Source organism: Streptomyces sp. NPDC051041, from assembly GCF_044456065.1.
GTDB lineage: Bacteria > Actinomycetota > Actinomycetes > Streptomycetales > Streptomycetaceae > Streptomyces > Streptomyces glaucus.
This window is the reverse complement of the sequence record NZ_JBITFM010000016.1, coordinates 69,433-127,103: the sequence shown is the minus strand read 5'-3', so window position 1 is coordinate 127,103 and position 57,671 is coordinate 69,433. Positions and strand designations below refer to the sequence as shown.

45 protein-coding genes, 6 pseudogenes and 2 CRISPR repeat arrays are annotated in these 57,671 nt (G+C 69.9%); of the genes and pseudogenes, 33 read left to right on the top strand and 18 right to left on the bottom strand.

The window, feature by feature from the left end:
• Positions 1-93 precede the first annotated feature (93 nt).
• The 8 genes from cas3 to cas2e are packed head-to-tail and all read left to right on the top strand — an operon-like array spanning position 94 to position 9,394.
• The gene (gene cas3, locus ACIBAI_RS22895) at positions 94-2,901 is read left to right on the top strand and encodes a CRISPR-associated helicase Cas3' (protein WP_399036914.1); all 2,808 of its coding nucleotides are present in this window, start codon (positions 94-96) and stop codon (positions 2,899-2,901) included.
• A complete protein-coding gene (gene casA, locus ACIBAI_RS22890) occupies positions 2,885-4,648 on the top strand; it encodes a type I-E CRISPR-associated protein Cse1/CasA (RefSeq protein ID WP_399036912.1) in 1,764 nt (587 codons plus the stop codon). The genes cas3 and casA overlap by 17 nt, the downstream gene beginning before the upstream one ends.
• On the top strand, positions 4,645-5,346 hold the full coding sequence (casB, locus tag ACIBAI_RS22885; RefSeq protein ID WP_399036910.1) for a type I-E CRISPR-associated protein Cse2/CasB: 702 nt from the start codon (positions 4,645-4,647) through the stop codon (positions 5,344-5,346). Before casA ends, casB begins: the two co-directional genes overlap by 4 nt.
• Positions 5,343-6,539, top strand: a complete 1,197-nt coding sequence (gene cas7e, locus ACIBAI_RS22880) for a type I-E CRISPR-associated protein Cas7/Cse4/CasC (RefSeq protein WP_399036908.1) — start codon at positions 5,343-5,345, stop codon at positions 6,537-6,539. Before casB ends, cas7e begins: the two co-directional genes overlap by 4 nt.
• A complete protein-coding gene (gene cas5e / locus ACIBAI_RS22875) occupies positions 6,536-7,276 on the top strand; it encodes a type I-E CRISPR-associated protein Cas5/CasD (RefSeq protein ID WP_399036906.1) in 741 nt (246 codons plus the stop codon). The genes cas7e and cas5e overlap by 4 nt, the downstream gene beginning before the upstream one ends.
• Positions 7,276-8,064, top strand: a complete 789-nt coding sequence (gene cas6e / locus ACIBAI_RS22870) for a type I-E CRISPR-associated protein Cas6/Cse3/CasE (RefSeq protein ID WP_399036904.1) — start codon at positions 7,276-7,278, stop codon at positions 8,062-8,064. The genes cas5e and cas6e overlap by 1 nt, the downstream gene beginning before the upstream one ends.
• A complete protein-coding gene (gene cas1e, locus ACIBAI_RS22865) occupies positions 8,061-9,029 on the top strand; it encodes a type I-E CRISPR-associated endonuclease Cas1e (protein WP_399036902.1) in 969 nt (322 codons plus the stop codon). Before cas6e ends, cas1e begins: the two co-directional genes overlap by 4 nt.
• The gene (gene cas2e, locus ACIBAI_RS22860; RefSeq protein ID WP_399036900.1) at positions 9,026-9,394 is read left to right on the top strand and encodes a type I-E CRISPR-associated endoribonuclease Cas2e; all 369 of its coding nucleotides are present in this window, start codon (positions 9,026-9,028) and stop codon (positions 9,392-9,394) included. Before cas1e ends, cas2e begins: the two co-directional genes overlap by 4 nt.
• Before the next feature lie 92 nt (positions 9,395-9,486).
• Positions 9,487-11,711: a CRISPR direct-repeat array (repeat unit 29 nt; unit sequence CTGCTCCCCGCGCCCGCGGGGATGGTCCC).
• A gap of 70 nt (positions 11,712-11,781) precedes the next feature.
• Here cas2e and ACIBAI_RS22855 read toward each other — a convergent pair.
• Positions 11,782-12,126 carry a recombinase family protein gene (locus ACIBAI_RS22855; protein ID WP_399036930.1) on the bottom strand — a complete coding sequence of 115 codons (345 nt, stop codon included), beginning with the start codon at positions 12,124-12,126 and terminating at the stop codon, positions 11,782-11,784.
• A 49-nt stretch (positions 12,127-12,175) separates the two neighbouring features.
• On the opposite strand from ACIBAI_RS22855, the gene ACIBAI_RS22850 reads away from it, so the two are divergent.
• The 5 genes and pseudogenes from ACIBAI_RS22850 (at position 12,176) to ACIBAI_RS22830 (ending at position 15,372) form a co-directional block, all read left to right on the top strand.
• Positions 12,176-13,075 (top strand): hypothetical protein, encoded by a 900-nt coding sequence (locus ACIBAI_RS22850; protein WP_399036898.1) that lies wholly within the window; start codon positions 12,176-12,178, stop codon positions 13,073-13,075.
• Positions 13,076-13,198: 123 nt separating this feature from the next.
• Positions 13,199-13,411: a hypothetical protein gene (locus tag ACIBAI_RS22845; RefSeq protein ID WP_399036896.1), complete on the top strand. Its 213-nt coding sequence runs from the start codon at positions 13,199-13,201 to the stop codon at positions 13,409-13,411.
• 343 nt (positions 13,412-13,754) lie between these two features.
• Positions 13,755-14,291: pseudogene (locus tag ACIBAI_RS22840) on the top strand (winged helix-turn-helix domain-containing protein); the annotation flags it as partial.
• The gene (locus ACIBAI_RS22835; RefSeq protein ID WP_399036895.1) at positions 14,219-14,818 is read left to right on the top strand and encodes a transposase; all 600 of its coding nucleotides are present in this window, start codon (positions 14,219-14,221) and stop codon (positions 14,816-14,818) included. The pseudogene ACIBAI_RS22840 and the gene ACIBAI_RS22835, both read left to right, overlap by 73 nt.
• An 86-nt stretch (positions 14,819-14,904) precedes the next feature.
• Positions 14,905-15,372: a hypothetical protein gene (locus ACIBAI_RS22830; RefSeq protein WP_399036894.1), complete on the top strand. Its 468-nt coding sequence runs from the start codon at positions 14,905-14,907 to the stop codon at positions 15,370-15,372.
• 230 nt (positions 15,373-15,602) lie between these two features.
• Here ACIBAI_RS22830 and ACIBAI_RS22825 read toward each other — a convergent pair whose 3' ends face one another.
• The 5 genes and pseudogenes from ACIBAI_RS22825 to ACIBAI_RS22805 form a co-directional block, all read right to left on the bottom strand.
• The gene (locus tag ACIBAI_RS22825; RefSeq protein ID WP_399036892.1) at positions 15,603-15,971 is read right to left on the bottom strand and encodes a hypothetical protein; all 369 of its coding nucleotides are present in this window, start codon (positions 15,969-15,971) and stop codon (positions 15,603-15,605) included.
• Positions 15,972-16,336: 365 nt separating this feature from the next.
• Positions 16,337-17,899, bottom strand: coding sequence for a hypothetical protein (locus ACIBAI_RS22820; RefSeq protein ID WP_399036891.1), 1,563 nt, complete (start codon positions 17,897-17,899; stop codon positions 16,337-16,339).
• Between the two features lie 103 nt (positions 17,900-18,002).
• Positions 18,003-18,332: pseudogene (locus tag ACIBAI_RS22815) on the bottom strand (helix-turn-helix domain-containing protein).
• A complete protein-coding gene (locus ACIBAI_RS22810; protein WP_399036889.1) occupies positions 18,329-19,069 on the bottom strand; it encodes a tyrosine-type recombinase/integrase in 741 nt (246 codons plus the stop codon). The pseudogene ACIBAI_RS22815 and the gene ACIBAI_RS22810 overlap by 4 nt, the downstream one beginning before the upstream one ends.
• Entirely contained in the window at positions 19,066-19,206 is a 141-nt protein-coding gene (locus ACIBAI_RS22805; protein ID WP_399036888.1) for a hypothetical protein, read from the bottom strand. Before ACIBAI_RS22805 ends, ACIBAI_RS22810 begins: the two co-directional genes overlap by 4 nt.
• 481 nt (positions 19,207-19,687) lie before the next feature.
• Between ACIBAI_RS22805 and ACIBAI_RS22800 the strand changes: the two genes are divergently transcribed.
• Positions 19,688-20,167 carry a hypothetical protein gene (locus ACIBAI_RS22800; RefSeq protein ID WP_399036886.1) on the top strand — a complete coding sequence of 160 codons (480 nt, stop codon included), beginning with the start codon at positions 19,688-19,690 and terminating at the stop codon, positions 20,165-20,167.
• A 177-nt stretch (positions 20,168-20,344) separates the two neighbouring features.
• On the opposite strand, the gene ACIBAI_RS22795 is transcribed toward ACIBAI_RS22800, so the two are convergent.
• Together ACIBAI_RS22795 and ACIBAI_RS22790 are read right to left on the bottom strand one after the other, a co-directional pair.
• Entirely contained in the window at positions 20,345-21,457 is a 1,113-nt protein-coding gene (locus ACIBAI_RS22795; RefSeq protein ID WP_399036884.1) for a ParB/RepB/Spo0J family partition protein, read from the bottom strand.
• Positions 21,454-22,617: a ParA family protein gene (locus ACIBAI_RS22790; RefSeq protein WP_399036882.1), complete on the bottom strand. Its 1,164-nt coding sequence runs from the start codon at positions 22,615-22,617 to the stop codon at positions 21,454-21,456. Before ACIBAI_RS22790 ends, ACIBAI_RS22795 begins: the two co-directional genes overlap by 4 nt.
• Positions 22,618-23,421: 804 nt before the next feature.
• Between ACIBAI_RS22790 and ACIBAI_RS22785 the strand changes: the two are divergent.
• A pseudogene (locus ACIBAI_RS22785) lies at positions 23,422-24,336 on the top strand (Tn3 family transposase); the annotation flags it as partial.
• A gap of 226 nt (positions 24,337-24,562) precedes the next feature.
• Here ACIBAI_RS22785 and ACIBAI_RS22780 read toward each other — a convergent pair.
• The 3 genes from ACIBAI_RS22780 to ACIBAI_RS22770 form a co-directional block, all read right to left on the bottom strand.
• Positions 24,563-25,153, bottom strand: coding sequence for an ATP-binding protein (locus ACIBAI_RS22780; RefSeq protein WP_399036880.1), 591 nt, complete (start codon positions 25,151-25,153; stop codon positions 24,563-24,565).
• A 103-nt stretch (positions 25,154-25,256) separates the two neighbouring features.
• Positions 25,257-27,371, bottom strand: a complete 2,115-nt coding sequence (locus ACIBAI_RS22775) for a tyrosine-type recombinase/integrase (RefSeq protein WP_399036878.1) — start codon at positions 27,369-27,371, stop codon at positions 25,257-25,259.
• Complete coding sequence (locus ACIBAI_RS22770) at positions 27,368-28,504, bottom strand: tyrosine-type recombinase/integrase (RefSeq protein WP_399036876.1); 1,137 nt, start codon at positions 28,502-28,504, stop codon at positions 27,368-27,370. The genes ACIBAI_RS22775 and ACIBAI_RS22770 overlap by 4 nt, the downstream gene beginning before the upstream one ends.
• Positions 28,505-28,530: 26 nt before the next feature.
• Between ACIBAI_RS22770 and ACIBAI_RS22765 the strand changes: the two genes are divergently transcribed.
• The 3 genes from ACIBAI_RS22765 to ACIBAI_RS22755 all read left to right on the top strand — a co-directional run bounded on the left by ACIBAI_RS22765 (position 28,531) and on the right by ACIBAI_RS22755 (position 30,772).
• On the top strand, positions 28,531-28,689 hold the full coding sequence (locus ACIBAI_RS22765; RefSeq protein ID WP_399036931.1) for a hypothetical protein: 159 nt from the start codon (positions 28,531-28,533) through the stop codon (positions 28,687-28,689).
• 89 nt (positions 28,690-28,778) lie between these two features.
• Positions 28,779-29,900 (top strand): IS630 family transposase, encoded by a 1,122-nt coding sequence (locus ACIBAI_RS22760; RefSeq protein WP_399036874.1) that lies wholly within the window; start codon positions 28,779-28,781, stop codon positions 29,898-29,900.
• A gap of 155 nt (positions 29,901-30,055) precedes the next feature.
• Complete coding sequence (locus ACIBAI_RS22755; RefSeq protein ID WP_399036872.1) at positions 30,056-30,772, top strand: VOC family protein; 717 nt, start codon at positions 30,056-30,058, stop codon at positions 30,770-30,772.
• A 92-nt stretch (positions 30,773-30,864) separates the two neighbouring features.
• Here ACIBAI_RS22755 and ACIBAI_RS22750 read toward each other — a convergent pair whose 3' ends face one another.
• A complete protein-coding gene (locus ACIBAI_RS22750; protein WP_399036870.1) occupies positions 30,865-31,125 on the bottom strand; it encodes a hypothetical protein in 261 nt (86 codons plus the stop codon).
• A gap of 45 nt (positions 31,126-31,170) precedes the next feature.
• Here ACIBAI_RS22750 and ACIBAI_RS22745 point away from each other — a divergent pair, with 45 nt between their 5' ends.
• Positions 31,171-31,794 carry a hypothetical protein gene (locus ACIBAI_RS22745; RefSeq protein ID WP_399036868.1) on the top strand — a complete coding sequence of 208 codons (624 nt, stop codon included), beginning with the start codon at positions 31,171-31,173 and terminating at the stop codon, positions 31,792-31,794.
• A gap of 293 nt (positions 31,795-32,087) precedes the next feature.
• On the opposite strand, the pseudogene ACIBAI_RS22740 reads toward ACIBAI_RS22745, so the two are convergent.
• Positions 32,088-32,999: pseudogene (locus ACIBAI_RS22740) on the bottom strand (site-specific integrase); the annotation flags it as partial.
• On the opposite strand from ACIBAI_RS22740, the gene ACIBAI_RS22735 reads away from it, so the two are divergent.
• Together ACIBAI_RS22735 and ACIBAI_RS22730 are read left to right on the top strand one after the other, a co-directional pair.
• On the top strand, positions 32,947-33,243 hold the full coding sequence (locus ACIBAI_RS22735) for a hypothetical protein (RefSeq protein ID WP_399036866.1): 297 nt from the start codon (positions 32,947-32,949) through the stop codon (positions 33,241-33,243). The pseudogene ACIBAI_RS22740 and the gene ACIBAI_RS22735 sit on opposite strands and share 53 nt — an antisense overlap.
• Before the next feature lie 643 nt (positions 33,244-33,886).
• Positions 33,887-34,045 (top strand): hypothetical protein, encoded by a 159-nt coding sequence (locus tag ACIBAI_RS22730; protein ID WP_399036864.1) that lies wholly within the window; start codon positions 33,887-33,889, stop codon positions 34,043-34,045.
• Between the two features lie 1,520 nt (positions 34,046-35,565).
• Here ACIBAI_RS22730 and ACIBAI_RS22725 read toward each other — a convergent pair.
• Positions 35,566-36,027 carry a hypothetical protein gene (locus ACIBAI_RS22725; RefSeq protein WP_399036862.1) on the bottom strand — a complete coding sequence of 154 codons (462 nt, stop codon included), beginning with the start codon at positions 36,025-36,027 and terminating at the stop codon, positions 35,566-35,568.
• Between the two features lie 83 nt (positions 36,028-36,110).
• Complete coding sequence (locus ACIBAI_RS22720; RefSeq protein ID WP_399036860.1) at positions 36,111-36,767, bottom strand: hypothetical protein; 657 nt, start codon at positions 36,765-36,767, stop codon at positions 36,111-36,113.
• 728 nt (positions 36,768-37,495) lie between these two features.
• Here ACIBAI_RS22720 and ACIBAI_RS22715 point away from each other — a divergent pair.
• Both ACIBAI_RS22715 and ACIBAI_RS22710 read left to right on the top strand, forming a co-directional pair.
• Positions 37,496-37,885 (top strand): hypothetical protein, encoded by a 390-nt coding sequence (locus ACIBAI_RS22715; RefSeq protein ID WP_399036858.1) that lies wholly within the window; start codon positions 37,496-37,498, stop codon positions 37,883-37,885.
• A 169-nt stretch (positions 37,886-38,054) separates the two neighbouring features.
• A pseudogene (locus tag ACIBAI_RS22710) lies at positions 38,055-39,025 on the top strand (IS5 family transposase); the annotation flags it as partial.
• A gap of 102 nt (positions 39,026-39,127) precedes the next feature.
• On the opposite strand, the gene ACIBAI_RS22705 reads toward ACIBAI_RS22710, so the two are convergent.
• Positions 39,128-39,748, bottom strand: coding sequence for a histidine phosphatase family protein (locus tag ACIBAI_RS22705; protein ID WP_399036856.1), 621 nt, complete (start codon positions 39,746-39,748; stop codon positions 39,128-39,130).
• Between the two features lie 118 nt (positions 39,749-39,866).
• Between ACIBAI_RS22705 and ACIBAI_RS22700 the strand changes: the two are divergent.
• The 7 genes and pseudogenes from ACIBAI_RS22700 to ACIBAI_RS22670 form a co-directional block, all read left to right on the top strand.
• Positions 39,867-40,193, top strand: a pseudogene (locus ACIBAI_RS22700) (VOC family protein); the annotation flags it as partial.
• Between the two features lie 482 nt (positions 40,194-40,675).
• Positions 40,676-42,472: a CRISPR direct-repeat array (repeat unit 29 nt; unit sequence CTGCTCCCCGCACCCGCGGGGATGGTCCC).
• 330 nt (positions 42,473-42,802) lie between these two features.
• Positions 42,803-44,488 (top strand): Cas10/Cmr2 second palm domain-containing protein, encoded by a 1,686-nt coding sequence (locus ACIBAI_RS22695; RefSeq protein ID WP_399036854.1) that lies wholly within the window; start codon positions 42,803-42,805, stop codon positions 44,486-44,488.
• Positions 44,485-46,857: an RAMP superfamily CRISPR-associated protein gene (locus ACIBAI_RS22690; protein WP_399036852.1), complete on the top strand. Its 2,373-nt coding sequence runs from the start codon at positions 44,485-44,487 to the stop codon at positions 46,855-46,857. The genes ACIBAI_RS22695 and ACIBAI_RS22690 overlap by 4 nt, the downstream gene beginning before the upstream one ends.
• The gene (locus ACIBAI_RS22685; protein ID WP_399036850.1) at positions 46,854-48,509 is read left to right on the top strand and encodes an RAMP superfamily CRISPR-associated protein; all 1,656 of its coding nucleotides are present in this window, start codon (positions 46,854-46,856) and stop codon (positions 48,507-48,509) included. The genes ACIBAI_RS22690 and ACIBAI_RS22685 overlap by 4 nt, the downstream gene beginning before the upstream one ends.
• On the top strand, positions 48,473-49,120 hold the full coding sequence (gene csx19, locus ACIBAI_RS22680; protein ID WP_399036928.1) for a CRISPR-associated protein Csx19: 648 nt from the start codon (positions 48,473-48,475) through the stop codon (positions 49,118-49,120). The genes ACIBAI_RS22685 and csx19 overlap by 37 nt, the downstream gene beginning before the upstream one ends.
• 2 nt (positions 49,121-49,122) lie before the next feature.
• Positions 49,123-51,537: a TIGR03986 family CRISPR-associated RAMP protein gene (locus ACIBAI_RS22675; RefSeq protein ID WP_399036848.1), complete on the top strand. Its 2,415-nt coding sequence runs from the start codon at positions 49,123-49,125 to the stop codon at positions 51,535-51,537.
• On the top strand, positions 51,534-52,442 hold the full coding sequence (locus ACIBAI_RS22670) for an S-4TM family putative pore-forming effector (RefSeq protein ID WP_399036846.1): 909 nt from the start codon (positions 51,534-51,536) through the stop codon (positions 52,440-52,442). Before ACIBAI_RS22675 ends, ACIBAI_RS22670 begins: the two co-directional genes overlap by 4 nt.
• A gap of 626 nt (positions 52,443-53,068) precedes the next feature.
• Here ACIBAI_RS22670 and ACIBAI_RS22665 read toward each other — a convergent pair.
• Complete coding sequence (locus ACIBAI_RS22665) at positions 53,069-53,419, bottom strand: hypothetical protein (RefSeq protein WP_399036844.1); 351 nt, start codon at positions 53,417-53,419, stop codon at positions 53,069-53,071.
• A 275-nt stretch (positions 53,420-53,694) separates the two neighbouring features.
• Between ACIBAI_RS22665 and ACIBAI_RS22660 the strand changes: the two genes are divergently transcribed.
• Genes ACIBAI_RS22660 through ACIBAI_RS22650 form a run of 3 tightly spaced genes read left to right on the top strand, consistent with a single transcriptional unit; the run spans position 53,695 to position 57,045 of the window.
• Positions 53,695-54,105 (top strand): MobC family plasmid mobilization relaxosome protein, encoded by a 411-nt coding sequence (locus tag ACIBAI_RS22660; protein WP_399036842.1) that lies wholly within the window; start codon positions 53,695-53,697, stop codon positions 54,103-54,105.
• A 10-nt stretch (positions 54,106-54,115) separates the two neighbouring features.
• Positions 54,116-55,879: a relaxase/mobilization nuclease domain-containing protein gene (locus ACIBAI_RS22655; protein WP_399036840.1), complete on the top strand. Its 1,764-nt coding sequence runs from the start codon at positions 54,116-54,118 to the stop codon at positions 55,877-55,879.
• 17 nt (positions 55,880-55,896) lie between these two features.
• A complete protein-coding gene (locus ACIBAI_RS22650) occupies positions 55,897-57,045 on the top strand; it encodes a hypothetical protein (protein WP_399036838.1) in 1,149 nt (382 codons plus the stop codon).
• 370 nt (positions 57,046-57,415) lie between these two features.
• On the opposite strand, the gene ACIBAI_RS22645 is transcribed toward ACIBAI_RS22650, so the two are convergent.
• Positions 57,416-57,671, bottom strand: a 256-nt coding sequence (locus tag ACIBAI_RS22645) for a WD40 repeat domain-containing protein (protein WP_399036836.1), incomplete at its 5' end; no start/stop codon positions are given.

The window sequence follows — 57,671 nt, the reverse complement described above, 5'->3', positions numbered from 1 at the left end:
TCCGGCCTGTTATGCCGGCTTGGGGGGCCGGCTCGGTCGGTGTGGGCCAAGCATGATCGTGACACCGATGGATGGCTGCCGTTGTGGCGGCACATGGAGGACAGTGCCGCGGTGGCCGGCCTGTTGTGGGACCGGTGGTTTCCCGTAGGGGTGCGGAGGCTGGTGGCCGGGGCGTTGCCGCAGGGTGAGCCGGATGCGCGCGCCCTTGCCGTATGGCTCGCTGGTGTGCACGACATCGGCAAGGCCACCCCGGCGTTCGCCTGTCAGGTCGACCAGCTCGCCGACGCGATGCGTGGCCAAGGGCTGGAGATGCGCTCGGCGAGGGCGATGGGGCCGGACCGTCGGGTCGCGCCGCACGGCTTGGCCGGGCAGGTGTTGCTGGGGGAGTGGCTGGAGGAACGGCACGGGTGGACGTCTGCCCGGACCGGGCAGTTCACGGTTGCCGTGGGCGGGCATCATGGGGTGCCGCCCGAGCACGGCCAGATCAAGGCTCTGTACGAGCACGAGGAGTTGCTGCGCACTCCTGGTGCGAGCGGACGTGTCTGGCGGCAGGTGCAGACCGAGTTGCTCGACGCCTGCGCTGAGCGTTTCGGTGTGGCGGAACGGCTCGGGGCCTGGCGGACGGTGAAGCTGCCGCAGCCGGTGCAGGTACTGCTCACCGCGTTGGTCATCGTCTCCGACTGGATCGCCAGCAACCCGGACCTTTTCCCGTACTTCCCCGACGGTGCGTCCCGCGACGACCGGGAGCGTCTCGCTGCGGCCTGGCAAGGGCTGGACCTGCCGGACCCCTGGCGGGCCGAGGAACCGGACTGTAGTGCTCAGGAGCTGTTCGCCTCCCGGTTCGCGCTGCCGGCGAAAGCGGAGATACGTCCGGTCCAGGAAGCGGCCGTGGAACTCGCCCGGGAGATGGAGACGCCCGGTCTGATGATCGTCGAGGCGCCGATGGGCGAGGGGAAGACGGAGGCGGCGCTCGCCGTGGCCGAGATCTTCGCGGCGCGCTCGGGTGCAGGAGGGGTGTTCTTCGCCCTGCCCACCATGGCCACCGGCAATGCCATGTTTCCCCGTCTGCTCGACTGGCTGGACCGGTTGCCGGGGGTGGCGGGCTTGCGCCGCTCGGTGCACCTGGCCCATTCGAAAGCCGCTCTCAATGAGGACTTCGCCGGCCTGATGGCCCGTGCGGGACGGGTCGTGGCCGTCGGCGTGGACGAAGCGGCGCCCGCGCCTGGGCGGCAGCGGGACGGACAGCAGCGCGCGGGTGCTGAACTCGTGGCGCATGCCTGGCTGCGTGGCCGTAAGAAGGCCATGCTGGCCTCGTTCGTGGCGGGCACCATCGACCAGTTGCTGTTCGCCGGGCTGAAGAGCAGGCACCTGGCGCTGCGGCACCTTGCGGTGGCCGGGAAGGTCGTCGTCATCGACGAGGCGCACGCTTATGACACGTACATGAGCGTGTACCTGGACCGGGTGCTGTCCTGGCTGGGTGCGTACCGGGTCCCGGTGGTGGTGCTGTCCGCGACCCTGCCGGCCTCGCGCAGGCGTGAACTCGTCGCGGCGTACTCCGGCCGGGCCGATGCCGGTATCCCCGGGGACAGGGGCGCGCCGAACGCGTACCCGCTGCTGACCGCCGTCGCTCCGGGCGGTACCCCCCTGAGTCGCCGTCCGCAGGCGTCGGCCCGGTCGACGGCGGTGCGGGTGGAACGCCTCGACGACGGCCTGGACGTCCTTGCCGACCGGCTGGAGAGCGAGCTGGCCGACGGCGGGTGCGTTCTGGTGATCCGGAACACGGTCAGGCGGGTGCTCGAGACGGCTCGCGCGCTGCGCGACAGGTTCGGAGCCGAGAACGTGACCGTGGCCCACTCGTGCTTCGTCGACCTCGACCGGGCGGACAAGGACAGGACGCTGCTGCGCCTCTTCGGGCCTCCGGAGAAGACGGGTGACAGGCCGGCGGGCCGGCACATCGTGGTGGCCAGCCAGGTCGCCGAGCAGTCCCTGGACGTCGATTTCGACCTGCTGGTCAGCGACCTGTGCCCCGTCGACCTGCTTCTGCAGCGCATGGGGCGCCTGCACCGCCACCGGCGTGGACAAGGGCAAGGGCAGCGGCCCGAACGCCTGCGGACGGCGCGCTGCCTGGTGACGGGAGCCGACTGGACGGTAGACGTGCCCGCTCCGGTGCGGGGGTCGGTCGCCGTGTACGGGCGGTACGCCCTGCTGCGGTCGGCCGCGGTGCTCCTGCCCCACCTCAACGGCGGCCCCCGGCGGCCGGTGCGGCTCCCGGCGGACATCAGTCCTCTCGTGCAGAGCGCGTACGGGGAGGCACCGGTCGGGCCGGACCACTGGCAGGACGCGATGAAGGAGGCACGCGAGCAGTTCGAGCGGCACCGCGACGACCAGGCCGGGCGTGCCGCCGTGTTCCGTCTGGGGAAGGTCGGCAAACCGGGGCGTCCGCTGTTCGGCTGGGTCGCCGCCGGGGTGGGGGACACGGACGACACCCCCACCGGGCGTGCCCAGGTCCGCGACAGCCGGGACAGCCTGGAGGTCGTCGTCGTGCAGCGGCGCGGTGACGGAAGCCTCGCCACCTTGCCGTGGCTCAAGCCGGACGGCAAGAAGCGGCAGCGAGCCGGCCTCGAACTGCCGCAGGACGCCACGCCGACGCCGTTCGCCGCCCGTACGGCCGCGAGCTGCGGACTGCGGCTCCCCTTGCAGTTCTCCGGCGAGACCATGGACCGGGCCATCGAGGAGCTGGAGCGGCTGTACCTGCCCAAGTGGCAGGGAAAGGACAGCCCTTGGCTCTCCGACCAGCTGATTCTCGCTCTCGACGAGAACTGTCAGACCCACCTGGCAGGATTCTCGCTCCGGTACAGCCCTGAAGACGGCCTCGAGGTGACCCGTGACGCAAGCGACTGAATCCCCCGGTGCCGGTGCGGGCGGGGCACTGTCCTTCGACCTGACCAGCCGGCCGTGGATCCCGGTGCTGCGGAGCGACGGCTCGCAGGAGGAGGTGTCGCTGCGCCAGCTCTTCGCCCGGGCCGGTGAGCTGCGGCGCATCGTGGGTGATCTGGCCACTGAGGAGTTCGCCCTGGTCCGCCTCCTCCTGGCCATCGCACACGATGCCCTGGACGGTCCCGGCGATGTCGAGGAATGGGCGGAGCTGTGGGAGGATCCGGACTGCTTCGCTCCCGTCCAGGACTACCTGGAGGAGCACCGCGAGCGGTTCGACCTCCTGCACCCGGTCACACCGTTCCTGCAGACCGCCGGGTTACGCACAGCGAGGGACGAGGTCTTCTCCCTCAACCGGATCGTCGCCGACGTGCCCGCCGGGGAGCCGTTCTTCAGTGCGCGGATGCCGGACGTGGAACGGCTGGGCTTCGCCGAAGCCGCCCGCTGGGTCGTCCACGTCCACGCCTACGACACCTCCGGCATCAAGACCGGCATGGCCGGCGACGACCGGGTCAAGGGCGGCAAGGTATACCCGCTCGGCACCGGCTGGGCGGGCGGGCTCGGTGGCGTCTTCGTCGAGGGCGACACGCTGCGCGAGACCTTGCTGCTCAACCTGGTGGCGGCGGACACCGAAGAACTCGACTTCTCCCCTGACGACCGGCCGGCCTGGCGCCGTGCGCCGTGCGGGCCGGGATCCGACGGGCGTTCCGCGACCGGCCTGCGCGACCTGTACACCTGGCAGTCGCGCCGGGTGCGGCTGCACCACGACGCAGACGGTGTCCACGGTGTCGTCCTGGGCTACGGCGATCCGCTCGCCTGGCGGAACATGCACCGCCGTGAGCCGATGACCCCGTGGCGGCGCAGCCCCGTGCAGGAGAAGAAGCTGGGGCAGGCACCTGTGTACCTGCCTTTGGAACACGATCCGGCTCGCTCGGTCTGGCGGGGCATCGCCGCGCTCCTCGCCGACCGGCTGGAGGAGACCGGCGGCGCCGAGGGGCCTGCGCGGCTGCGGCCGCGGATCCTCGAGTGGGTCGCCCGTCTGGTGACCGAAGGCCACCTCCCCCGCCGTTTCCTCGTCCGTGCCCGGGTGACGGGTGTCCGGTACGGGACTCAGCAGTCCGTGATCGACGAGGTCGTCGACGACCGCCTGGTGATGCCGGTCGTCCTGCTGCACGGGCAGGACCCCACGTACGCCCGGCAGGCCATCGCCGCGGCCGAGGACGCCGACCGGGCGATGCGGGTCCTGGGGGACCTCGCGGCCGACCTGGCCCGGGCGGCCGGAGCCGAGCAGGAAGGGCCGAAGTCCACAGCCCGTGCCGAGGGGTTCGACGCGCTGGACCATCCCTACCGCGACTGGCTGTCCGCCCTGGCGAAGGCTCCCGACCCCTTCGAGCACCGGTACGTCTGGCAGCGGCAGGTACGGGAGACGGTGGGCCGTCTCGGTGACCGTCTCATCGCCGCCGCGGGCGACGCGGCCTGGGAGGGGCGGACCTGGACCGACACCAAGGGCGGCACCCACTGGCTGAACGCGGGCCTGGCCGACGTGTGGTTCCGCGGGCGACTGGCCCGGGCGCTTCCAGACCCCGGCTCCCCCGGTTCCGGAAGCGGCGGCGAAGGCGCCGCCGCCTTGGCCGACGGCGGTCCGCCCGGGCCGGGGCCCGCCGGCCCGCCGGAAACCGATCACGCCGCGACCGACCCGGAGGTGCACGTATGACCACCGCATCCGCCCCGTCCCCGTCCCGGTCGGCCCCGCCCGCCGTGGCCGCGGTCCCGGTTCACCAGCGGGTCGCCGAACTCGCCGCCGCGCACATCGGTTCCTGGCAGGAGGGCTACCTCAACGACAGGTCCCAGGCCGTGGCCGCCCTCGCCCGTCTGCGCCGCGGTGCGGGCCGTGAGGCGGGCGAGACGCCCGACCTGTGGAGCCTGATCGACACCGGTCCGCTGCACACTCCAGCCGAGGAGACGCGGCCGCTGAGCGAGCAGGAGCTGGTGCGTGCCGAGAACGCGCTGCACACGGCCCTCACCCTGTGGGCGTTCCACCAGCAGTCCCGCTCCACGCCCATGCACCGCCGGCACACCCGTGAACGGCCGGGCGGCCTGGGCGCGGCAATCCGGCGCCTGATGCCGGCCGACGGCGTCGACGAACCCGTCCGCAAGCGCCTGGTCCGCGCGGGCACCGCCCCCGACCTGGTCACCCTCGCCCAGCGGCTGCGCGACATCGTCGCCCTGCTGCGCCGCGAGGACGTCCCGCTCGACTACGCCCTCCTAGCCGGGCAGCTCTACCTCTGGCAGTGGCCCGACGGGCCCGCCGCCGTCCGCCGCAGCTGGGGCCGCTCCTTCCACGAGCAGCGGCGGACCCAGCCGGCCTGCGACGACACCACCACCCCGGACACCGACAAGGACGCCTCGTGAACCGCATCTTCCTGGACGTGCACGCCCTGCAGACCGTCCCGCCCAGCAACCTCAACCGGGACGACACGGGCGCGCCCAAGACGGCCGTCTACGGCGGAGTCCCCCGTGCCCGTGTCTCCAGCCAGGCGTGGAAGCGGGCCATCCGCACCTACTTCAAGGACGAGCACCTGCTCGACCCCGCCGAGCTGGGCGTGCGGACCAAGAAGATCGTGGAGCTCCTGGCCGACCGGATCACCGGGCTCGACCCGGCCGTCGAACGGAAGACGGCGCTGGGGCTCGCCGACGAGACGGTCAAGGCCGCCGGCTTCAAGACCGAGGTCCCCAAGCGCAAGGCCGACCAGGCGAAGAAAGACGCAGGTCCCGCCCCCGCCCCCGAGAGCAAATACCTGGTCTTCCTCAGCTCCCGGCAGCTCGACGGCCTGGCCCGCCTCGCCCTGGAGGGCGCCGCCGACATCACGGCGTTCTTGAAGACCAAGGAGAACAAGGCCCGCGCCAAGGAACTCGCGGACACCCGCCACTCCGTGGACATCGCCCTCTTCGGCCGCATGGTCGCCGACGTCGCCGACATCAACGTCGACGCCGCCGTGCAGGTCGCGCACGCCCTCAGCGTCCACCGGGTGGACAACGAGTCCGACTACTACACCGCCGTCGACGACGAGAACACCGAGGAGGAGACCGGCGCCGGAATGATCGGCACCGTCGACTTCAACTCCGCGACCCTGTACCGCTACGCCGCCCTCGGCGTGCACCAGCTCGCCGCCAACCTCGGCCAGGGCCTGCGCGAAGACGAACCGCGCACCGAGCCGGTACGCCGCGCCGTCGAGGCGTTCGTGCACGCCTTCGTCTCCTCCCTGCCCACCGGGAAGATCAACACCTTCGGGCACCACACCGAGCCCGACGCCGTCGTCGTCAAGCTCCGCACCACCCGGCCGATCAGCTACGTCGCCGCCTTCGAGGACCCGGTCCGCAGCGACGGCGGCGGACACCTGCGCGAGGCCGCCGACCGGCTCGCCGCCTACGCCCTGGACGTCGAGCGCGCCTACGGCGACCCCGAGACCACGCCCACCTGGGTCCTGCGCGTCGGCCCCGCCACGCAAAAGCTCGCCGATCTCGGCATCGAGGCCGGCACACTGCGCGAGCTCGCCGCCGCCGTCGGCCAGGCCGTCGCCGAACGCCTGGACAAGCCCGCATGAGCCGCACCAGTGTGCTCGTCCTGCGCCTGGCAGGCCCCCTGCAGTCCTGGGGGGCCTCCTCGCGCTTCACCCGCCGCACCACCGAGTCGGCCCCGACCAAGAGCGGCGTCGTCGGCCTGCTCGCCGCAGCGGCCGGCATCGAACGCGGCGACGACGCGCGCCTCAACCCCCTGGCGGCGCTCCGGTTCGGGGTCCGCATCGACCAGCCCGGCACCCGCATCCGGGACTTCCACACCGCCCACCACGGCGTCACCGGCACCTCCATGCCGCTGTCCGAACGGTTCTACCTCGCCGACGCCGTGTTCGTCGCCGCCGTCGAAGGCGATCACACTCTGCTCACCGGCCTGCGCGACGCCCTGCGCGCCCCGGCGTACCCGCTCTGCCTCGGACGGCGCTCCTGCCCGCCCTGCGAACCGGTCTGCCTCGGACTGTACGAGGACGCCCGCCTGGAGGACGTACTGGCGGGCGTGCCCTGGCAGGCCTCCGCCTGGTACCGCAGGCGCCACCGGACCCCGCAGACCCTGACCGTGCTGCGTGAGACGGCCGCCGGCGAGCCCGCCACGGCAGCGGACGTCCTGCGCGACCAGCCGGTCAGCTTCGACGCCGCACACCGGCGGCACACGCTGCGCACCGTCGTCACCGCCCCTGTGCCCACTCCGATCCCGGCGGGCGGCGGCCCGCGGGACGCGCACGACCCGTTCGCCGCCCTCGACGTTCTGGAGGATGAGAGCGCCTGATGTTCATCTCCCGCTTCCGCGTCAACACCGCGCGGCCCGGCGCCCGCCGCCTTCTGTCCTCACCCCAGGCCCTGCATGCGGCCGTCATGTCGTCCTTCCCCCACATCCTGCCCTCCGACAGCCCGGCACCCGACGCACCGCGGGTGCTGTGGCGTCTGGACCAGCAATCCCGCGCCGAGGTACTGCTGTACATCGTCAGCCCCGACCGTCCCGACCTCACGCACCTGGTCGAGCAGGCCGGATGGCCCGCCGTCGCCGGCCCCGAGAACCCCGGCTGGCAGACCCGGCCCTACGCTCCGCTCCTCGACCGGCTGACCGCCGGCGACCGCTGGGCGTTCCGCCTCACCGCCAACCCCGTACACACCATCCGCCGTAAAGAGGGCGAACCCCGCAAACTCACCGCCCATCTCACACCCGTCCACCAGATGGGCTGGCTGCTCGACGAGGAACGCCAAAAACGCCTCGGCTTCCGCGTCTGCGAAAAACCGGCCGACCGGCGGCTCCTGCCCGAGGGCACCACCCACCGCAAGCGGCCCCATCCCGGCGACCGGTACGAACTGGCCATACGAGACACGCGGTCCCTCTCCTTCGACAAGTCCCGCGGTCTTGGCGGCCGTCGGGACAAGCCGGTCACCGTCGTCACCGTCACCTTCGAAGGGCGGCTGGAGGTCACCGACCCCGATGCCCTGCGCCGCACCCTCACCCAGGGCGTCGGCCGGGCCCGTGCCTACGGCTGCGGCCTGCTCACCCTGGCTCCCCTCACCCAGCCCGCCCGGCAGACGTCATGAGCACGGTCTCGCGGCGCCCGGCGCTCACTCCCCGGCAGCTCACCCGCACCGACGAGCGCCTGTCCTTCGTCTACCTGGAACGCTGCACGGTCCACCGCGACGCCAACGCCATCACCGCCCAGGACGCAGAAGGCACCACCCACATCCCCTCGGCAACCATCGGCACCCTCCTCCTCGGCCCCGGCACCCGCGTCACCCACCAGGCCATGAGCGTGCTGGGCGAAACCGGCGCGGCAGTCTGCTGGGTCGGTGAACACGGCGTGCGCTACTACGCCTCCGGCCGTGCCCTCAGCCGCTCCTCCACCCTCATGGAGGCCCAGGCCCGGCAGTGGGCCAACCCGCGCAGCCGCCTGGCCGTGGCACGCAAGATGTACCGGCTGCGCTTCCCGGACGAGGACCCGGCCGGCCTCACCCGGCACGAGCTCCTCGGCCGCGAGGGACGACGGGTCAAGGACTGCTACCGAGCCCAGGCCGCCCGCACCGGCGTTCCCTGGCGGGGCCGCCGCTACACCCCCGGCGACTTCACCAGCGGTGACGCCGTCAACCAGGCCATCACCGCCGCCGCCCAGTGCATGTACGGCATCGCCCACGCCGTCGTCACCTCCCTGGGATGCAGCCCGGCCCTCGGTTTCATCCACTCCGGCCACGAACTGTCCTTCGTCCTGGACATCGCCGACCTCTACAAGACGGAAGTCGGCATCCCGCTCGCCTTCGACGTGGCCGCACAGGACGAGGAGGACGTCGGCCCCCGCACCCGCCGTGCACTACGGAACCGCATCAACGAAACATCCCTGCTGAACCGGTGCGTCGACGACATCAAACACCTCCTGCTGCCCGAGACGACCGACCCCTCCGACCCCGGCGGCGACCGGGACGTCGTCACACTCCAGAGCGACCACGGCCACCAGGTCGCCTCCGGCGTCAACTACGACGGGCCCGAGGACTACGGGAACGAGCTCTGGTGACCGTCATCGTCCTCACCAACTGCCCGGCCGGACTACGCGGCTTCCTCACCCGCTGGCTGCTCGAAATCTCCGCAGGCGTGTTCGTGGGCAACCCCTCGGCCCGGATCCGCGACGTGCTCTGGGAAGAGGTCCAGCAGTACGCGGGGCAAGGCCGCGCCCTGCTGGCCCACACCACGAACAACGAGCAGGGCTTCACCTTCCGCACCCACGACCACGCCTGGCACCCGATCGACCACGAGGGCGTCACCCTGATCCGCCGCCCCGACCCGAACACCCCCACCCACGGTCCCGGCCCGGCTCTCCAAAACGGGCCACCATCCGGCTGGAGCAGAGCCGCCAAACGCCGACGCTTCGGGAGGAGCTGATGCACATCAAGCCCCTCATGCCCCATTTGCCGGAATCAGCGAAAGTACTCGGAAACCACCTCCGGCGCCAGTAAAATCGCAGGTCATCCAGTCTGCTCCCCGCGCCCGCGGGGATGGTCCCGCCGCCCCGGTCCCGGAGTCGACCGCGACCGCCTGCTCCCCGCGCCCGCGGGGATGGTCCCGCAAATTCGACAGGCTGAATCGCTTGCGCATCCTGCTCCCCGCGCCCGCGGGGATGGTCCCGCGTCGTTGAAGTCGACATAGCTGCCTGCGGCCTGCTCCCCGCGCCCGCGGGGATGGTCCCCCGGCGCACGGTCCGCTGCTGCGTGACCCCTTCTGCTCCCCGCGCCCGCGGGGATGGTCCCTCCAGCTGTGCCTTCACCTCGGCGACGTTCGGCTGCTCCCCGCGCCCGCGGGGATGGTCCCATCTCGAGGAATCCGCGCCGGCGCCGCTTGGACTGCTCCCCGCGCCCGCGGGGATGGTCCCGCGCCCTCGTCCTGGCCCTCGTGACCTTCGCCCTGCTCCCCGCGCCCGCGGGGATGGTCCCTGGCCGTTCTCCGGCTCGTTCGTCGTGTCGATCTGCTCCCCGCGCCCGCGGGGATGGTCCCGTCGACGCGCTCATCGGTGCGTACCGCGTTCTCTGCTCCCCGCGCCCGCGGGGATGGTCCCATGGAGCCCGTCACGGCCGGGAACACGGTGCACTGCTCCCCGCGCCCGCGGGGATGGTCCCCCGCCGAGTGGCAGGTGCCGGTCGTCGAGGTGCTGCTCCCCGCGCCCGCGGGGATGGTCCCGGCGTCGCCTCGATCAACGCACCGAAGAAGGACTGCTCCCCGCGCCCGCGGGGATGGTCCCGGCAGCTCATGAAGCGCCTTGCTCCCGAGCACCTGCTCCCCGCGCCCGCGGGGATGGTCCCCCGAACTCCAGGCGGCGCCCCTGCGGGGCGGTCTGCTCCCCGCGCCCGCGGGGATGGTCCCAACGGCCAGGTCCAGGGCGCGGGCGGTGAGCTCTGCTCCCCGCGCCCGCGGGGATGGTCCCGAGGACGACCTGATGCGCATCACCGGGTGGCGCTGCTCCCCGCGCCCGCGGGGATGGTCCCGCGAGGCCGACACCTTCGCAGCCGAGTTCCTCCTGCTCCCCGCGCCCGCGGGGATGGTCCCAGGAATTGCGTGCGGGGTCGCTCCGTACTTGCCTGCTCCCCGCGCCCGCGGGGATGGTCCCACATGGATCCCGCTACGGGAGATGGCCCGGGGCTGCTCCCCGCGCCCGCGGGGATGGTCCCAAGGGCCGCATCCGGGCCGCTACGCTGGTGGACTGCTCCCCGCGCCCGCGGGGATGGTCCCTTGTGCACACCCGGCGCGGCCCCGTCCGTGATCTGCTCCCCGCGCCCGCGGGGATGGTCCCGCGAAGTTCGTCGTCAACGACGTGCGCGCGGCCTGCTCCCCGCGCCCGCGGGGATGGTCCCCGGCCGCGCCCGCGAGGAACTGAGCAGCAGCCCTGCTCCCCGCGCCCGCGGGGATGGTCCCTCGCGGCTGGGGCTGCGGGTCTTGTGGGCCTTCTGCTCCCCGCGCCCGCGGGGATGGTCCCCCGTGGGCCTGCCCTTCCGTGCCAGTACGGGCCTGCTCCCCGCGCCCGCGGGGATGGTCCCACGTTGTAGGTCACTCCCGGAACTCCGTTGACCTGCTCCCCGCGCCCGCGGGGATGGTCCCGCGCTGACCGCGATCGGGCTCACGGCCGGACACTGCTCCCCGCGCCCGCGGGGATGGTCCCTCGTAGACGTTACGGCTGCGGAAGTGGTCCTCCTGCTCCCCGCGCCCGCGGGGATGGTCCCTCCGCATCAACGACGTCGGTGACGGCGAGCTGCTGCTCCCCGCGCCCGCGGGGATGGTCCCGATGAGGCCTTGACGGAGCAGGCCCGCGCGCTCTGCTCCCCGCGCCCGCGGGGATGGTCCCTGCGCGGCCGGCTCCCCCCGCGGCTGGTCGCCCTGCTCCCCGCGCCCGCGGGGATGGTCCCACGGTCCGGGCATGGGTCCGGGACCCGGAGCCCTGCTCCCCGCGCCCGCGGGGATGGTCCCCTTTACGCCGGCCTAGACGTGATCCTCACGTCCTGCTCCCCGCGCCCGCGGGGATGGTCCCCTTTACGCCGGCCTAGACGTGATCCTCACGTCCTGCTCCCCGCGCCCGCGGGGATGGTCCCTCCGACGGTGGCATGACCAACGTGGTCCTGTCCTGCTCCCCGCGCCCGCGGGGATGGTCCCGACTACGTCCGCCAGATCCAAGCCCAGCACATCTGCTCCCCGCACCCGCGGGGATGGTCCTCTCGCGGTGGCCGGGTGTGAGTAGTTGCGGTACAGAAAGTGCCGCTGAGATTGATCTTGCTGGCGCTGGGCTACTTCGCGAGGGCTTGGAGCTGCCGGGGTACGGCACTGGTGCGCAGTTCCCGCAGGTCTGGGATGTGGTTGTAGAGGGTGCCGGGTGAGACCCCCAGGAGCTTGGCGATCGAGGTGATGGAGCGGCCAGGGTCGGGCAGCAGGTCGCGGGCGGCGCGGATGACTTCCTCGGTGGCGACGCTGGGACGTCCACCGACTCGTCCGTGGGCGCGGGCGGCGGCCAGGCCCTCGTTGGTGCCGATAACGATGAGCTCGCGGATGAACTCGGCGAGCGCGGCGAAGACGTGGAAGACGAGTCGGCCGCCGGAAGTGGTGGTGTCGAGGTTCCACGTACAGAGAGCGATGTACCTGAAACGTCGTCACCGACACGGTTCAGGCTCTTAACCTGGCCCGATGGATACAGCTGTCGAGATAGTCAGCGCCCGGACGCGCCAGCTCTTCTGGGAGCTCAGCTCCATCATCGAGCTGAGTCCCCTGCGAGCATGCTGGACAGGTGAGGGCTTCTCTCCCGTGGAGGCCGCGCAGACTCGCTCGGGTGGAGCTCGCAAGCAGGTCTTCAGCTCCTTCGCCGAAGGCGTTGACTGGACTGACGAGGGACAGGTACAGCGGGCCCTGCGCGCGTTCGAGGGCATGCTGGATAAGTGCACCGGCTCCTACGGCTGGGACGGGACGCTGGCGAAGATTACAGCCGCGCTGGCCCGGGACGGCTACCAGGTCAGCCCGACCCTCCAGATTCTGCCGGTCGGCGAGTGGCGGCCCGAGGTGGCGCGGCACGACGCCAGGGCGTACGCGGAATCCCTCAGGCTTCTGCGTGGTGCCCGCAACGCGATGGAGCGGTTGGGCCTCCTGACCTCCGACATGCCTGAGGAGCGGCTGCGAGACGTGCTGCTCGTCGCCCTCAACGCCTACTTTGAAGGGCAGTCCACGGGCGAGACCCTGAACGGCAAGGGCAAGACGGACATCCTAATCCGAGTCGGAGACCGCAACGTGTCGATCTCCGAGTGCAAGTTCTACACCGGGCCGAAGTCGGTCACCAACGCGCTGGACCAGCTGCTCAGGTACACGGACAACGGCGGCCGCCGGACGTCTCTGCTGATATTTTACCGGGAGAAGGACCCGGATACCCGGATCGCCGACATTATCGCCGCGATCCGTTCCCACCCGCAGTGCGACTCCTTCGACTCCAGCAGAGCTTACGAGGACCGGCAGTGGGGTTTCGTTGTCCGGGGCAGCGGAGATCCGGGCAGTGCTCCCCGTGCCGAGGTGGCGTTCATCCCCTTCGTCATCGCCTGACCCCTACCAGGACTTCAAGATCATCCCGTGGCGGCTTTTTGCCTCACCTTGGCTGGACCCCTACGGAACGATGTGATGGCCCCGGCAAGGGTCGGGGCCACCCAGACGAGGAGAACGACGACGATGAACCTGTTGAAGCTACTGTTCAAGGCGATCACGTCCAACCGCGAGCCCGACGCCCTGCCCCGCTCGAAGGTTTACCACTGGCGCTGCGACACGTGTGGCGACAGCTATGTCGGCTCCGGACGGCAGCATGTCGGGAACGTCGCCGCTTCGCACCGGCGGCGGATGGGCGGCAAGTGCCGGACGCCGAAGGTGTACGCCTCCGAGGTGTGACGGCGCCGGGCGGCGGGCGAGTCCGTCGAACAGATCGACCTGATCATCCCTACCGGCAAGCGCAAGGGCCAGAACCCCGGCCTGGCCAGCATCTACCGGGCGCTCGCCGAACACAAGAAGCGCCAGGTGTACCCGGAAGCCGCCGAAGCAGCTCAAGCCGCCTCGCCGCCCTCCGAACCGGCTGACAGTGAATCGACCTTCAAGATCATCTCATGGCCCGTTTTGCACGTACCTTGGCTGGACCCGTGGTAGGCGCACAGCCTAGGTGCGCTACTGAACTTGATTGGGTGATGTCGGGTCGTTCGGCTGAGAGTTGAGCCCGCTGCGCTGTACTGCTGTCCCTGTGAGGTACGCGCAGGGTGGCGGCTTGACCGACGCCGAGAGGGCAGCCCGGGAGCGAGTGCGGCTGGATGCGGTGGCTCGGTTTGAAGCCGGGGACAGGAACAAGGACATCGCCGCCGCTCTGCGGGTGTCTGAAAGATCGGTGGAACGGTGGCGGCGGCAGTGGCGTGAGGGTGGAGCGGCTGGTGTCGCCTCGAAGGGGTCGCCTGGTCGTCCGAGGCTCAGTGCTGCCCAGGTCGCGAGGTTGGCGGGGGAGTTGGAGCGTGGACCGCTCGCGCACGGCTGGGCTGACCAGCGGTGGACCCTGGCTCGGGTCAAGAAGCTGATCGGTCGGCTCTTCCGTATCTCGTACACGGTGGAGGGCACGTGGCGACTGCTCAAGCGTCACGGCTGGTCGTGGCAGCAGCCCGCTCGCCGCGCGATCGAGCGTGACGATGACGCGGTGGAGCTGTGGAAGAAAGAGGTGTGGCCGCGGGTAAGAGCACCGCGGCAGCGTGCAACGGCTGGATCGTCTTCGAAGACGAGGCCGGCCAGTCGCTTACGCCGCCGCGTGCCAGGACCTGGGGCCGAGTCGGCCAGACCCCGGTGGTGCGCGTCAGGGGCCGAGGTTCGGGCCGGGTGTCCATGGTGGGCATGACTTGCTGCAAGGCGGGTGAGCGGTCGCGGCTGATCTACGCAGTTCGCGAATACCGCGGACGCAAGAACCAGCCCAAGGGCTTCGGCTCGCGGGACTTTCGTGACCTGCTGGTCCGCGCCCGGATCCAGCTGGGTGGTCCGATCGTGCTGGTCTGGGACAACGTCCGCATTCACCTGACCGCAGATCTGCGCGAGTTCTTCGCGGCGAACACCGACTGGCTCACAGTGTTCCAGCTACCTGCCTACGCCCCGGACCTGAACCCGCAGGAAGGCGTGTGGTCCTTGGTCAAGCACGACCTCGGCAACCTCGCCGCCGCCGATCTGGGGCAGATCACCCGGACCGTGAAACGCAAGCTCAAGATGCTGCAGTATCGGCCCCAGCTGCTCGACGGCTGTCTCACCGGCACCGGCCTGGCACTCGACGCGTGACCGGCTGGGAACCTGCCACCCGCACGCGCGATCAGTAGCATCGCGTCGCCTGGATGAGGTTCCCGCCCGACGAATCGAGTGAGCCCATGAGCGACGACGTCCTCTCTGTCATTCCGACCGACCCGCAGTGGCAGTCTGAGCAGGCCGCGGCTGACCGCACTGCGTCGATTGTGGAGGACCTGGCCCCCGGGCTCCCCGGCGGCGTCGACGTCGAGATCGACGTCACCTGGCACGACACACTCACCGTTGTTGACTGTGGTCAGAATCTGCAGAAGATCGGTTGTCCCCACTGCGGCGCGTCGATCGACACCGAGTGGTGGGGCGACCTACTCGAAGCCCACTGCGACGACGGCTTCGCAACCCTCGCCGTGGTGGTCCCCTGCTGCGGCACCGCGACCTCGCTGGACGCACTGGACTACGACTGGCCCTGTGGCTTTGCTCGATTCGAGATCGCCATCTGGAACCCCGAGCGCGCCTGGTTCAGCGACGAGGAACTGACCGCCATCGGGGACGCACTCGGACATCCAGTGCGGCAAGTCAGGGCCCGCATCTGACGCACGTCAGCCCGCGATGAACCCGACATCACGAGTTCAAGTTCAGTAGTCGACCGAGATTAATCTCAGCGGCACTTTCTGTACCGCAACTACTCACACCCGTGAGGCCCGCGGGTTCAAGGAAACTGAAGTCCCTTCAGCCCGAACCCGCGGGTGCGATGCTCCGCTTCCGGGGATGAACCCGCAGGTTCGCGATCAACTCGCTGGCGCGCGTCCCGTAGCCGATCGTCTTACCCTGTTACGCGGTAGCCGTGGCCTTTGCGGGGATCACGATCAGAGCTGTTGTCGAGAATTGCGCTGCCGTACTCACCGTCGGCGACCCACTCGACCTTTAGGGAGAATCGGACATCACGCTTTCCAGGATTGATCCTGAGTGTCAGTTGTTTCGGATGGTCGGCGGAAACCGTGAAGGGGAAGTCTGTGCGATCGGGTTCGGCCCTTCTGGCCGTTGGCACAACCGAGACAGGGGTTTGCGTAAGGTTCACATCAAACATGGATTCATGTGCAGTAACTGCACAATTGTTCGGATGGGAATGCTCTTCTTCGTCCTTCGGGAGAGCCTCTGCGGACAGGACGTTGACTCTGATGCCGGTGACCACGATGGCCTCATCGGTCTTCGCTTGCAGTACGAGGGGAAGCGTGGCTGGTGTGCAGGGGGTGGGGCCTGATGTGTACGCGGTCAGCCCGGGTGGTCCGGAGATCTCGCCCCAGATCCATCCCCACAGGCCTTGAACTGCCCAGAATGAGATGGCCCCTAGCAGCGGCAGAACTACGAGCGTCGCCCAATGCGTCCGGTCGCGTAACGGCGCCCATGGCTGTATTGGGCCCGGCTCAGGCTGCGGTTCCGGTTCCTGCCTTGCGTCACTGTCAGGCTGTGGCGTTGATGCATTTGGGTCCTCAGGCATATCAGCCTCTCTCGGAGCCTATTTTCCCGTACGGCGCATTGTCTCGAATCCGTTGACAGTCAGGCGTGATTCGAGGGAGCCCGCGAGTTCGGTGGCTCGATGTCAGGGGGACGTCGGCCTGGTAGTGGAGTCTCTGGGGCGGTCTCGGCAACCTGCTCCAACAGTGCCCGCGCGGAGTCCGCGTAACACATCGCGGTCTTCTCGTCGAGCCCGAAGACCTCCGCGAGGTGGAGGGGGTCAGGACCATGGACCATGGCTTCTTCGAGCTGCCGGTCGACGCGAAGCCGCTCCAGGGTGGCGTCCTGCCCACGCATCGGAGCGCTGATCCAGTGGTTGCTGGCCTGGCTGGTGGTGTTGGCGGTCTGGTTGTTGATCAGTAGGTAGAGGTTCGCTGTGCTCGGCCACCGGCGGCGTCGGTGGTCCAGCCAGTCCGTCAGGAGCTTCAAGGTGAGGTCGTCGAGCGGGCGCGCGCGTCCGGCGATGGTCAGCCGGCGGTTACCGAGGTCGACGTCGTTGAGTGTGAGGGTGGCAATCTGGGCGACCCGGGCGGCGTGGACCGCCGCGAGCGCGAGGACGAGCCGTGCCGCCGGGGTGGTGGCCGCCGCGACAGAGCTCTCGACCTGATCCGGAAGGAGCGGTTGGAGCACGATGTACTTGTTCTGCCCGACTTTGATGCGGCTGGTGGGGTTGCGGAAGACCAGCCCGTGCCGTTTGGCCCAGGTGAACAGCGAGCGCAGGGCGACGAGTTGGTTATTCCGCTGGTGACCGTGCAGTGTCTTGACGTAGGTGAGGACGTCGTCGCGGGTTACTTCCCGCAGGTGGTGATAGCGGTTCGACCACTCCAGCAGGGCTGAGCGGACTTGGTCGAGGGAGAGCCAGACGGTTCCTTCCCGTCGCGGAAGACTGCGGGGGCCGCCGTCGCGCAGGACGCGGGTCCAGCGCTCAGCTTCCGAGCGGATGCCGGGTGCGAGTCCTTCCAGGCGCCCGACGAGCCAGCGTTCGAAAGACGGTTCGCTGTCGTCCTCGAAGATCCCCATCTCCTCCAGGACCGTGACGACGTGGCCGACGGGCAGGTCCCAGGCCCGTAGCGGGGCGAAGATCTCCGTGTGCCGGATCACGTCGCCTTCGACGTGGTCGGTGAGGACGACAGCCAGACCCCGGTTGACGGCGAAGCGGATGTTGCGTCCCCAGCCGCGGGCCTCGGCGAATCGGTGGGCGAGGTACTTCGCCCAGGCCAGCCACAGGCTGGCCAGGTCGGCGTCGGCCGGGTCGAGTCGGCCGAAGTCCCGGGGGATCTGCTCGAACAGCGGCGGCTGCCGCCAGCCGGGGTCCGGGCGCCAGGCCGGCGCGGGAGATGGTTTGCGCGGGGCACCACGCCATCCTCCCTTCCGCCAGGCCGGGGGCGTCCATCTTCTGCGGTAGTGCATCTGGACGAAGAACAGCTGATGGTGCCGGACGCCGGCGAGCCGCTCCCGCACGTCCGCCTCGTCTGAGAGTCGGCCGTCGGCCGTCTTCGCACTGAGACGGGCCTGGCACCAGCACAAGCGGCAGTAGTTCCACTTCAGCGGCTGGACGCGACGGCAGCCGGTGCATTCCGCCGCGTCGTGCCTGCGGCTGAACATGTAGCAGGTGTGGCAGAGTCGTCCGCGGAAGTCGCCCCAGGCCAGGCAACCAGGGCAGGAACTGGTGGGCTTGACGTAGCCCTTCGGGAAGCGTGCCACCGGATCACTCCGGCGGCAGCGACCGGCCGTCCCGGCGCTTGGGGATCACCTTCGGTGCGGCGGTCTCCGAGCCGACAGCCGCCCGGACCGTCTCCTCCTGGCCAGGACGGTGCCCCTTCTCCGGCTCGGGGATCAGGAGGTCGCCGATCTCCCAGCCGAGGACGACGCAGATGACGTCCAGGTCCTCCAGCTTCAGGGAGACCGGCTGGCCGGACCACAGCCCGGACATCTTCCCGGCCGAGATCACCAGGCCGTGCTCGGCCAGGCTCCGCTGGAGCTCGGAAGCTTTCTAGATCCCCTTGTTCGCGGCGGTCAGCCGCAGGTTCCACTTCATCGCAGAAGTCCTTCCAGCCGCTTCGCGGCCCGCTGCTGCCCGGCCACCCAGGCGTCCTCGACCCGGGTCTGCTGTACGTGGACGTATCGCATGGTCGTGGCGATCCAGGCATGTCCGAGGACTTCCTGGATCGCGATCAGGTCGAGTCCTCCGAGGTAGAGCTCGGACGCGCAGAAGTGCCGCAGGACGTGCGGGGTGAGCTTGTCGCCCCAGCCCGGCAGATGCGCCATGGCCGCGGCCTTGAGCCCATTGCGCAGAGCATCGTCGCCGACCCGGCCCGAGGAGCCGTCGGCGCGTCTGCGTTCGGAGGGGAACAACGGAGCGCCGGGGCGGGTGTGGTCGTCGTCGAACTGGCCCCAGACGTCCTCGACGAACCAGCGGAGCGTGCGGTCGGCGCCGTTGATCAGGGGGACCATCCGCTCGCGCGGGCCCGAACCCCGGGCTCCCTTTCCGTGCCGGGCGTGGAGCTTGCCGAAGCGCCCCAGGTCCCACTTGATGTCCGCCAGATCGAGCTTGCACGCCTCGCTGACCCGGAGCCCGACCTGGGACATCAGTTTGGCGGCGGTGTAGTTCCGGGCGGTCGGAGCGAACTTCCGGCAGGTTGCCAGCTCGCCGCCCCACCCGGTGAACAGCGTCTTGACCTCCGGCCCGGACGGCGGAATCCGCAGTGCCGCGTCCTTCGACCCGCGCGGCCGGTTCATCTCGTCGATCGGGCACTCGATCACCCGGCCGGTCATCCGGTGACCTCGACCTTGTGCCGCAGCTCCAGGAACAGGAAGTACGTGGTCAGCGCCTGAGAGCGCCCCAGCCGGGTGCCGCTCGGCGATGCTCGCAGTACCTTCCCGAAGTACGCGTCGGCGTCGGGCGGCTCCATCTCCCACAGCGGTCGGCCGAATCAGGACCGCATCTGCTCCAGGTGCCCGACGTCGCCGCGGATCGTGCCGTCCGCCAGCCCGGCTGAGGCCCGCGCCAGCACGACCCTGCCAGCACGTCGGTCTCGAACTGCTCCAGCTCCTCCGCCGTGGCCGGCAGCCGGACATCGCGTAGGTCTCGTACGACAGCCAGCGCCAACCCGAGCCCTCTCACCTTCACCCCGATCCTGAACCGATCAGGCATGGTGAGAATGCTTCAGGAATCTCGAAGTTACGTCAGCCCGCGAACCACTGCCGGAGAGAAAAGGAACCCCCTGGCCACGAGGTCGTGGACTCAGCGCGGCTCAGAGCAACCCACGGGATGTCGCACAGGCCCGTCGGCCTTTCCGGGAGGCCTGCTCCCCGCACCCGCGGGGATGGTCCCCCGCTCGGCGCCGACCTGCTGCTGCATCCATGCCTGCTCCTCGCACCCTTGGGAGATGGATGTTCGCCCTGATCGGTGTCCTCGGGACCGTGGGGACCCTCGTCGGGCAGCATCTGGCAACCCGCATCGAGGTTCAGTGTGATCGGCAGCAACGCACAGGTGCATTGCGCGCCGAGCTCAAAGAAGCTCTTGCTGCTGCGCAACGGGGCGAGCTGATACTCGACCACGGAGCACTTGGTCTGTCGGCTCCTGAGGACGCTCAGGATGAGAAACTGCACGATCTCTGGTTGGTGAAGAAGGCCGTCGAGTTGGTCTGCTCTCACGAGATGGCGCAGGCTGCCTATGACTACACCAAGGCGCTCCACGCGCACCTGCGTAACACCGTTACGCCTGAACAGGTTTCCAACAAGCGTGACTACCGCTATGCCTGCATGGAAGCAGCACGTGCCGCCTTGGGGAGCGGCCGCCCGAGGGTTCAGCGATGGTCCCTAACGACTCGCCGACCTCTCCTGCGTACTGCAATCCCGATCTTCACGTAACTGCGGACAGGGCCATCTTCAGAGGTCTTCGTCAGCACCCGTCTGGGCGGGCAGCCTGCCCGCCTTCGCAAGCGACCTTCATAACGCGCACCGGCTTCGGCTGCTCGTTTCGCGGGAGCCGCCACGGCCCCGCTCCTTGCCCTGGAGGAAGGAGAGCGGGGCCGCAGGACGGCTCTGCTATCGGGCTCCCAACGCGGCCAGCAGAGCCTTGTACTCGTCCGGGTACTGCTCCCGCAGGATGTCCATCCATACTCGGGCCCCTTGGACGAATGTCTCGAGCTTCATCTTCCGGTGAAGATGGTGCACGCAGTAGAAGGCGTCGTCGTAGGGGAGCTGCTTCGGCTGCTCGGACTGCGCCGCTTCTGCGTTCGCTGCTCTGGGCTCTCCCTCGTCGGTGCGCGATTCCGGGATGGGTTTGGAAGCCTGCTCGCGCCGGGCGGGCGGGGTGGCCGCACTGGGCCGGGGCGCAGGGGACGACGAAGCGGCTGGGCTGTCAGGCTCCTCCGGGATTATCACGCCGTGATAATCGGCGGTGCTTGATGAACGCTCGACGGCTTTCTGCGGTCGGGTCTGTGCCTTCCTGCGAGCTGCCTCCGCCCGTTCGTCCGCCTTGGCCTTCTGTTCCTCGGGGGACAGTCTGCCGAGGTTTCGGACGTGCTCCACCTTCCGAGCCCCGGTCACGAGGTCCTTCTGGAGTTCGGGAGTGAGCTTCAGCAGGGACAGCTTGCTGGAGATGGTGTTCTGTGGGATGCCCAGCCGCTTGGCTGCCTTGGTCTGGGAGCCGTAGTAGTCGACCAGGGTTTTGAGGGCATGGGCCTCCTCCAGGTCCGTCATGTCGTCGCGGTGGTAGTTCGCGACGAACGCGGCCTCGAGGAGGGTTTCATCGGTGGCGACCCGTCCGTTGTCGACGCGGACCGGGATGGTGGCCATCCCAACGCGGCGGGCGGCTTCGAGACGACGGTGGCCGTCGACGACGATGTACTGCGCGCCTTCGTCGAGGTCGTCGGCGCGGTCCGGCCGGTTGCGCAGGTAGGCGTCGACTGTGGCGACGGCGATGGGGATGATAATGCCGACTTCGCGGACGGTCTGCACCGTCTCGTCGAGGTTGCGCAGGTGGTTGCGCGGGTTGTCGGGGTTGTCGCTGATGAGGGTGACCGGCAGCTCGGTGATGGCCGCTGTGGTCGACTCATCGCCGGCGATGGTCTGGTCGATGAGGCTGCGTCGGGAGGACCGGGCGCCGCGGACGGCGCCGAATGCGGGTGCTGATCCCAGGGTGTCGGCCTTGCTCAACGGGTGGCTCCCTTCGCTACCTGTCGCATGGCCTCCGCCTGATCGCTGTGGGGGGCGTAGGACAGCAGCGGCATCCGCTTGCGGACGGCTTCGCGTTGTTCCTTCAGGTCGCCGATGACGGCGAGGACCTTGGGATCCCCGAGTGACTTCCAGTTGTTCAGGGACGAGGTGGCGACGTAGCCGCGGCGGGAGTCGTACAGGTTGACGACCAGGCCGAGGTAGTCGATCTCGAGGGAGAGGTCTTCGCAGAGGTCTTCGATCTGCTGGGCGAGCATGCCGTAGGCGGTGGCGGAGGAGTCCTCGGCGAGTACGGGGATGATGACCCCGGAGACGCCGGCGGGTTCGCCGCGCCGTCGGCGCCCGTAGTAAAGGGCGGCGTCCATGGCGATGCCGAGACTGGGTGGGCAGTCCACGATGATGACGTCGTAGTCGGCTTCCAGGGGGCGCAGGGCCAGCTCGAGCGCGGCTTCCTTCTGGAAGCCGCGCTTCTGCGTCGCCACGACGGCGATCTTCGCGTCGAGGAGGAAGCCGTCGAAGCAGGCGGGCAGCACGTGCAGGCGCTTGCCGAACCGCGGATCCTCTATCTCCACGACGAGGTCGCGCAGATCTCCCTTGCCTTCGCCGCACATGTGGGAGACCAGGCTGTCGTGGTCGGGTTCGATCTGGGGGACGCCGAGCTGCTCGCTGAGGTGTCCCTGCGGGTCGAAGTCGACGACGAGGACGCGTTTGCCCGCCTCGGCGTAAGCCTGGCCGATGCCGGCGGAGACGGCGGTCTTACCGACTCCGCCCTTCTGGTTGCCGACGATTTTCCGTTCGGGGTCGGTGCCGCGGGCACCGTGCCGGGGGGAGGGGTTCGCGTCGAGCCAGTCGCGGATCGACTGGGCGAGGCCCTGGGTGTAAGAGACGCCGCGGTCGGTGCAGGTCTCTTTGAACTGCTCGTACAGGCCGGGCGGGAGCCAGGTGGAGAACGACTTGGCTCCGGCGGTGTCTACTTCCGTGCCGTTGCTCGTGCTGCCGCGCCAGTCGTTGATGGCCGCCTCGACGGCGTCCTGGATGTCCAGGCTGAGTTCAGCGGCGCGAATCTTGAGTGCTTGCTGGAGCGCCGAGGGCAGCTTGGACGCTACCTTTTCCCGGTCTCCGTCAGGGTAAGGAGATGGCATGACGTCAGCATACTGACTTCTGAGGATGCAGCGACGCCCGTTTTGCGAAACCTGATATCTTCTCACCCGATAGGCGTCCTGCCCTGGTTATCACGCCGTGATAGTCGTCGTCGGGGCGACGCCGCAGAGCTGGAATTATCACGCCGTGATAGTTCCAACCCTGTGCGGCTGCGGCCATGAGAACCGGTTCCGGCGTGCCCATGGTGACGAGGGCGACGGTCCCGCATTGCAACGGGCACCGGCGTTACGGTCCTCACCGCCGGCGCCGATGCTCCACGTTGTGATGATGCTCCGTCTCCGTGGTGGACGGGAAAGCACGTCGGCCGACCGCTGCCGAGCCGCCACAATGACTCGTTTGCCAAACGGAAGGCATTTGCTCATATGCGCGCGGCCTTCGAGTGCGCCGGCACGCCACCCCGGTGCGGAAGCAGGGATGCGCGTTGATTACCCGGCCCGGTAGAGCTGAAGGACGGCATCAAGCTGGAGCGTGCCGTAGATGACCAGCGCATTCAGTGGGTCACGGAGCCTGTCCCGGCACCCGGCGTGAGGCCGTCGTCATACGCCGCTCCCGCCCCGGTACGAGCGGGGGGTACCCGTTCTGGCGGAAGTGGGCGTATCCGTTCTGACGGGGCTTGGCCGGGCGCAGGGCACGCAGCATGACGGTGAAGTTCGGGGAGTCCGGGAAAGGCTGGCGGTTCCTAATCCTCCTGTATCCCCACCGCTCGTACAGAGCGGCCGCCTTGGGGTGTCGGGGTCCACGAGGAGGACGGCCAAGGACTCGGAGCGGTCGACCATCAGCGCGTCGTGCAGCCGCTCGGAGACGCCGGTCCTGCGCCAACGGGGACGCACCATCAGCTCCGAGAAGGAGAACGTGGAGGGGTCCGCCGGCGGCTCGTCCAGGTGCTCGCGCCATCACTCGCGGCCGGGACGGGCCGGGGCGCGGTCGTCGTGCCGGTGCCATCGGTGTACGCGCGCCCGAATCCGAAGTACTTCGGGCGCCGGAGCGGGGCGACCTGGTTGAACATGATCAACGAACAGGCGGCCGGGCTCGGGGGGAGGGTCGTGGCCCGCGTCCCGCGCGACTCCCTGCACGTGCTGGACGTCCTCCACGACCGCGACGGCGGGAAGCGCCCGGAGATGATCGTCACCGACACGCGAGCTACAGCGACATCGCGTTCGGGCTGCTCGCCCTGGCCGGGTTCGCCTACGCCCCGCAGCTGGCCGAGCTGTCCGACCAGAAGATGTGGCGCATCGACCGCACCGCCGACTACGGCGCCTTCCAGGACGCCGCCCGAGGCCGGATCGACCTCGCCCGCACCGAGCGGCACTGGAGAACATCCTGCGGATCATCGGCTCCATCCACACCGGCGCCGTGCGCGCGTACGACGTGATCCGGATGCTGTCCCGCGACGGCCGGCCCACCCCGCTCGGCGACGCGATCGCCCACTGCGGGCGGATCGCGAAGACCCTGCACATCCTGCGCCTGGCCGACGACCCCGGCTACCGGCGGCAGATCAAGGTGCAGGCCAACCTCCAGGAAGGCCGCCACGCGCTCACCGGAAGATCTTCCACGGGCGGGCCGGGCAGCTCTACCAGCGCTACCAGGACAGCATGGAGGACCAGATCGGCGCCCTCAACCTGGTCCTCAACGCCCTCGTGCTGTTCAACACCCGCTACATGGACGCCGCGGTGAACCCGCTGCGCGCGGACGGGTTCGACGTCCGTGACAAGGACGTCACCCGGCTCTCCCCGTTCGTGCGCCACCACATCAACGTTTATCTGGACGAATTCCGTGCGCGGGTCCGGCTCAACTTCAAGTGCACCCTGATCGAGACTGTCTCCGACTCCTGCCGCCTCCAGGTCACCGGGGCCGAGCACCAGGACCGCGGGTCGGGATCCGACCGGGCCGCTCTCTCCGGTGCAGCGCGGTCGTGCCGCCCCGTGGTCACGGGCCTGACCGGTCCCCGCTGTCGCGCTGATCGTCGAGGCGGGCAGTCAGGTCGGGCCAGTGCTGGGACCAACGGGCCAGGTCGCCCGTGGTCAACGACCACCGCGAACGAAGGGCTTCGTCCGGCAGGAAGCGGACGCAGGTCCCCGTGGTCCCGTCGGCTTCGACGGGCACCAGATCGGTCACCGGGACGCCGTGCTCATAGCGCTGGCTCCAGGATCCGTTGAGACGGCGGTTGGTATGAATCAGCCACTCGCTGAGCGCTGCGACGACGGACATGCCGCGACGCGGATGTCCGTCCGGAAGCCGCTCCGCCTCTGGGAAGTCGAAGAACCGAAGATCCTTCGTGGCCATGACCGGCTTCTTCACCACCCGGCCATGCTCGTCGACCCGAGTGTCGGTGCCCCGTCCGTCATCCTTCACCGACACCGAGCCGTCGGTATGCAGCGTGACCACACACCGTCCGCCGCCCCGGCTCGCTGCCTCGTCAGCGGCATAAGCAACGATCTCAAGAACTAGGTGTCCCGGCCCGCCGGGAGCGAACTGGGCAGATTCCTGGCGGATCTGACCGAGATGGTCCGCGTCCACGGTGCCGGCCCAATCGTGTGTGGTGTTGACCCAAGAAGCCCTTGATCCATCCATCTGGCAAGTATCCGTCGGGGCTCTCGTTCAGGCTGCGGAAAACAACCGCTCAGCAGTGATCGTCAGGGCCGGGCTCGGCGCTCTCTCCGAGATCGGCGAGGAGGCCGCAGATCCGTTCGGCGATGGCCTTGTGCCGTTCGACCTCGCGAGGCCAGCCGCGTTCGACGGCGTCCTGGGCGAGCTGCTGTTCACGGGCGAGCCGGGACCGCAGGCGCGGGGCGTACTCGCTCGTGGTGAGGAACTTCGAGCAGCGGAGGTAGAGGTCGCACTCGCAGGGCCCTTCGGCGGGTGCCCGCAGGCAGTGGCCGAGTTCGAGTTCGGTCTTGAAGAAGTTGGTCTTGAGCCAGTTCAGGGTGTCCTCGCCGATCCGGCTGGTCAGTAGCTCCTCCGCGGCCGGGCCCGCGATCCGTCCGCCGGCAGCGATGACCTTCTCGTACTGCTCCTTCAGGACGGGATCGCTGATGTGGGAGTAGGTGGCGGACATCTGCGCGTTGCGGTGGCCGAGGATTGCCATGATCGTCTGGATCTGGGCGCCGCCTTCGGCGAGCTGGGTGCCGACCGTGTGGCGAAACCGGTGGGCGGTCACGGTGGGGTTGCCGTCGCTGTCGACGAGCCCGGCCTTGCGGCAGGCGATCTCCAAGGCGTCCTCGTAGAGGAAGTGACGGCCCATGGGCTTGCCCCGCCGCATGAACACGTAGCGGACCGGCCGCTGGGCCCATGCGTCATGTCGGGCTGTGGCGTTCGCGGCCTTCGCCGAGTCGATCAGCTCACGCAGGGCGTCCGCCGCCTGGGGGTGCAGGGGGACCATGAGCTCGGTGTAGGTCTTGCCGACCGGGATCCGCAGCCGCGGATAGCCGTCGGGGTAGGCGTCCAGGCAGTCCAGGGTCAGCCGTGCGATCTCCCCGCGCCGGGCACCGCTCCAGCGCAGCAGAAGCAGGGCGGCACGTTGGTGCGGGTCTTCGAGTTCCTCGACCGCCTCCATGAGGCGGTCCAGCTCGGCCCGGGGGATGAACCGCGGCGGTGCGGAGGGGAGTTTGGGCATGTCCGAGCGGCCGAGCAGGGGCCGGCCCGGGACATCGCTCCAGCCCCACTGGCTGGTCTCGCGGAAGAACTGAAGCAGCGGGCTGAGGTAGGTGTAGCGGGACCGTGCCGTCAGCGGCCGTCCGGTGCGGGCGTTGATGTGTTCGTGCAGGTGGGCCATGAAGCCCTCGACGTGCCGGCGCTCCAGCTGGGTCATCGCGTCGATGTCGGGGTGGGCCTGGGCGAGCCAGCGCAGGAAGTAGCGGAAGGCGTCGCGTGAGTGGCGGACCGACTCCGCGCGGTCGCTGGTCTGCAACCGTCCCGACAACCAGCGCGACACCGGGGCGGCGAACGCTGGCGGGGTCTTGGGAGGGGTGAGTTCGGTTCGCCAGAGTTCGGCGGTCTTCAGGCCGTGGAACGGCGGCTCGGGGACCTGTCCGATGTTGAACAGCAGCACATGGACGCCGTGCAGCCTGGTCAGACACGCCTTCTGGTAGATCCCGGCGAGCTGGTCCATGGGCATGCGGCGGCGTGCGTTGGAGACATGGCTGGCCCGCACGAACCCGGCCTCAGGCCGGGCGCAGTAGCGCTTGATCTCCTCGGCGAGCCCGGTGAGGTCGCCAAGCCGGATCGCGCGCAGATCGGGATCGCCGCGCATCAGCAGAAGGCGGGTGAAGGTCCAGGTGAGGACGGACCGGCCGCTGACAGGCGCATAGCCGAGCTGGAGCATGCGGGCCGAGAGCGAATCGAGCAGATCCAGGACGAGCCCGAGGCCGGCGGCGACCTTGGGGACGAACAGGCTGTCGAAGTTGCGGCTGAGCACGTAGTCGGCGTCCAGCCGGAGACCGTGCACCAGCGAGAGGTAAGCGAGATAGGGGCCTGCCTCATGGGACGGCCCGATGCGTTTGCCGGGCTCGTGCGGATCGCGTCCGTGCAGGTCCAGGCGGACCAGCAGGGGCTCGGCGAACCAGTCCTCCAGGTCCGGCCAGTGCTTGAGGAAGCGGTTGTAGAAGTAGCGGCGGGACTTGACCGACGCCGGAGCATCGGCGAACGTCGCACGGACCCACGCGAAGTACTCCTCCCTCGGCGCGTGGCACCGGCGGCGGTCCGGCTCCGGGGCGGGCGCCAGGGCGAGCGCGGTCACCGGTTGCTCTCCAGTGCGCGGGTGTAGTCGGCCAGCACGGCCTCGTCGGAGACCCGGGTATAAACCTTCGTCGACTCCGGCGAAGCGTGTCCCAATCGCTTCTGCAGCGACAGCTCCCGCATCCCGCCCTCCCACATCGCGGTGGCGTGAGTGTGCCGCAGCGCGTGCGGCGTGGTCTCCGGTGTGCGCAGGCCGAGCTTGTCCAGCCGCCGCGCGAACAGCCGCACCACCGCGTCGTAGCCCAGCGGCTCCAGGCGGCGGGTGCCCTTCCCTCCGACCAGGAACACGAACGGGCTGGTCGCATCGAGCGGGCGCTCGTGCATCACGTAGCGGCTGACCGCGTCCAGGGTGCGAGGCTCGTGCAGGTCCACGACCCGTTCGGTGCGGGACTTGCCGCGGACCCCGCGCGGGTGGTCATCGCGCTTGCGGACCGTCACCCGGCGGCGGCCATAAGAGATGTCGTCCACGTGCAGCGACAGCACCTCGCCCGGCCGCAGCCCGCCATCCAGCATCAGCAGGAACACCGCCAGATCCCGCAGCCGCTTCAAGCTGCCGATGAACTGCTCCAGCACCGCCTCGTCCACGGGGCGCGGCAGTCGCCGCGGCTGCCTGACCGTCACCGTGCGGCGCATCGGCTGCTGACGGCTCGCGCGGCCCATGAACGGCTGATGCCGGTCCGGCACCCGGGCAAGTGCCGGGTCAAGGCGCTTCTGCATCGGGAAGTCACCGTCGTACTCCTCGGCGACCACCGCCCAGTCGTAGAAGCTGGCAACCGCAGCCAAGATCCGGTTCACCGTCGCCGGAGCGAGCAGACTGCCCGGCGCCTCCGGCCCGCCGACCACCACCGTCAGGCCCAGCCGCTGGGCCGGACGGCGCGAGGGCGCCCGCCGCAAGAACGCCAGCAGCCGCAAGGCATCCGGGCCCCGGAACTCGCGCCAGTCCATGCCCTCACCAGCGAGGAAGGCGAACAGGCGCCGCAGGTCGTACGCGTACGCGCAGATCGTGTGCGGCGAGAAGCCCCGGTCGACCAGATGATCCAGGAACCGGCAGGCCGCCGTGACCTGTTCACCGTCGCCGTCGACCAACCTCACGCGCCGTACGACACCGCCATCACGTTCCTTGACCACCCGCACACCGGCCTCCCCGACCCTGCACTCAGGTGGCCCAACGAACCCCGCACCTCCACCGCCACGGCGCCGGTTCAGGCGCCACTCGAAGGTGTCCAGATAAGGAGATGCTGGGCCAGTACTCCTTCCAGCTCCCCGACCTGCCCGGCGGACTGCGGCCCCTACGCGACAAGCACGCCACCGACGAGTGACGACCGCCCGCCTAGTGCTGTGACCGCATAGGTTCGCCGGGTTCGCGGTTGGATGGGCGGTGACGTCCGTTCCGACCGCTGGAGGTGTGATGGCCGAGCCTGTGCGGGTGCGCAGACTGACCGACCAGGAGGGGCAGAAGCTGCAGCAGATCGTGCGTCGGGGCAGTGCCAGCTCGGTGCGCTACAGACGGGCGATGATGCTGCTCGCCTCGGCCGGCGGGAACCGCGTCCCAGTGATCGCCCAGCTGGTCCAGGCCGACGAGGACACGGTGCGGGAGGTGATCCACCGGTTCAACGAGATCGGCCTGGCCTGCCTGGACCCTCGATGGGCGGGAGGCCGTCCCCGCCTGCTCACCCCTGACGACGAGGACTTCGTCATCCAGACGGCCACCACCCGCCCCACCAAGCTCGGCCAACCCTTCACACGCTGGTCGATCCGCAAACTCGCCGCCTACCTGTGTCGCGTGCACGGACGTCGGATCCGGATCGGCCGTGAAGCCTTACGGTGCCTGCTCCGGCGCCGCGGGATCACCTTCCAGCGCACCAAGACCTGGAAAGAGTCCCCCGACCCCGAACGCGAGGCCAAGCTGGACCGCATTGAGGAGGTGCTCGAACGCTTCCCGGACCGGGTTTTCGCCTTCGACGAGTTCGGCCCCCTCGGGATCCGGCCTACCGCGGGCTCGTGCTGGGCGAAGCAGGGCAGGCCCGACCGCCTGCCGGCGACTTACCGCCGCACTCACGGCGTCACCTACTTCCACGGCTGCTACTCGGTCGGCGACGACCGCCTGTGGGGCGTCAACCGTCGCCGCAAGGGCACCGCCAACACCCTGGCCGCGCTGAAGTCGATTCGCGCTGCCGAACCCGACGGCGCCCCGATCTACATCATCCTGGACAACCTCTCCGCCCACACCGGAGCGGACATCCGCCGTTGGGCGAAGAAGAACAAGATCGAGCTGTGCTTCACCCCGACCTACGCCTCCTGGGCCAATCCCATCGAAGCGCACTTCGGACCGCTGAGGCAGTTCACCCTGGCCAACTCCGACCACCGCAGCCACCCTGCACAGACCCGGGTCCTGCACCGCTACCTGCGCTGGCGCAACGCCAACGCCCGCCACCCCGACCTACTCGCCGCCCAGCGCAAGGAACGCGCCCGCATCCGCAGCGAGAAAGGCATTCGCTGGGGTGGACGCCCCCTGACGGCCGCAGCCTGATCCAGACCGGCGAAGACTGGACACGCCTGCGAAGGCTCGAATCGTTGCTGCAGGAACCGGTTTGCCGCCGGCCCTGCTACGCAGCGCAGCCGAAAATCTCTTGCGGAGTCGTCCGAGCACCCGATATCCAGCATCGAGACGACAAGGAGCACAGGATGACGACCCGTCTGGGTTCACTGAACGAGTTCTGCTGGATGGATCTCAAAACCCGTGACTTAGCCGGCACCGCCACCTTCTTCTCGAAGACGCTGGGCTGGCACTTCGCAGTGGACGAGAAGGACTGGCGAAAGGCCACCAAGATAGCCATCGACGGCCACCTGATCGGCAGTGTGAGCGATCTGGCGAACCCAGTCTACCCACCGGGAACACCCGCCCACATCGCCTACTACTTGGCAGTCGACAACGTCGATCGCCGCGCCGAAGTGGCGACGGTGAACGGCGCTCGCCTTGTCGTACCTCCCTTCGACGCCGGCGATCAGGGACGCATGGCGACATTGGTCGATCCGGTAGGTGCCGCCTTCTCTCTGTGGCAGCCACGCGACTTCACCGGATGGCAGTTCCCGTCCCACTTGGCGGGTGCCCCGCACCGTATGGTCCTGAAGTGCGACCAGCCTGAGAAAGCCCGGCATTTCTACGGCAAGACGACGGGAACCTCTCTGAACTGCGCCGATTTCATCGCTACATGTGGACCTAGTGCATCCGTTCCGCAGTGGGAACTTGCGGTCGACGTCGAGGATCTGGACAGCGTCGTCGTACGCGCACAGGAACACGGCCAAGACTCGGCCACCTGGTCCGAGAAAACCGGTCGTCGTGTTGTGCGGTTGAGCAGCCCGGAGGGGCTGACACTCCTGGTTCGCCGCCTTGAGCAGTGACTCGGCCGTCGATCAGACGGCGCTCGCATTCTGGCCCAACCCGGCAGACCTATGCGGTCACAGCACTAGCCGCCGGGGGCGTAGGGCGGAGATCACTTCCCGGCGGCGCGCGAGCGCTTCGCCGCGGCGGACTGGGCGCGGGCGGGGAAACCGGTCCGCGCGGTCCGGCTGCCCGGGTTCTTCGCTCCGGTGGACTGCACCCGCGAGGCCGCCCGCGGTGTCATGGACGTCCTCCGACCACCGGTGCCTTTACCACTGTTCTTCCCCATGCCAATCGCCTCCTTTCCCAGCATGAACAGGGCCGGCCCCGGCCGCCACCGGGTCTTCACGAGGGCTTGCTCGTTGATCAGCACGGACGGCGCCGTGAACCGGGTGCCGGTGAGAACAGGGAATGGGGGATGACGGTAGCGGTCCCCCCGGAGGTCCGGGCCGCGCAGCGGCGGATCGTCGGCACGATCAACGCGTCCGGGAGGCTCAACGCCGACGGGCTGGCGATGTGGCGGGAGGCCAGCTACGGCGAGTGGAAGGCCACCGCCGCCGACATCAGCGGCGACCTGGACCTGCTCCAGGTCCCGCACACCGTCGTGACCGCCTTCCGGTTCCCGCTCGCCACCTCCTACAGCAAAGCCATACGCGAGGGCGAGGAGGTCCGCATCCTGCGCGAGAATCTGGGCCGCCTGGTGCCGTGGATGCCGTCGCTGGAGCAGGTGATCGCCGACACCCCCGAGGACGCCCCGCACTGGGACTTCACGGTGTCCCAGCCCCGGGCCGACGGCATGGCCATCGCCATGCTGCGGCTGTCGGCTGAGTGGCCCTCCTGGTCGAAGAAGCAGGCCCGCGCCGCCCGGCTGGTCTGCGCGGAGTGCGACTACGACCTGCGCGACAAGGCCGAGGACCGGGCACCGTTCGACGTCCGGCTGCCCGAGCAGCCCAAGCGGCGACGGCTGGTGTGCGGGAAGTGCTGCAACGACGGCCTCGACGAGATGGAGCGCCTGGCCGCGCTCGCCGGAAAGTCGTCGTGACGACCGTCGAGCCTTGCACGGACTGCCTGCTGGTCGCGGAGCTGGTCGGGCTGCTGAGCGACGCCGAGCACTACAACGGCCCCGGCTCCACGCCCGACAGCCGTCTGGACTACCTGGAGCACCGGGCGGCGCTGCTGCACCGGCTCGTCGACGCCGTCGGCGACGAGCCCTCCCGCTACCTCGCCCAGGACGCCGAGGGCCGTGCCGAGGACGTACGGGCCAGGGCCGAGACCCTGGCCCGGGAGTGCGGAGACCCACCGCCCGCACCGCGCCAGTCGCAGCGATGTGGGTACCGCAAGGGTGCTGGTCAGCCCCGAGATCGCCTCGGGCGAGGGCTTGAAGTAGCGGCGGACGCTCCCCCGCTTCTTGCGCCGAAACTTCGCCATGAGCATGAGCAGGGAGGCGCCTTGCTCGTCGAGGTGGGTGAGGGCGGAGCGGCGGTACTCGTGCAGGTCCCATCCGGTTCCCGGCCCGCGCACGGCGGTGTGCTCATCGAGGAGGGCGCGGGCCTGGCCGTGGGAGAGGCGGGCCAGATCGGTGTCCGGGCACACGTCCCGCGGGCTGACGACCTTCCCCGGGCCGGGACGGCGGTGGGTGACGAACACCGGCCCGCGGGTCCGGCCGCGCAGCAGCCGGACGGTGTCGGCGTCCCAGTAGACGGTCTCCAGCACGAAGTCCTCGCGCGCCTGCTCGCGACGGCGGGTCTTGCTCCGAGCACCCTTGGCCTTGACCGGGCACCGGCGGGCGGCGAGGTCCAGGTCCTCGATGTTCACTCCGAGGATCTCCTCGGCTCGCCCGGCGGTCTCGTAGAGCATCCGCCACAGCGTCTTCTCCCGCAGATGGACCTCGCGCCGGGCGATGAGCCGGTCCACGGCCATCCTCGAGCGGGCCGGGTCTTGGAGTCCGGCACCGCCAGCCGCTTCGTCCAGGCCGGGACCACCGGACCGTCGTACCCGTACGACTCGCATCAGCCCAGCCAGGAGAGCACCGCCGCCCGGCGGGCCGTTCCAGGTGTTGACCGCCGCGGTGCCCCACAACAGTTCCAGGGCCTCGCCGATCTCGTCGTCCACGACCGACCCGAGCGGGCGGGCTTCTCCGATCCGCTCGGCCGTCTTGCCGACGCCGGTCGAGTAGCTGTGGACGGTGTTCGAGTTGCGGGCGCAGCATGAGGCCCAGGAATTCGCGCAGCAGCGTGGCATCGACATCGTCGAGGTGATCACGGACCCGTACGGCGAGCCGGATCCGTGCCGTCGTGAAGGGTGGCAGCGGGTGCCGCAGTTGGTCGAGTCCGGTGCGGTCGGCATGGTCATCACGCGCTGGCCGGCGGCCATCGCCCCGGCCCCCTCGCACGAGCTGCGCTATCGAGAGACCGAGTGGCTCCGGGATCACGGGGCGTGGGTGCGGCGCTCCTGGGCGCCTCCGGCCGCACGACATGGGGAGGCGGTGTGAGCGGTCGGGAGTCTCTGCTGCCCCTCGGCCACCCGTGGCCTGGCCGGACCGTGCTGGACACCGCCGACGGTCGGCGGAACATCCTGAAGGCCACCGCCCCGGGCGGCACACCGCCCCGCATGATGGCGTGGCCGTGGCCGCCGGGCGGGAGCAGGAGTGGACCACCCTCTCCGATCACCTGAACAACCCGGTCCCGGTCACCCGGACACCCACCCGCAGGGGGTCCGATGAGCGGCCGGCATGCACGCCCACACACCTCGGCCACGCGATGCTCAGCCTGGCCGCCCTGGGCCGGGCTCCGCCCGTGCTGCTGCTCACACCGCGGCTCCGGAAGCATCGGCGCCGGTGTCCATACCGGACACCAGCCCACCCACTGACGACGACAACGCCGGCATCCGGCACATCACACAGGGGAGCGCCATGAGGGGTAGCGGCACACACCGGGCGCACGACACCAAGCTGCCGCCGCTCGCCCTCGAAGTCCGGACACAGGTCCGGGAAACCTACCTGCGTGCACTGGACCGGCCGCCGCGGGAGCCGGGGAGCCTGCTGCCCACCCTTGGGGAGCGCACCGCCCTGCTGCTCCCGTACTCGGCCGAGGCCGCCGCCTCCCTGCGGCGAAGAGTAAAGGGCGGCGCTGCTGGTGCTGCTGCGCACCGAGCAGGTGACGGCCCCCACCTGGCCGAGGATGCTCGCTGGGGAACGCTCGGCGGTCCTCGGCGGCTGCTCCCGATCGCTGCTGACCACGGTGGAACTGGCCGACACGCGCCGGCAGGAGGCACCAGGCTCCCTGCGGGTGTGATCGAGGGTCCACACCCGCAGGGCCATGGCCCCGGCCGCTTCACTCACCCCGTGGTGGACGGCCGAGGAAGCACTCCAGACACCGGCAGGGCCGGGGATGCTTCCTCTGGCTTCGTTCACTGGCCGCGGCAGCAGTTGTGCACTGTCTCGGGAGGCAGCCGAATCGGACCTGGGGCCATGTTCATGAAAACGGGAGGCACCCGGTGGTCCGGTCTCCTTGTGGTCCTCGGGCTCCGCCCTATCCCCGGTCACGGCCCTTGCGTCAACCGTTGGATCGTCCTCCAACGCGGGGCGTCGTCACGGGGAACATCGGGAGACGCGAAGTGGAAAGGCACGCCAAGGTGGCCAGCCAGTGCCTGGCCAGCCTCGGTAACGGCAGCACCAGGAGCAGGGCCGCCAGGCCGGCGGTAGACGGTCGCCAGGTGGGCTTCCCCCTGTGGGGCGTCCGGGACAGCGACCAGGAGCACGAACCAGTCGTGCACTGTGTCGCCGTCCCAGAGCGCCTCCACCGCCGCCACACGGCCCGGGAGAGTCTCGGCGCGAGCTGCGAGCGAGGAGAGGTCCAGGGGATCAGGCGGCGTGGGCTGCACGCGGTCGCCCAGAGCCTCGTATTGCGCGTGGACCACCCGCTCAGCTTCGTACAGGCCCATCCCAGGAGGCGCAACGCCTCCCAAACGGACCTCACCGCCGACGGCCGGCGGTCGTGCAGCACGTATGCATCGACCTCTCGGCAGGTCCGTTCCTCCAAGTAGGTCCACCAGCCGCTCACCGAGCCGCCGACCGGGACTTCAAGGCGCGCGTCATAGGTTCGAACATACGTCAGGAACCCGGTGTCCGCCCCGGCCGTCCCACTGGTGGTATTGCCGAATCTCGTGAAGATCTCGCCCCGATTTCGGGGGCTTTCCGCCTCCCGATCGGTGTCGAAGTGCTGTCCCGATCGCGTGGACGAAGCCAACCTGCGGAGTACTGCGGTTTGCGGTGGGGCCGGTGCGTTTGTTGGCCACCGATGTGGGTGTGCTCCCAGTGGAGCTCCTCATGGGGCGCCTGGGCGTTCGGACGGTGGCCTCCGCGACAGGCCCGCCGTGCTGCGCCCCTGCCCGACTTCTCCAGTGACTGCGCTGCCCCAACCGGGCCGTGCCGGGCAGTGGGGGACTTCCAGGGTGCTGAACGTCTGTTGCCGTTCTCCTGCACAGGACCACAAGGATCACAGGGGTGATACCGCGGTCCGGATTATCACGCCGTGATAAGTACTGACGCTGCTCCGTCCTCCAGCGAGCCGTGAGCAAGGCGGAGTCGCCTCCGCATACGTCAAGGACCGGTCGGTGAGGTCGTCCGGCATGGCCCGACTCCTCCTGTAGCAGGCATTACGGGACCGGCCGTCCGGCTCGGAGGCACCGGCATGAGGCCGGCGTCGAACCCTCCGGTGGTGCCGGCACGACTTAGGCGGTACGCTGTCTCCCGAAACCTAGACACATTGTGGCCCCCGCCGAGGCGGGGGCCACAATGGTTTCGGCGGTCATGTCACGGACGGGATGGCCTCCGCCGCGACCGGCCGCGGGCCGTCGAAAGACTCAGTACTTCCGCGGTCTCCGCATCGGCACCCGTGGTCGACTTCGATCGGCCGGGCGAACTCCTGCGGCCCAGACGCTTTTCCTTCTTCTCTCGCTCGGCCTGGGCAACGGCGGCGTCGTAACGCTCCTGGTAGTCGTCGACGTCGAGACGATCCGCAGGATCAAGCGTCCCGATGGCCTCCAGGTGCTCGGTAACGCTGCGTGCACCGCTGATCATCGGGTTGAGAAAGTAGATGCCCTTGGCCTGACGGAACACGAGCTTGGCGAGGATCAGGGCCTGCAGGCCCCGCCCCACCATGGAGCGGTGTACGTCCAAGGCTTCGGCCAACTCTTCCTCGGTGACCAGGCAACGTCCTCCCGGCTCCTGGGTTCCCAGCAACCGGAAGAGCACTCGGTAGGCGATGCCGGGCATCGCGGGCATGTACGCGAAGCCGTTGAAAGTGCCGTACGTCAGCTCCGGTGGCTCCGGGGTCGCAGACGCTGCTGTCCTCATCCTCACGCCTCCGGCTTTTTGATCGTGCGCTTACGCTTGCGCGTCCTTGACGACGGTTCGGGCAGTTTCGCACCCGGAAGAGCCATGTCCCTGAACTCCTCCGGAACACCTGGATCGTGCACGAGCTCGTTGAGAAGGCTCAGTTGCTCCACCTGAACCTTGACGCTTTTGACCGCCGACCCGCGAACGGGCTTCTGGACCATCCGGTAGCCCCCGCGGAGAGTCACCGCGGGCTGGAGCTGGATCGACCCTTTCTTCGGCGAGTAGGCCAGCCCCAGTCTCTTCAACTTGGTCTGGGCCCGTGACACCTGCGCAGGATCCATGTCCAGTTCAGCAGCGATCTCGGTCTGCTTGAGCTCGACCGCCCCTCCGACTTCCTGGCTTCCCATCATGTAGAGCAGTACGCACAGGGTGACGTTGTCGTCCCTGAAGTACTTGGCAGCCCAGCGAAGGAACTCCAAGCTGTCCTGGGCGAAGTACTTGCCGATGAAGTCACCGGCGGTGACCGGAGGCTTGACCTCTGCCGTGTGACCGACCGGCAGCTCGACGAGGTTCTTCTTCGGACCGAGGGCTCCGGTGTACGGGCTGCTGGGGCTCGGCGCGCGAGGCGGTGACGAACCAGGGACCCGGCGAGGGTCCCTGTAAGGCTGTGCGGGCATGGCGCTACGTGCTCCTCAAGATCGAAACCTAGACGCGGAGCACACTAGTGATTGCGCACATAGATAGCAACAACGCGACCTATCTGCGCGTTGCGCGTGTCGAACATGACCTCGGAGTCATGTTGGCAAGGGCTCCGGCACCAGTCGCGGGATTGCGCACATAGATCGCAATGAACATGGGCTACCTTGACCTCACACGCAACTTCCGCGACCTCAAAATGACTTGAGAGTCATCTTCTTCAGCCTCACCAAGGCATCTGACCTGCAAAAACGTGATCCGCCCTATTCTCTATAAGCGCGGGTCCGTCGTCGGATCCGACCACGGGTTGATGTCGAAAGCTCCCTGTCTCAAGTCCTCGGCAAGGCTGGTCGAGGCCGGTGGTACCAGGGGCCTTCGCCGGCCCCTGGACCCCGCTGCCCCCGGTGCTCCTCGACGCGCACCCGTATCGTCGTGGCGCACACCGTTCGCGTCGAGGAGCACCGGGGTTGTGGTTTCTGTGGACGGGCAGCCTTCTGCAACTGTTGTGCGAGCTAGCCCCGGTTCCCGACCGCCCGTCGGTGAGGTTGGCGGACCTTCCTATCTTCCGTCCGTAGTGAAGGCAGGCAAAAGGATGGCTGGAGCGTCGTCTGGAGTCGGTAGAACCAGGCTGCGGAGTCAGGGAAGCACCGAAAAGCGATGCAGAACGCTATGCAGGCATGTGTCTCCGCACGAGAACAAAGTAGGACGGATGCCTGTGAAGCTGCCCGGACCAAAGTCCGAGCAAGCGATCGAGATCTTTGCCAAGCTCTACGACGCGGGGTCTCCCAGGGCCGTCAAGAACATCACCGACGACCAGGACCTGTTGCTGGAGTTCTTCGACTCCGTGGCCGAGCCTTGGATCCAACCGCGAAGCACCAATCCCACCCAGTCGACCTTCGCTACCGTGGGGCTCCGCATCAAGATCACCCTGGGGGCCGGATCTCACGCCGCTGCACTCGCGATGGTGTTCAAGCACATCGAGTCAGCCCAGACAGACTGGTGGGCTTTCAACAGCGCCTACCTTGTCCCGCTCGTCCGCCCCAGCGCCCGTTTCGAGCGTGACCAGCTCGTCGAGCGGCCCGAGGCGATGGCCACGTGAACCGGCCGAGGCATGGGGCACTGCACCATGCCGGAACTGGGTACCCGACCTCGATGGAGCCCTTGCCTCGCTGGGCTGGCTGCCGAGGACGCTGGGCTACACAGCCCCCTAGGGCCTGCGCGGAGTCGCGATCAACGTGGGATAGAACGTTTGTGCGGCAAGACGCGAACTGGGCGATGATGATTGGGTGTTGGTGGAGCCGTTGCTGCCGATAGGTGGGTACGGGCCGTATCCGCACGGGCTGCGGGATCAGTTCGAGGGTGTGGTCTGGCGGTTCCGTACCGGAAGCCAGTGGCGGGAGGTGCCGGAGGAGTTCGGGTCCTGGTCGACGGTCTACGACCGGTTCCGTCAGTGGCGCGATGCCGGGGTGTTCCAGGCCCTGATGGAGGTGCTGATCGCCGAGGCCGCGCGGCGCGGGCAGGTGGACCTGTCGCTGGTCAGCGTGGATTCCACGACCGCCCGTGCACATCACGACGCGGCGGGCGCACGGGTGAGTGAAGACGTCCTGATCGCCCTAAAGGAGGCCATCGAGCAGTCAAAGGGGGCCGCAGGAAGGGGCAAAAGGATCAAGAAGGTACGGAAGATGCTGACGCGGCCGATCCTGCCCGTGCCGAGCGGCGCCGGGTTCGCCGTCGGCGCCGCGCGCGGCTGAGGGCCGCTGCCCTGGGGCGCTCGCGGGACGGGCTGACCAGCAAGGTGCACCTGGCTGCCGAACGACGCTGCCGTCCGCTGTCCTTCGTGCTCACCTCCGGGCAGGCCGCCGACAGCCCGCAGTTCATCCCTGTCCTGCAGGGCATCAAGGTCCGCGGTCCGGTAGGCCGGCCGCGCACCCGGCCCGACGCGGTCGCCGGCGACAAGGCATACTCCTCGCGCCGCAACCGCACCCACCTGCGCACACGCCAGATCAAGGCGGTCATCCCGGAGAAGGCCGACCAGGCCGCCAACCGGAAGAAGAGGGGGCGCCGCGGTGGGCGGCCTGTCAGCCACGACGCCGAGCTCTACCGTGACCGCAACATCATCGAGCGCCTGATCAACAAGCTGAAGGCGTGGCGCGGCATCGCCTCCCGCTACGACAAGGCCCCCGAGAGCTACCTCGCAGCACTCCACCTCCGCGGCGCGATCATCTGGCTCCGCAGCCTCCGCCCGCCACACGAGACTGAACTCCCTGGGCTGGCCGATGAGTGGTTGGTTCGCCCCGTACAGCGCCGGCCACCAGCAAGCCGCCATCCGGGCAGGAAGCTGTCAGGGCGTGCGGAACTGGGGCGGGAAACCGGTCCAGCGCAGGTCGTCCGGGAGGTGACTCACGTCGTTGTAGACGAGGACGGTTGCGGGCCGGGCAGGCGCGTAACGGATCACCGTGAGCGCAGCGTTTGCGTGGTTGAGTCCCATCCAGCGCCAAGTCGGCGCTTCGAAAGCAGCGCGCACCAGCCAGGCGATGAGAAACGCGTGGGTGACGACAAGGTCGTGGCGGGGGGCATTCCCGCCGTCGGCCGGCCCGGTGAACTCCATGACCGCCTGGCGGACCAGCTCCGCTCCGCGCGCACGGTCCACGGCAGACAGCGAAGCAAGACGAGGCAGCATGGCGTCGGCAACATCTGCGGGAACCTCGTCACGCTCCGGCACGTACGGGACGTAGTCCCCGGCCGCCTCGCACTCACGCAGCGGCACATCGCCCAGACGCTCCCCGACCAGCCGGGCCGTCTGCACCGCGCGAGGCAACGGACCGTGGTGAACGGCCGTCAGCGGCACGCCGCGCAGACGCTTGCCCAATAGCTCAGCCTGACGGCGCCCTGCCGCAGTGAGACTGCCTTCGTCGGGCGTGGCCTCGCCATGGCGGGCCAGGTAAAGGTATCGATCTTGCATATCGGGGTCGACGCCCCCCGGTGGCCGCTGGTTCTCCCGCCCCGCCCAGGGAGCCCAGAGTCGGCCGCCACCGATCAGCCGTGTGAACAACGCTGCAGGCCAATACACCTAGAGCGGAGACACCGGCCGAAGCAGGCTGCTCGGGCCGACCTACGTCGTTCTCGAGCAGTCCCCGGCCCTCACCGCCGACCCGCACGACCGCCGCCGACCCGGACTCAACCACCTGGCCTTCCACGTCGAGGACGCCGCCACAGTCGAGAAGCTGGTCATCGAGTCGGCCCAGCACGGCTGGAGCCTGATGTTCCCCGAGCCCCACCCGCACGCCGGCGGTGACCAGCACTACGCGGCCTACAGGACCCTGAACGGCCGAGGCTCCGGCCGCATAGCGCGGAACCCGATCCACGTCACCGCTGTCCCCGCCGATAGCGACCTGCGGGGCGGCTGACCACCGTCCTCGTAGTGCTGGAGGTCGACGACAGCGCGGTGACCCTGTTGGCCGCCGAGAATGCCTACAAGTTCGCTTCGGCTACCGGGAAGGTGCTGCGGTCCTTGGTCGAAGGCTAGACCGAGGCCCTGGCCACCTTCGCCGGGTACAACCCACTGCGGGACGCGCTCAACTACGGCACACAGGAAACTTGTTACGTTCAGTGACTGGAGAGAAGACGGAGATGTCGACGGTTGCGTACACGCCGCCGGGGCCGTTGTGGAGTCAAGGCCGGGTAGCGAGAAACCGATGACTGCTGGTAACGCGCAGCGTCCCACACTCTGGCTTCCCGGCCGCGCAGCAATTCTGCTGGTTCACTGATGGCTGTAGCGTGGTTCATCGAGTCCCAGAGTCGAAACGAGGGGCATATGTGCAGTTTGCCGGGATCGGTAAAAGTTGCCGAAACCGTGCTTGGCCTGGGATAAACTCGCAGGTCAGAGAGTCTGCTCCCCGCACCCGCGGGGATGGTCCCGCCCACCGCGACGCGTTCGCCGCCTGGCAGCGCTGCTCCCCGCACCCGCGGGGATGGTCCCTCACCGGCTACGCCCGGAACACGGTCCGGGCCCTGCTCCCCGCACCCGCGGGGATGGTCCCGGCCGGTATGGGGTTGTGGAGCCGCGGTCAGGCTGCTCCCCGCACCCGCGGGGATGGTCCCTCAGGGCGGACGCAGAAGCAGCGATCAAGCCGCTGCTCCCCGCACCCGCGGGGATGGTCCCCCGTCGGCGACGACGTCGGCGCACGCCTCGGCCTGCTCCCCGCACCCGCGGGGATGGTCCCTGGGCCGCAGTTGCTTAGCGTTGTTTTTTCGGCTGCTCCCCGCACCCGCGGGGATGGTCCCGCCGCCCTGACCGTGACCTGCCCGGCCGTGGACTGCTCCCCGCACCCGCGGGGATGGTCCCGCGTTCGGACGGATCCTCGCCACGTTCGTGAACTGCTCCCCGCACCCGCGGGGATGGTCCCTGGGAGCACCGCGCCCGCACGGCCATCTCCCGCTGCTCCCCGCACCCGCGGGGATGGTCCCGACGGACTCCTCCCCGCACGCCCCCACCGCCGCTGCTCCCCGCACCCGCGGGGATGGTCCCTGCACCGGCGCGGCGATGATCAGACCGACAAGCTGCTCCCCGCACCCGCGGGGATGGTCCCTGCACCGGCGCGGCGATGATCAGACCGACAAGCTGCTCCCCGCACCCGCGGGGATGGTCCCCCATCAGGAACTGCAAAGGAGCAGCTCATGACCTGCTCCCCGCACCCGCGGGGATGGTCCCACGAGGTGAATCTCGGAGATCTCGCCGAGGCCCTGCTCCCCGCACCCGCGGGGATGGTCCCGAACCCTGAGCCCTGGCGGAACCGGCGGACCGCTGCTCCCCGCACCCGCGGGGATGGTCCCCTGGGAGAGCCGGACCCTCAGCCACGACGAGACTGCTCCCCGCACCCGCGGGGATGGTCCCCTGATCGATCCAGGTTCGACGCTGATCTCACTCTGCTCCCCGCACCCGCGGGGATGGTCCCTCCCCGAACCGGACGAGGACGGCGAGGACGACCTGCTCCCCGCACCCGCGGGGATGGTCCCACTGATTTCGGCGGATGCCTTGACCTGTGCCACTGCTCCCCGCACCCGCGGGGATGGTCCCGGCGGCGGCTGGGTGGCTCCGCTCGGTACATCCTGCTCCCCGCCCCGCGGGGATGGTCCCCGTGGACAGGTCGAGCCCTGGGGCGGGTCTCCCTGCTCCCCGCACCCGCGGGGATGGTCCCTGGTCGGGCCACAGCTGCGCCTTGAGCTCCCGCTGCTCCCCGCACCCGCGGGGATGGTCCCCCGGTGGGCTGCCACGGCTCCGGGCTGCCGAACTGCTCCCCGCACCCGCGGGGATGGTCCCTGATCGGCCCGGGCCAGGTTGTAGCCGTGGGACTGCTCCCCGCACCCGCGGGGATGGTCCCCACGGTGCAGGCTTTCGGGGCCCGCCACACGGCTGCTCCCCGCACCCGCGGGGATGGTCCCGCGCGACGCCGTAGATCCCGTGGCCGTGGCCGCTGCTCCCCGCACCCGCGGGGATGGTCCCGACGACACCCCGCATGCGGCCCTGACCGTTACCTGCTCCCCGCACCCGCGGGGATGGTCCCCACACCTTGGACGCGCGGTAATGGAGCGCGGTCTGCTCCCCGCACCCGCGGGGATGGTCCCTTGCCGCCGTTGCCGGAGCCGCCGTCGGTCAGCTGCTCCCCGCACTCGCGGGGAGCCAACGGACAGGAGGTCAGACAGAGGCGGAAACGAGAAGTAAGCGCCGGATCGGCAATGGCCTGACGGATCTTGCACATCGCCGGAGCATCCTTGCGTTGGCAGGGGGAGCTGGCCGCCGTAGGAATGCTCCCTCCAGACGTCGTGCGCTGGCGATCTTTGGCCGCACCCGGCCGACGCATCTGCTCCCTGGCCGCCTTGCTTGGCGAAATCTGCACGATCGGCTTCGCGAACCTTCTCGCTCTGCTAAGACTGATCCTTCACGGTCGTGATCGTTTCCTCTCCCGTTCTGGTGTTGCCGGGAGAGGCATGACCGGGTCTTCGGGGGAGGGGAGCGATGGCTCAGGGAGCAGGGAATCGAGCTGTTCACCTGGTGACGTTCGAGGCGTGGAACATCAACCGTTTCCTGTTTGTCACGAACAAGCGGCGCGAGATCGCCGGGGCCTCTGAGCTGGTCACCTATGTGGATCACCGGTGGGTCGGTGAGGCGCTGACTCGCCTGTACCCGGACCACGACGACACCTGGCGCATCGAACAGCGGCCGGTCGAGCTCCTGGAGACCGGTGCCGGGTCGGCCAAGGTGCTGGTGCAGGGCCGGGCCGAGGCGCGCAGGCTGGTGACCGAGGTGACGCTCGCCGCGTTGCGCGAGGCCCCCGGCCTCGAGGTGTGCGGCGTCGTCACCGGGCCGTTCGACTGGTCGGCGCCCGGTGCGCTGCACACGGCGCTGCAGGAGGCGCAGGTCCGGCTGGACTCCGTCCGCACGTCGTTACCCGGGCCGGATGCCCGCTTCCTGCGGTTGCCCGTGGTGGAGGACTGCGCCACGACCGGGCTGCCTGCGGAGGGGCTGGTTCCGCAGCCCTTGGACGAGGACGACAGCGTTCGGCGCTGGGAGGCGCGGTCGGCCGAGAGCCAGGCCAAGTGGCGTGCCTTCGGCAAGGAGGACGAGGGAGCCGGGCTCGGTCGGCTCGCCCAGCTGGCGAACATGACGCCCCGGGACCTGAAGCGGGTGGTGCGGTACCTGTCGGAGGGGCCGGAGTGGATGGGCGTCGTCTACGCGGACGGCAACGGCTTGGGCGCGGTGTTCGGCCGTTTCGAGGAGTGTGTGGACGGCCGGTCGAACCGCGCTTACGCCGACACGCTTCGCGGTTTCTCGTCCGCTCTGCAGCGGTGTGCCGCGCGGGCCTTCCGGGAGACGGTCGTCCAGCTCGCGGAGCAGGGGGCCCGGCTGCCGGATCACGGCCCGGCACCGGTGATGCCGTTGATCCTGGGCGGGGACGACCTCGTCGCCCTGTGCGCGGGGGAGTGGGCGCTGACCTTCACCCAGGTCTACCTGCGCCGGTTCGAGCGGCTGACCGCGGAAGCTCCCGAGATCGTCCGCGCGCTGGGGCGACGGGGCATGGGGCCGGGGCTGGCCATGTCGGCGGGGGTGGCGATCGTCAAGGCGAACTACCCGTTCGACACCGCTCAGCGGCTGGCCTACCAGTTGCTGCGCGAGGCGAAGAAGGCCAAGTCGGCCCTGGCCGGTGCCCCGTGTTCCTCGCTGTCGTTCCACGTGCTGTACGACAGCACCGGCGCGGACCTGGCACGGATCCGCGGGCAGCAGACCTCGGGGAATGTGTCCCTGGTGGCGCAGCCCTATGTGGTGAGCGACGTGCCGCAGGAGCGTACGGCCTGGGTCCGGGGCCGGCACTGGGAGGATCTGGAACGCCGCGTCGCCGCGCTCGCGGCACGGGACGAGGACGGCGAGCGTTTGCTTCCCACCTCCCACATGCACGACTTGCGGTCCACGCTGTTCTCCGGCCGGCAGGCGGCGGACGCCCGCTTCACGAACCTGCGGGGGCGTTTCGGCGGGAGGGGCCTGGACGCTCTGGCCGGTGAGGGGGGAAGTCTCTACTGGCAGGAGCCCGTGGCCGGCGGGGGCGGCCCCGGGCGGTTGCTGACGGGGTTGCTGGACGCGATGGACGCCGAGGGTTTTCTTCCCGTGCGGTCACCGGGAGCCGAGGCTCTCCTGGAGGAGCGATGACGGAACGGCTCGTACTGCCCCTCACCCTGACCCTGCTCAGCGACTGGCACATCGGTTCCGGGGCGGGCAGCCACGGTCTGGTGGACATGAGCGTTCAGCGGGACGAGGACAAGCTTCCCTACGTGCCGGCGACCACGCTGTCCGGAATCTGGCGCGACGCGTGCGAGAGCGTCGTCTTCGCCCTGGACGGCGGTCGCCGCGGCCCCTGGCACGCGTGGCTCGAGTTCCTGTTCGGCAGCCAGCCCACCCAGGAGAGCCGGGGGGACGTCCCGACGGAGCGCACCGGCCCACCCCGGCCGGCCGCTCTTGTGGTCGACTCGCTCCGGTTTCCCGCCCCCTTGCGGCGGCTGCTGCGGGACAAGCCACGGCTGGTGGAGGCCGCGGTGTTCCTCAAGCCGGGTGTGAAGGTCGACGCGGTCAGCGGACGGGCCGAGGACCGGTCGTTCCGTTTCGAGGAGATGGCCCGGGGCGGGACGGTGCTCACCGGCCAGGCGGAGCTGTCCGACCGGGTCCTCCTCGACGGGGAGCAGAAAGCCTGCGCCGGTGCGCTCCTGGACGCGGCGGCACGGCTGGTGGAGAGCGTGGGGCGCCGGCGCAGACGGGGTGCGGGCCGCTGCCGGCTGGACGTCGGCGCCCTTCCGGCGGACTGGCGGTGGCTCGAGGAGCACAGGACGCCACCGCCCGTGCCGCCGGCAGCCGGCCCGGCTGCCGCCCCGGGCGCTCTGCCCGCTCCGCGTTCCGGCCGAGGCGATGCCCCGTGGGAGGTCGCCGAGCTGCGGCTGGTGCTGCGGCGCCCCCTCATCGCGCCGGAGCGGAAGATCGGCAACGAGGTGCGCAGCCGGACGTACGTGCCGGGCTTCGTGATGCTGCCCGCCGTGCTGCGCTCCCTGTCCTCCCCGGACGCCGCCGTGGCGGCCCGGGCCGGTGACCTCGTCATCACCAACGCCATGGTCGAGGTGGACGGACGGCAAGGGGAGCCGGCCCCGCTCGCCCTGGTCCGGCAGAAGGGCGGACCCGGGGAGGAGCAGTTCAACCTGCTGGCCGAGTCACCTGCCGACGGCGTGCACACCGAAGACTTCGACGGCCTCTACACGGGCCCCTACCGGCCGGGAGAGCCGGTCACCGTCGCCTCCTGCAGGATCGTCGAGAACACCCACAACACCATCGGGGACCTGGAACAGCGTCCCGTGCGGGCCGTGGGCGGCCTGTTCACCTACCAGGCCATCGCGGCCGGGACGGTGCTGCGCGCCCAGGTGCGAGTCCGTGCCGGAACGCTCGAGCCGGGCTGGCAGAAGCGGCTCACCGGCAGATGGCGCCTCGGCACGGCCCGCAAGGACGGCTACGGCCTCACCGACGTCACCGCCACGGTGCCGCAGGCGCCCGCCCCCCGTCCGCTGCCCGGGGAAGGCCGGACGCTTCGGGTCCGCCTGCTGTCGGACGTCCTGGTCAACGACGAGCGGCTGCGGCCCAGCACCCAGCCGCGGCACCTGGCGGCCGAGCTGGGCCGGGCCCTCGGCGTCGTGCTGAGACCCGCCGACGAGCACAGCGGCGGGCATCCGGTCCGGTTCTCCGAACGGCACCGCACCGACCCCTGGCACAGCAAGTGGGGCCTGCCCCGCAACAGCCTGCTGGGCATGCGGGCCGGGAGCTGCCTGACCTTCGACGTCGTCGACGGCGTGGTCACCGCCGAGGCAGTGCACCGGGTGGAGCAGTCCGGCATCGGTCTGCGCCGCGCCGAGGGGTACGGGCAGGTGAGGATCGCCGACCCGCTGCTGCACGCCGCGCTCCACAAACGCAGCGGCAGCACGTCCGACGAGGACCGGGCAGCGAGCAGGAACTTCGCCCCGTCCGCCGGCCCGGACACGGCCGAAGAGGCCGGAGACCTCGACGAGTTCGACAAGACCCTGCTCGTTCTCGAGGAAGCCGCATGGCGCACCGGCATCCAGCGGGCCGCCGAGACCCTCGCGGCGACGGCACCGGGACGCGCCCGGGGCATCGGTCCCGGACACGAGAAGGTGCCGCCCACCCAACTGGGAACTTTGCAAATGCTTGCGGCCCAGGCGAGCGCCCCCTGCGACCGTCGGATCGTCAACTGGCTGGACGGCCTGGACAGGGTCCGGGGAGCAAGCACGGAACGCCACGGCCCGTGGCCGCAGGAGACCGTCGCGAACCTGCGCCGCCTGTTCACCGACGGCAACGAAGTGTGGACCCGCCTGCCGCTCCCCGAAAAGCAGGAAGCCCTCTCCGCTCACCCCGACCGGGCCGCCCGGCTGCGGGAACGCCTGTGGGCGCACGCCGTCCGCACCCTGGTCGACGACTGCCTCACCGCACACCGGAGGGCCGCCGAGACCGAGGAAGGTATCCGATGACCACAGCCCTCGCACGCGCCACGGTCCGGCGCCTGCGCGTCCGCGGCTGGCTGAAGACCCTCAGCCCCCTGCACGTCGGGGGAGCCGGGCACGACCCGAACGGCGCGCTGCCGGTCGCCACCGACGGCCGAGGCCGCCTGTACGTGCCGGGCACCAGCCTGGCCGGCCCCCTGCGGGCCCTGTCGCGCCCCGGCCGGTCCACCTCCGAAACCGACACCCTGTGGGGTTTCTCCGAGCCCGGAACCCGAAACGCCGCCGTCAGCAGGTTCGTCGTCCACGATGCGCTGATCTGCTCCGGAACCGACCTGGACGACGCCGGCGAACCCGCGGCCCCGCTCGACCCGTCCCGCCTGGAGATCCGCTACTCCGTCGGCATCGACCGTCACCGGGGCACCGCCGCGCACGGCTTCCTCCACGCCCGCAGCGTCGTGCCCAAGGGCTCCCACATCCGATTCGAACTCGACCTCAACAGCGGCACCGGCGACACCCTCGACGACGACCGCCGCCAAATCGGGCACCTCCTGGCCCTGCTGACCGGCCGGCGGCTACGCCTCGGCGCGGCGAAAACCCGCGGCCTGGGCCGTCTCGTCCTGCTCCAAGACCTCACCGAGGTGTACGAGCAGGACCTCACCAGCGCCGACGGACTGTTCGCCGCTCTCGAGCGCGGCGGCACGAGGACCGAGCCGCTCACGGTGGGCCGAGCACGCCAGGCGGAGGGTGAGGAAGGCCCGGAACGCCGAAAGCACCGGGCCGATGCATCCTTGGGCCTCCTCGACATCACGATCTCCTGGCGGCCCACGGCCCCCGTCATGGTCCGCTCGGCCACCGACGGATTCACCATCGACGCACTCCCCCTCACCTCCGCCGTCTCCCCAGGCCGGCTCTCCCCGGTCCTGCCCGGTTCCGCGCTCAAAGGCGTGCTCCGCAACCACGCCGAACGCATCGAGCGAACCGTCCGCCGAACCGACGCCCCCACCGTCGATCCCAACGCCCCGGCACCCGATCGCAGCGCCGCGTTCCGCCGGCAGCTCGCCCAGCTCCCCGTGGCCAACGCCCTGTTCGGCACGGCACCCGACGCAGGAAGGACGGCCGGCGACGAAGGCGACCGGTCACAAGGAGCAGGAGCCGTCATCGTCGACGACTGCTACGCGAACGCCGAGATCCCCGCCGACTTGTGGTCCGGCCTCCACCAGCCGGACGACGCGCCGCACTCCACGGGAAGAACCGCGTGGCAGACCCTGCGCGACGAGCACGGCATGGAACGCGCCGACCACGTCGCCATCGACCGCTGGACCGGAGGCGCCGCCGACGGCCGTCTCTACAGCACCCTCGAACCCCACGGTCTGGAGTGGGAGCCCATCAACCTCACCGTGGACCTCGCCCGCCTCGGATTACGCGACTACGACGGCCGCCCGCTCGGCGACGCCGCCAAGGCCCTGCTGATGCTGACCCTGCGGGACCTGCAGGCCGGCCGGATCCGCCTCGGCTTCGCCGTCAACCGCGGCATGGGCGACATCCACGTCACCTCCATCACCCTCAGCCATCCGGAGGACGACCGGACGACCACTTTGGACGACTTCCTGGCCGGTGACCGGGCACGCGCCCTCACCGACGCCTGGCGTTCCTGCACCGCAGAGGGGAGCCCGGCATAACCACCGTCCTGCACAGCCGCGCCGCGGACGGCATCACCCTGCACGACGCGCTCGCGGCCATCGGATTCACCGAAGCCGTCGCCCTGCTCTCCTCCCCCCACGAGCACGCGGTCGTCCAGGTCCGCGCCGACCGCTGCCGCACGGCCCGCGGAGCCGACTACGCCCTCGACGCGGTCTTCGAAGCCCGGGCCTTCGACCAGGACAGGGAACTGCGCTGGCTCTGCCAGGCGGGCCCCATAGGGCGGGCCGTCCTGCTCACCGAGGATCCCGGCAAGCTCCCACCGGCCGACATCTTCACGGAACCCGTCGCCGACCTGGAAGCGACCACCACCTGGCCGGCCCACTACCTGCTGTGGGGCCGCCCCCTGCGGGGAACGGCCACCTGGACCACACTCCACACCCCGCAGATCGGCACCCTCGACGTCCCCTTCCCCTACACCGCCGCCACCGCAGAACGCCCCGGCACGAAGACGACGGAGCACCAGCGGCTGCGGCTCGCAGCCCGCGAGTACGTCTGCGTGGAACCCGTCCACGGCAACGCGTACGTGAGCGAGGAACGCCTGCTCCGCATCGAACCCGCCCCCACCGAACCGGCCGCCGGGAGGAAGTGACCATGGCCGACGCCGAACAGGCCCACCAGGGCACGCTCTCCTGGAACGCCGAGAAGAAGACGTTGAGCGTACTCGTCCCCGACCCGCAGCGACCGGGCCGCACACGCCTGAGGAAGATCAAGCCGCAGTACGACCTCGGACCCGACCTCAAGGACCGCGACCCCGCAGAACTGGACGGCCTCGAGGTCGACTACACCCCCCGCAAGGGAACACCCACGGACGTCCGCCCCCGCGGCACCGCCGCCACCCGCACAACCCTCCCGGAGCAGCAAAAGGGCCCCCGGGCCAGGACCGACGCGTTCCTCAACCCGTACACCTTCATCCCAGCCGGCCGGCGCCCGAGCACGGGGCCCTTCGCGGACGCCCCACCGACCGGACACGACCGCCTGCGCGAAGGGCTGTGGACCGGAACCCTCCGGGTCCGCCTCACCGTCGCCACACCCCTGCTGCTCCTCGACCCCTCACGCGCCGTCCCCTCACGGCACCACCAGGACCACCCCGTCCACCCCGTCCTCTCCCGCGAAGGCCGGCCCCACCTCCCCGCCACCAGCCTCAAAGGCATGCTCCGCTCCGCCTACGAGACCATCACCAACTCCCGCTTCGGCGTCTTCAACGGACACGAGGACCAGCTCGCCCACCGCATGGCGTCCACCGAGAGCCAGTACATGGTCCCGGCCCGCGTCAGCGAGGACGGCCGACGCATCGTCCTCCTGCCCGGCGACACCCCGCCCGGCGGCCAGGCGGAGCGCAACCCGCTCCTGCACGCGGCCTGGCTGCCCCGCTACAGACCCAAGGCCACGCCCGTCACCTACCCCGGCGGAAAGCTTCCGGAGCACGGCGACCCGGTCGTCGCCCGAGTCCGCCGCCGCACCCACCGCAGCGGCCGTTTCTCCTACTGGCGGGTCGAGCACATCGTCAAACAGGACGAGCAGGGCCACCCCGCCACGCCCCTGCCCCCCACCGCCGACCCGGACACCAAGGTCATCCACGGCTGGGTCTGCGTCAACAACGAGAACATCAACAAAAAGCACGACGAACGTGTCTTCTTCGAGGGCGACATCGCAGCCCAGGAGCGGGAACTCGATGCCGCCCTTCGCGCTCAATGGCGCACCACGATCAACAACTATCTGGCGACGCACCGGACGGACGACCTCACCCGGCGCCCGCACGACCCGAACACCCCTGACTGGAGCCGGCACCTCGACAGGAAATTCCTCGACCTGGCCCCCGGCTCCCTGTGCTACGCACAGATGGCCGGCGACCGCATCGTCTCCCTCCAGCCCGTCATGATCGGCCGTTCCCTCTTCGACAAGGCGCCCGCCGAGCTGCTCCCCCGGAACCTGCACCCGGCAGCCACCCTCGCCGAGCTGTCACTGGCCGACCGGGTCTTCGGCTGGGTCGCCCCCTCCGGGCAGGGGGCGCACCGGGGGCAGCTGCGGATCGGCCCCGTACAGCCCGGCGACGACGCGGCATTCGAAGACTTCGGCGAAGACGGCTTCCCCCTGGCCGTCCTCGGGCAGCCCAAGCCCCAGCAGGCCCGCTTCTACGTCGCCGGCGGCGCGGGCGACGGCAGCCCGCTGCCCCAACGCACCAGCAAAAAACAGTGGTACACCGGCAACCAAACCCTCCGCGGCCGCAAGGCCTACTGGCACCACCGCGGGCTGTCCGAGCACCATTGGAAAGACCCCGCCCAGGACCGGACGCAGACCGCGGACGACACCGGCCGCTTCCAGGAATACCGGCGCCCGGACCGGGAGGACGGCAAGCACCTCGACAAGCAGAACCGGTCCGTCCGCGGCTGGGTCCGCCCCGGTTCCACCTTCACCTTCACCATCGACGTCACCAACCTCACCGACGTCGAACTCGGCGCACTCGTCTGGCTCCTGCACCTCCCCGACGCGCACTACCTCCGCCTCGGCCTCGGCAAGCCCCTAGGCTTCGGCAGCGTCCGGCTCGAACTCGATCCCGACGACCCGGGCGACATCCGCACCGGCGAGGAATGGGCCGATTCCTACCGCTCCCTCTCGCCGGACGACGACAGCGCACCGCAGAACACGGCCGACCGCCTGGAACTGGTCCGCAAGGCGTTCATCAAGGAGGCCAAAATACTCGGAAAGGAAGACCGGTCACCTCTCTCGGCCTTCCTCAAAGTCGCCCACGGCATCGAGGACGTCGCCGTCCACTACCCCAGGATCAGGCCCGACGACGCCGGTGACAACGAACCGGTGGCCCCTGACCCGGACGGAGAAAACTTCCGATGGTTCACGGCCAACGAGCAGATCGAGAGCGGGAAACTGCACAAAGAAGCCGGCCGCAGCCTGCCCCCTGTCTGGGACAAGGATCCCGTTCTGCCGTACCACCCGAAGAAGCACAAGGAGCAGTCCGGTCAGCAACGCAGGACCTGGAGCCGACGGTGACCACATCCCCTCCCGAGGGCGGCGACACGCCCATAAAGACACGGCAGAACGAACCCGAGTTCCTCGCCATGCGCAGTGCCGCACGCCGGGCGAACGACCGCGCCGGCCGTATCCGCGCGATCCGCGCCACCGGCACCATCGGCCTCGCCGTCACGGCACCGCTCCTGGTGATCGTATGGCCGGATGCATCCACCGCACTGGCCGTGATGGCGGCCCTGTGGATCGTAATCGGCCGCACCGTGCTCGACACCTGGTACCAGAAGCAGAGCCTACGAGCCGCTCGAGCCCAGGAACTCTACGACACCAGCTTGTTCCGCCTGCCCTGGAACACCGGCCTCACCGGCTCCCGCAAAGCGGCCGTCGAGGACGTGGCCACCCTCAGAGGCGACGCCACCGACGACCGCAACAAAGACTGGTACGAGCACGTCCCCACCGTGCCATGGCCCCTCGACGTCCTCGCCTGCCAGGAACAGAACCTGATCTTCGCACGCCGCAACCACCGCGCCTACGGGAAAGCCCTTCGCGTCGCCGTCGCCGTCGTGATCACGGGCGCGGTGGGCCTCGCCCTGGCCAAGGACCTGTCGGTCAACGCATTCCTGGTCCAACTGTTCGTCCCGCTCGCCCCTGCACTCCTCGACCTCGTCGAACTACCCCGCCAACACGAAACAGCCGCACGCTTCCTGGAAGACACCGAGGCGGACATCGATGAACTGTGGAGCCGCCACACCGAGGGCGAGGCACTCACCGCCGCCGACTGCCGGAGCGTCCAGAACTCCATCTGGAACAGCCGAATCACCGCGCCACGCGTCCCCAGCCTGCTGCACCGTCACGGGTACAACATCAACAGCGCCGCGAACGCAGCACGCATGCAGACCATCCAGGAAAAGTTCGCCCGCAACCCCTGACGACAGCCGGACCCGGTGACCCCCGGTCCCGTCCCGACCGCACCCACGCGCAGCTCCCACCTCACCCCCGCAACACCCGCCGCCATGCGGTCACACCAGGCCCTCACCGTGACGGCCGAGCACCCCACCCCGGCGCCGATGGACCCGGACCTACCGAGCGCAAACATCCGTATCGGCTACACCTGCTGCTCGCCCCTCGGGCAGGAACTCGACTCCAGCTCGACGCACCCGCAGCGCACGGCATCTCGAGAGAGAAGATCTCCAACGAGCAAGTCCAGCCCGACCTGATCACCCTCGCCGGCAGACGCAAGGGACAGAACCCTCGGTGGTCAGCGTCTGCGGCGCACCCACCTGATTGCCCCGGATGCGTAGGGCAGGACCGGATGACGCCGGCGGCCGCGGCATGGTCCTGGTCGACGAGTCGGCGAACCGATGGGGATACGACGTGACGGGCTCCGGACGCCGCCCGCACCACAGGCGCGTCCAAAAGGGACGAGCGGACACGCCGAGGAACGGATGAACGATCCTCGACGCGGAGGAATCCGGCCGGACACCGGATCGGCCGGGGAGGGAGCGAACGTGACGAAGAGCCCCGCGCAACGGGGCCCTTTCCCTGCCTGGTCGCTTCAACCGGAGGCGGTGCCGAGCATCGCGTCGTCGGTCGTGGAGAGGCCTTCCTGCGAGGGGATCGCCCCCGTGGGCGAGCCGCCTTCCGGGGTTGTCCCGGAGGCGCGTCCGTCGCGCTTCCTCGCCGCCGACCGTGATCGCTTCGAACGCACCCGCGGCCGCTTCACCGGCTCCTCCGCGCCCAGCTGAGCGAGTTCTCCCGCCGTCCAGCCCGCGGCTTCCGCCTCCACGTAGGCCTTGCCGTACGACGCATCCAGAGCGGCCAGTTCCTCCAGCAGCGCACTCCGCTTGGCCAGGATCTCCACCAGCGGTGTGATGGCCTGCTCGCGGGTCTCCTGAAGCGCCCTCATCCTTTGCAAGATCTCATCTGCGCTTGGCATGTGGTGATCGTAGCGTCCGCCCCGTCGGCAACTCGTGATCCGCACACTGAAACGGCGCAGTCCGCACGCTCTTTGACTTCGCACCACGCGTCCTGGTCCTCCTTTCTTGCTGCAGTAGCCGGCGGAAGCGAGTTATTGCCTAATGGAACATTAGGCGTCGTCATGGTGCGGATCTTGACGCTACGCTATCCGCCGCATGACGAGGTCCGGGCACGGACCGGGGACGAGCTGACGCGGGGAGTCCGGTGGCTGCCAGGCAGCGCGCACGACGTCGCGAACGGCAAGAAGAAGCACCGCGCAAGCGGCGCGTGAACCTTGCCTTCAACGAGGCGGAGCTGGCGATTCTGCACGAGGCCGCGAGGCGCGAGAACATGGCGCCGGCCGCGTGGGCAGCACGTGCCGCGCTGGCTGTGGCTGCGGAGAAGGTCGTTCCGGTGTCGGCCGACGCCAAGGACGTGCTGCAGGAGCTGATCCAGTCGCGCGGGCAGCTGCGGCGCATCGGCAACAACCTCAACCAGATCGCGCACGTGCTGAACAGTGGCGGTGAGGTGACCGACGCGCAGGTGAAGGCGGTGCTGGAGTACGTCCAGGCGGCGGTGCGCCGGGTGGACGAGGCCACGCTGCAGCTGATGCGTGAGCGGCGGCCGAGGCTGTGATGCCCCTGTGATGCCGAAGAAAGCGAGGGACGGCAACGACACCTCGGGGCTGCTGCACTACCTGTACGGGCCGGGCAAGCGGGACGAGCATGTCGACCCGCACCTGGTGGCCGCATGGGACCCCGACATCGAGGACCCGGCGCGCTCACCGGACATGACGCTCACCGACCTCGCGCTGATCCTGGACGCCCCCGTGCACGCCCTGCCCGGCAGGAAACCGAGCAAGCACGTCTACCACGTGGCGGTGCGCAATCCGCCGGAGGACCGGACGCTGACGGATACGGAGTGGGCACGGGTGGCGCGCGAGCTGATGCACGCCGCCGGCATCGCCCCGCACGGTGACGACCAGGGCTGTCGGTGGGTGGCCGTCCGGCACGCCGACGACCACATCCACATCGTGGCGACCCGGGCCCGGCAAGACGGACGGCAGCCGGACATCAGCTGGGACATCGTGAAGATGCACGAGGTCGCGCGCCGCTTCGAGGTCGAGTTCGGGCTGCGTCGCCTCACTCACGGCGACAAGACCGCGCGGAAGTGGCCGCGCACCGGGGAGGCGGAGAAGGCAGCCCGGCGCGGCCTGCAGGAGACCGCCCGCGAGACGCTGCAGCGCGCCGTGCGCGAGGCGGCCGCGACCGCCACGAGCGACAGCGACTTCTTCGCCCGGCTCGGCGCGGCCGGGCTGCGGGTGCAGCAGCGGATCGCCCCGGACGGCAATGTCACCGGCTACTCGGTGGCGCTGCCGGGCGACCGGGACGGAGGCCAGCGACCGGTGTGGTTCTCCGGCTCGCGGCTGGCTGCGGATCTGTCGCTGCCGCGGGTGCGCGAGCGGTGGCAGAAGGTTCCGGCCATCGGGCGGGTGGCGTCGGCGGAGGCCTGGAAGGTGGCGGAGGTGAAGGTGCGGCAGGCGGCCGCGCAGCTGGGCGCAGGAGGGCTGCACCAGGGCGCGGGGGACGTCGCTGCGCTCGGCGACCTGGTCGTGGTCGCCGCAGTCGTCGCGCCCCGTGCGGTGCGTGATCAGATCCGGGATGCGGCGCGCGAGTACGAGCGGGCCTCCCGGGCTCCGGTGGCGCGCAGTCTGGAAGGGGCGGCGCGCGAGCTGTACCGAGAGTCGGCGCGGGTGTTGTCGACGTCGGTGGCGGCCGCGGGCCGCAGCGACACGGTGGCCGCGCTCGGGTTCCTGTTGGCCTTGGTGATGGCGGTGGAGGCCTCCCGTAGGTGGCATGAGGCGCAGGAGCACCGGGCTCAGGCGCACGCCGCCGGGCGGGCCGGGAGGCTGCTGCGTGAGGCCGTGGAGGTGACGGCGGGTGCGGCCGCGGCCCGTGAGTACCGGCCCCGCCGGAGGAAGCCGGCCGTGGCCCGGGCAAGGGCTGGGCAGCGGCTGGCGGCCGCGGGCGAGCGGCCGATGGCGGGCATCGTGCAGCAGGCCGTGCCCGCTCATGCGCGGGCCGTTCTGGCGGATCCTGCCTGGCCCGCTCTGCGGGCCCGCCTGACGCAGATCGAGCGGGACGGCGAGGACCCGGCGGACGTGCTGGCCGCGGTCGCCGCCCGCCGGGAATTGCACACGGCGGATTCGGTGGCCGAGGTGCTTGTATGGCGTCTGGACGGATGGCGGAAGCAGCGTGGTGTGGCCGCGGCCGCCACCGGCAAGAACCCGTCGGCCGCATCCGCCGACGGCGCCGGAGGAACCGGCCCGGCCCGTGCGGCGGAGGCACCCGCACCGACGCGGCGGCCGCCCGCAGACCAGCAGCACAAGGGTCCGGGACGGACCCGCTGAAACGAGGGGAGCACAGCATGGCGGCACCCGTGCCGGAGGGGGATCCGTTCGCCGCGGCGATGGGCGAGGCGGTGCAGATGGCGATCATGGCGCGGCGTCTGGTCATGGCCGTGGCGGACGCCGTGCGCCGGCAGCAGCAGCGGCGGCAGAAGGGCAGGGAGGAGGAGCTGCCGCCTGCCGAGCAGGCGGTGAGCGAGGCCGCCACGGAGGTGACCAGGCTGGTCCCCGCCGACCTCGCCACGACGCTGATGGGCGGGGCCGACTGGCCGCAGACGGCGCAGCAGCTGGTCGCGCTGCGCCGCGCGGGTGTGGACCTGGGCGAATTACTGCCCCGGGTCGGCGACATCGCGATGATGGTGCGGGACGCGGTCGCCGCGAACACCGCCCGGACGGTCCGCGAGCGCACGGGAGAGTGGGAGCGGATGCTGCGCGAGACACTGCCGGCGGGACCGGTGCGCGAGGCGATCCTGGCCTCTCCCACGTGGCCGGACATCGCGGCGACGATGGCGCGGCTGGACGAGCGCGGGGCCGACGTCCGGCAGGCCCTCGCGGCCGCGCACAACGAGGGCGTCGGCGTCGACCAAGCGGTGGCGCGGGCGCTCGCAGCGGACCCCGCGCCGGCCGCGAGCCGGGACGCGAAGGCGTCGTACGGGCCGCTGACGATCGGCCTGGACCTGCCGAAGGACCTGGACCTGTCCGACCGGGCGCGGGCGCTGCGGCAGCTGGCCATCTCTCCGGCGGAGAACGAGCGCTACAGCCGGTGGGTGCTGGAGGCGATGCCGGGCCGCGAGCGGGAAGCGGGCCTGCTGCTGTCGCACCGCCAGTGGCCGCTGGTGGCCGCGCGGATGGCGCAGATGGAAACCGAGAGCAAACCGGTGCGCGAGCACCTGACCCGCCTCATGGCCGACACCTCATGGGAGCAGGGGTCCGCGTCCAAGACGGGGGCGCGGCTGATGGAGGCCGCCACCGATGCGCTGCGCCGGCCGCTGGGCGAGGCGGCCGCATCGCGGGTGAAGGTGAGCACGACGGCGGCCCGCGCGCAGTCGGCGACGCTGGACCCTACTAAGCGGCAGGCGGCGGGCAAGAGCGCGACGCCTGCGGAGCCCGGGACCGCTGCGCACCGGCAGCAGAGCGGGCCCGTGCCGAGCCGTGGCAGGACTCGGTAGCAGAGCTGATGCAGTGTGCCGCCGACCCGGACCGGGGCGGCGGCACATGTCGTTTCGGAAGCCGTGGGCCCTTCGTCCCGGCCAAGCCGGGTGGACAGCCAGGGACCTGCAAGCCGTGTAGGTTCTCAACCCTCTTGTCCGGCCGAACGCTCGTGAGGTGGGCGTTCGTCGCGGTTTCTCGTCGATCTGTCTGCGCGTTTTTCTCATCAGCGTGTCCGGTTCTCCGGTGAGACGGATGCATGAGGGCGGCTCGGAGAAGCGCCAAGACCGCTCGCAGCCCCACAATTTTGACCTGCGCAGTCGGGTACAAGTGCCGCCCCGACCGGTGAACGAGGCTGCGGCCGGAGTGGACTTGCGCCGGGGCCGCGCTTCAGGTGAGGAGGACGAAGAGGAAGAGGCCCCTGTCGCTCCCCACCGCGAGTTCGCCAGCAGGCCCCCAGGAACACGAGGTCAGCGTTGCCTCGGCTCGTGCTATGGCCACAGTGCGTTGCTCCAGCACGGCCCAGATCCGCACGGTCTTGTCGTAGCTGGCGGTGGCGAGCCAGGTGCCGTCCGGGGCGATCGCCACCGAGTCCACCGCGTCGGTGTGGCCGGTGAGGGTGGCGGTGCAGGTTCCGGTGGCCCGG

Bases quoted from the DNA above. Each gene is read 5' to 3' on its own strand.
- cas3 (WP_399036914.1), top strand. From the start codon at position 94: ATGGAGGACAGTGCCGCGGTGGCCGGCCTGTTGTGGGACCGGTGGTTT.
- casB (WP_399036910.1), top strand. From the start codon at position 4,645: ATGACCACCGCATCCGCCCCGTCCCCGTCCCGGTCGGCCCCGCCCGCC.
- cas5e (WP_399036906.1), top strand. From the start codon at position 6,536: ATGAGCCGCACCAGTGTGCTCGTCCTGCGCCTGGCAGGCCCCCTGCAG.
- cas6e (WP_399036904.1), top strand. From the start codon at position 7,276: ATGTTCATCTCCCGCTTCCGCGTCAACACCGCGCGGCCCGGCGCCCGC.
- cas1e (WP_399036902.1), top strand. From the start codon at position 8,061: ATGAGCACGGTCTCGCGGCGCCCGGCGCTCACTCCCCGGCAGCTCACC.
- ACIBAI_RS22850 (WP_399036898.1), top strand. From the start codon at position 12,176: ATGGATACAGCTGTCGAGATAGTCAGCGCCCGGACGCGCCAGCTCTTC.
- ACIBAI_RS22845 (WP_399036896.1), top strand. From the start codon at position 13,199: ATGAACCTGTTGAAGCTACTGTTCAAGGCGATCACGTCCAACCGCGAG.
- ACIBAI_RS22830 (WP_399036894.1), top strand. From the start codon at position 14,905: ATGAGCGACGACGTCCTCTCTGTCATTCCGACCGACCCGCAGTGGCAG.
- ACIBAI_RS22820 (WP_399036891.1), bottom strand. From the start codon at position 17,899: ATGTTCAGCCGCAGGCACGACGCGGCGGAATGCACCGGCTGCCGTCGC.
- ACIBAI_RS22810 (WP_399036889.1), bottom strand. From the start codon at position 19,069: ATGACCGGCCGGGTGATCGAGTGCCCGATCGACGAGATGAACCGGCCG.
- ACIBAI_RS22805 (WP_399036888.1), bottom strand. From the start codon at position 19,206: ATGGAGCCGCCCGACGCCGACGCGTACTTCGGGAAGGTACTGCGAGCA.
- ACIBAI_RS22800 (WP_399036886.1), top strand. From the start codon at position 19,688: ATGTTCGCCCTGATCGGTGTCCTCGGGACCGTGGGGACCCTCGTCGGG.
- ACIBAI_RS22790 (WP_399036882.1), bottom strand. From the start codon at position 22,617: ATGCCATCTCCTTACCCTGACGGAGACCGGGAAAAGGTAGCGTCCAAG.
- ACIBAI_RS22760 (WP_399036874.1), top strand. From the start codon at position 28,779: ATGGCCGAGCCTGTGCGGGTGCGCAGACTGACCGACCAGGAGGGGCAG.
- ACIBAI_RS22755 (WP_399036872.1), top strand. From the start codon at position 30,056: ATGACGACCCGTCTGGGTTCACTGAACGAGTTCTGCTGGATGGATCTC.
- ACIBAI_RS22745 (WP_399036868.1), top strand. From the start codon at position 31,171: ATGACGGTAGCGGTCCCCCCGGAGGTCCGGGCCGCGCAGCGGCGGATC.
- ACIBAI_RS22725 (WP_399036862.1), bottom strand. From the start codon at position 36,027: ATGCCCGGCATCGCCTACCGAGTGCTCTTCCGGTTGCTGGGAACCCAG.
- ACIBAI_RS22720 (WP_399036860.1), bottom strand. From the start codon at position 36,767: ATGCCCGCACAGCCTTACAGGGACCCTCGCCGGGTCCCTGGTTCGTCA.
- ACIBAI_RS22715 (WP_399036858.1), top strand. From the start codon at position 37,496: ATGCCTGTGAAGCTGCCCGGACCAAAGTCCGAGCAAGCGATCGAGATC.
- ACIBAI_RS22705 (WP_399036856.1), bottom strand. From the start codon at position 39,748: ATGCAAGATCGATACCTTTACCTGGCCCGCCATGGCGAGGCCACGCCC.
- ACIBAI_RS22695 (WP_399036854.1), top strand. From the start codon at position 42,803: ATGGCTCAGGGAGCAGGGAATCGAGCTGTTCACCTGGTGACGTTCGAG.
- ACIBAI_RS22690 (WP_399036852.1), top strand. From the start codon at position 44,485: ATGACGGAACGGCTCGTACTGCCCCTCACCCTGACCCTGCTCAGCGAC.
- ACIBAI_RS22685 (WP_399036850.1), top strand. From the start codon at position 46,854: ATGACCACAGCCCTCGCACGCGCCACGGTCCGGCGCCTGCGCGTCCGC.
- ACIBAI_RS22675 (WP_399036848.1), top strand. From the start codon at position 49,123: ATGGCCGACGCCGAACAGGCCCACCAGGGCACGCTCTCCTGGAACGCC.
- ACIBAI_RS22665 (WP_399036844.1), bottom strand. From the start codon at position 53,419: ATGAGGGCGCTTCAGGAGACCCGCGAGCAGGCCATCACACCGCTGGTG.
- ACIBAI_RS22655 (WP_399036840.1), top strand. From the start codon at position 54,116: ATGCCGAAGAAAGCGAGGGACGGCAACGACACCTCGGGGCTGCTGCAC.
- ACIBAI_RS22650 (WP_399036838.1), top strand. From the start codon at position 55,897: ATGGCGGCACCCGTGCCGGAGGGGGATCCGTTCGCCGCGGCGATGGGC.